The organism is Dyella caseinilytica (genome assembly GCF_016865235.1).
Lineage (GTDB): Bacteria > Pseudomonadota > Gammaproteobacteria > Xanthomonadales > Rhodanobacteraceae > Dyella_B > Dyella_B caseinilytica.
Window position 1 is genome coordinate 3,778,172 of record NZ_CP064030.1, and the last position, 57,671, is coordinate 3,835,842.

42 protein-coding genes (2 of these 42 running past the window's edge) are annotated in these 57,671 nt (G+C 58.1%); 17 read left to right on the forward strand and 25 right to left on the reverse strand.

What is annotated here, in order from left to right; genetic code table 11:
• The 3 genes from ISN74_RS16740 to cysD form a co-directional block, all read right to left on the reverse strand.
• Positions 1-1,047: the 5' portion of a DegT/DnrJ/EryC1/StrS family aminotransferase gene (locus tag ISN74_RS16740; RefSeq protein ID WP_188800298.1), read on the reverse strand. Its footprint begins 117 nt before the window's first position; only the first 1,047 of its 1,164 coding nucleotides appear in the window; it begins with the start codon at positions 1,045-1,047; its stop codon lies off the left edge, out of view.
• Between the two features lie 92 nt (positions 1,048-1,139).
• The gene (cysN, locus tag ISN74_RS16745; protein WP_188800299.1) at positions 1,140-2,996 is read right to left on the reverse strand and encodes a sulfate adenylyltransferase subunit CysN; all 1,857 of its coding nucleotides are present in this window, start codon (positions 2,994-2,996) and stop codon (positions 1,140-1,142) included.
• The gene (gene cysD / locus ISN74_RS16750) at positions 2,996-3,901 is read right to left on the reverse strand and encodes a sulfate adenylyltransferase subunit CysD (protein WP_188800300.1); all 906 of its coding nucleotides are present in this window, start codon (positions 3,899-3,901) and stop codon (positions 2,996-2,998) included. The genes cysN and cysD overlap by 1 nt, the downstream gene beginning before the upstream one ends.
• Positions 3,902-4,494: 593 nt before the next feature.
• Here cysD and ISN74_RS16755 point away from each other — a divergent pair.
• From ISN74_RS16755 to ISN74_RS16800, 10 genes are all read left to right on the forward strand, one after another.
• On the forward strand, positions 4,495-6,111 hold the full coding sequence (locus tag ISN74_RS16755) for an electron transfer flavoprotein-ubiquinone oxidoreductase (protein ID WP_188800301.1): 1,617 nt from the start codon (positions 4,495-4,497) through the stop codon (positions 6,109-6,111).
• A gap of 212 nt (positions 6,112-6,323) precedes the next feature.
• On the forward strand, positions 6,324-7,424 hold the full coding sequence (locus ISN74_RS16760; RefSeq protein WP_188800302.1) for a glycosyltransferase: 1,101 nt from the start codon (positions 6,324-6,326) through the stop codon (positions 7,422-7,424).
• The gene (locus tag ISN74_RS16765) at positions 7,421-7,645 is read left to right on the forward strand and encodes a hypothetical protein (RefSeq protein WP_188800303.1); all 225 of its coding nucleotides are present in this window, start codon (positions 7,421-7,423) and stop codon (positions 7,643-7,645) included. Before ISN74_RS16760 ends, ISN74_RS16765 begins: the two co-directional genes overlap by 4 nt.
• Positions 7,642-10,653: a glycosyltransferase family 4 protein gene (locus ISN74_RS16770; protein ID WP_188800304.1), complete on the forward strand. Its 3,012-nt coding sequence runs from the start codon at positions 7,642-7,644 to the stop codon at positions 10,651-10,653. Before ISN74_RS16765 ends, ISN74_RS16770 begins: the two co-directional genes overlap by 4 nt.
• Positions 10,654-10,779: 126 nt before the next feature.
• On the forward strand, positions 10,780-11,526 hold the full coding sequence (locus ISN74_RS16775) for an electron transfer flavoprotein subunit beta/FixA family protein (protein ID WP_188800305.1): 747 nt from the start codon (positions 10,780-10,782) through the stop codon (positions 11,524-11,526).
• Positions 11,527-11,547: 21 nt separating this feature from the next.
• Positions 11,548-12,489, forward strand: a complete 942-nt coding sequence (locus ISN74_RS16780) for an electron transfer flavoprotein subunit alpha/FixB family protein (protein WP_188800306.1) — start codon at positions 11,548-11,550, stop codon at positions 12,487-12,489.
• A 375-nt stretch (positions 12,490-12,864) separates the two neighbouring features.
• Complete coding sequence (locus ISN74_RS16785; RefSeq protein ID WP_188800307.1) at positions 12,865-13,350, forward strand: GtrA family protein; 486 nt, start codon at positions 12,865-12,867, stop codon at positions 13,348-13,350.
• A 5-nt stretch (positions 13,351-13,355) separates the two neighbouring features.
• Positions 13,356-14,177, forward strand: coding sequence for a polyprenol monophosphomannose synthase (locus ISN74_RS16790; protein WP_188800308.1), 822 nt, complete (start codon positions 13,356-13,358; stop codon positions 14,175-14,177).
• On the forward strand, positions 14,177-16,126 hold the full coding sequence (locus ISN74_RS16795) for a hypothetical protein (protein WP_203546635.1): 1,950 nt from the start codon (positions 14,177-14,179) through the stop codon (positions 16,124-16,126). Before ISN74_RS16790 ends, ISN74_RS16795 begins: the two co-directional genes overlap by 1 nt.
• 455 nt (positions 16,127-16,581) lie before the next feature.
• Entirely contained in the window at positions 16,582-18,243 is a 1,662-nt protein-coding gene (locus ISN74_RS16800; RefSeq protein ID WP_188800310.1) for a Wzt carbohydrate-binding domain-containing protein, read from the forward strand.
• A gap of 276 nt (positions 18,244-18,519) precedes the next feature.
• Here the strand turns inward: ISN74_RS16800 and ISN74_RS16805 are convergent, their stop codons facing one another.
• From ISN74_RS16805 to ISN74_RS16840, 8 genes are all read right to left on the reverse strand, one after another.
• Positions 18,520-19,869, reverse strand: coding sequence for a phosphohexomutase domain-containing protein (locus tag ISN74_RS16805; protein WP_239004484.1), 1,350 nt, complete (start codon positions 19,867-19,869; stop codon positions 18,520-18,522).
• 28 nt (positions 19,870-19,897) lie between these two features.
• Positions 19,898-20,803: an NAD-dependent epimerase/dehydratase family protein gene (locus ISN74_RS16810; protein ID WP_188800312.1), complete on the reverse strand. Its 906-nt coding sequence runs from the start codon at positions 20,801-20,803 to the stop codon at positions 19,898-19,900.
• A complete protein-coding gene (gmd, locus tag ISN74_RS16815; RefSeq protein ID WP_188800313.1) occupies positions 20,787-21,821 on the reverse strand; it encodes a GDP-mannose 4,6-dehydratase in 1,035 nt (344 codons plus the stop codon). Before gmd ends, ISN74_RS16810 begins: the two co-directional genes overlap by 17 nt.
• 58 nt (positions 21,822-21,879) lie before the next feature.
• The gene (locus tag ISN74_RS16820; protein ID WP_188800314.1) at positions 21,880-25,650 is read right to left on the reverse strand and encodes a glycosyltransferase; all 3,771 of its coding nucleotides are present in this window, start codon (positions 25,648-25,650) and stop codon (positions 21,880-21,882) included.
• Between the two features lies 1 nt (position 25,651).
• The gene (locus ISN74_RS16825) at positions 25,652-27,004 is read right to left on the reverse strand and encodes an FkbM family methyltransferase (RefSeq protein ID WP_188800315.1); all 1,353 of its coding nucleotides are present in this window, start codon (positions 27,002-27,004) and stop codon (positions 25,652-25,654) included.
• Positions 27,001-28,227: an ABC transporter ATP-binding protein gene (locus ISN74_RS16830; protein WP_188800316.1), complete on the reverse strand. Its 1,227-nt coding sequence runs from the start codon at positions 28,225-28,227 to the stop codon at positions 27,001-27,003. The genes ISN74_RS16825 and ISN74_RS16830 overlap by 4 nt, the downstream gene beginning before the upstream one ends.
• Entirely contained in the window at positions 28,224-29,021 is a 798-nt protein-coding gene (locus tag ISN74_RS16835) for an ABC transporter permease (protein WP_188800317.1), read from the reverse strand. Before ISN74_RS16835 ends, ISN74_RS16830 begins: the two co-directional genes overlap by 4 nt.
• A 124-nt stretch (positions 29,022-29,145) precedes the next feature.
• The gene (locus ISN74_RS16840; RefSeq protein ID WP_425488852.1) at positions 29,146-30,312 is read right to left on the reverse strand and encodes a trans-sulfuration enzyme family protein; all 1,167 of its coding nucleotides are present in this window, start codon (positions 30,310-30,312) and stop codon (positions 29,146-29,148) included.
• Positions 30,313-30,514: 202 nt separating this feature from the next.
• On the opposite strand from ISN74_RS16840, the gene rfbB reads away from it, so the two are divergent.
• The 5 genes from rfbB to ISN74_RS16865 are packed head-to-tail and all read left to right on the forward strand — an operon-like array spanning position 30,515 to position 35,341.
• Positions 30,515-31,564 carry a dTDP-glucose 4,6-dehydratase gene (gene rfbB, locus ISN74_RS16845; RefSeq protein ID WP_188800727.1) on the forward strand — a complete coding sequence of 350 codons (1,050 nt, stop codon included), beginning with the start codon at positions 30,515-30,517 and terminating at the stop codon, positions 31,562-31,564.
• Positions 31,561-32,448, forward strand: coding sequence for a glucose-1-phosphate thymidylyltransferase RfbA (rfbA, locus tag ISN74_RS16850; protein ID WP_188800318.1), 888 nt, complete (start codon positions 31,561-31,563; stop codon positions 32,446-32,448). The genes rfbB and rfbA overlap by 4 nt, the downstream gene beginning before the upstream one ends.
• Positions 32,445-33,002, forward strand: a complete 558-nt coding sequence (gene rfbC, locus ISN74_RS16855; protein WP_188800319.1) for a dTDP-4-dehydrorhamnose 3,5-epimerase — start codon at positions 32,445-32,447, stop codon at positions 33,000-33,002. The genes rfbA and rfbC overlap by 4 nt, the downstream gene beginning before the upstream one ends.
• The gene (gene rfbD, locus ISN74_RS16860) at positions 32,999-33,925 is read left to right on the forward strand and encodes a dTDP-4-dehydrorhamnose reductase (protein WP_188800320.1); all 927 of its coding nucleotides are present in this window, start codon (positions 32,999-33,001) and stop codon (positions 33,923-33,925) included. Before rfbC ends, rfbD begins: the two co-directional genes overlap by 4 nt.
• 3 nt (positions 33,926-33,928) lie before the next feature.
• On the forward strand, positions 33,929-35,341 hold the full coding sequence (locus ISN74_RS16865; protein WP_188800321.1) for a mannose-1-phosphate guanylyltransferase/mannose-6-phosphate isomerase: 1,413 nt from the start codon (positions 33,929-33,931) through the stop codon (positions 35,339-35,341).
• A gap of 78 nt (positions 35,342-35,419) precedes the next feature.
• Here the strand turns inward: ISN74_RS16865 and ISN74_RS16870 are convergent, their stop codons facing one another.
• Together ISN74_RS16870 and ISN74_RS16875 are read right to left on the reverse strand one after the other, a co-directional pair.
• On the reverse strand, positions 35,420-36,088 hold the full coding sequence (locus ISN74_RS16870; protein ID WP_188800322.1) for an O-methyltransferase: 669 nt from the start codon (positions 36,086-36,088) through the stop codon (positions 35,420-35,422).
• Between the two features lie 115 nt (positions 36,089-36,203).
• Entirely contained in the window at positions 36,204-38,360 is a 2,157-nt protein-coding gene (locus ISN74_RS16875) for a S53 family peptidase (RefSeq protein WP_188800323.1), read from the reverse strand.
• Between the two features lie 820 nt (positions 38,361-39,180).
• Between ISN74_RS16875 and ISN74_RS16880 the strand changes: the two genes are divergently transcribed.
• Positions 39,181-40,557: an outer membrane protein transport protein gene (locus ISN74_RS16880; RefSeq protein ID WP_188800324.1), complete on the forward strand. Its 1,377-nt coding sequence runs from the start codon at positions 39,181-39,183 to the stop codon at positions 40,555-40,557.
• 44 nt (positions 40,558-40,601) lie between these two features.
• On the opposite strand, the gene ISN74_RS16885 is transcribed toward ISN74_RS16880, so the two are convergent.
• The 7 genes from ISN74_RS16885 to ISN74_RS16915 all read right to left on the reverse strand — a co-directional run bounded on the left by ISN74_RS16885 (position 40,602) and on the right by ISN74_RS16915 (position 52,001).
• The gene (locus ISN74_RS16885; protein WP_188800325.1) at positions 40,602-43,013 is read right to left on the reverse strand and encodes a TonB-dependent receptor domain-containing protein; all 2,412 of its coding nucleotides are present in this window, start codon (positions 43,011-43,013) and stop codon (positions 40,602-40,604) included.
• Between the two features lie 138 nt (positions 43,014-43,151).
• Complete coding sequence (locus tag ISN74_RS16890) at positions 43,152-44,165, reverse strand: FecR family protein (protein WP_188800326.1); 1,014 nt, start codon at positions 44,163-44,165, stop codon at positions 43,152-43,154.
• A gap of 259 nt (positions 44,166-44,424) precedes the next feature.
• Positions 44,425-44,922, reverse strand: a complete 498-nt coding sequence (locus tag ISN74_RS16895) for an RNA polymerase sigma factor (protein WP_229679331.1) — start codon at positions 44,920-44,922, stop codon at positions 44,425-44,427.
• Between the two features lie 47 nt (positions 44,923-44,969).
• The gene (locus ISN74_RS16900) at positions 44,970-46,130 is read right to left on the reverse strand and encodes a VirK/YbjX family protein (protein ID WP_188800328.1); all 1,161 of its coding nucleotides are present in this window, start codon (positions 46,128-46,130) and stop codon (positions 44,970-44,972) included.
• Positions 46,131-46,243: 113 nt separating this feature from the next.
• Positions 46,244-47,701 (reverse strand): efflux transporter outer membrane subunit, encoded by a 1,458-nt coding sequence (locus ISN74_RS16905; RefSeq protein ID WP_229679333.1) that lies wholly within the window; start codon positions 47,699-47,701, stop codon positions 46,244-46,246.
• On the reverse strand, positions 47,698-50,874 hold the full coding sequence (locus tag ISN74_RS16910; protein ID WP_188800329.1) for an efflux RND transporter permease subunit: 3,177 nt from the start codon (positions 50,872-50,874) through the stop codon (positions 47,698-47,700). Before ISN74_RS16910 ends, ISN74_RS16905 begins: the two co-directional genes overlap by 4 nt.
• Positions 50,871-52,001, reverse strand: coding sequence for an efflux RND transporter periplasmic adaptor subunit (locus ISN74_RS16915; protein WP_229679334.1), 1,131 nt, complete (start codon positions 51,999-52,001; stop codon positions 50,871-50,873). The genes ISN74_RS16910 and ISN74_RS16915 overlap by 4 nt, the downstream gene beginning before the upstream one ends.
• Positions 52,002-52,157: 156 nt before the next feature.
• On the opposite strand from ISN74_RS16915, the gene ISN74_RS16920 reads away from it, so the two are divergent.
• Positions 52,158-52,778, forward strand: a complete 621-nt coding sequence (locus ISN74_RS16920) for a TetR/AcrR family transcriptional regulator (RefSeq protein ID WP_188800330.1) — start codon at positions 52,158-52,160, stop codon at positions 52,776-52,778.
• 16 nt (positions 52,779-52,794) lie between these two features.
• On the opposite strand, the gene ISN74_RS16925 is transcribed toward ISN74_RS16920, so the two are convergent.
• The 5 genes from ISN74_RS16925 to cyoA all read right to left on the reverse strand — a co-directional run.
• The gene (locus tag ISN74_RS16925) at positions 52,795-53,577 is read right to left on the reverse strand and encodes an SURF1 family protein (RefSeq protein ID WP_188800331.1); all 783 of its coding nucleotides are present in this window, start codon (positions 53,575-53,577) and stop codon (positions 52,795-52,797) included.
• Between the two features lie 83 nt (positions 53,578-53,660).
• Entirely contained in the window at positions 53,661-54,056 is a 396-nt protein-coding gene (gene cyoD, locus ISN74_RS16930) for a cytochrome o ubiquinol oxidase subunit IV (RefSeq protein WP_188800332.1), read from the reverse strand.
• Positions 54,053-54,682, reverse strand: a complete 630-nt coding sequence (gene cyoC, locus ISN74_RS16935) for a cytochrome o ubiquinol oxidase subunit III (protein ID WP_188800333.1) — start codon at positions 54,680-54,682, stop codon at positions 54,053-54,055. The genes cyoD and cyoC overlap by 4 nt, the downstream gene beginning before the upstream one ends.
• Entirely contained in the window at positions 54,675-56,678 is a 2,004-nt protein-coding gene (gene cyoB, locus ISN74_RS16940; protein ID WP_188800334.1) for a cytochrome o ubiquinol oxidase subunit I, read from the reverse strand. The genes cyoC and cyoB overlap by 8 nt, the downstream gene beginning before the upstream one ends.
• 171 nt (positions 56,679-56,849) lie before the next feature.
• Positions 56,850-57,671, reverse strand: the 3' portion of a protein-coding gene (gene cyoA / locus ISN74_RS16945) for a ubiquinol oxidase subunit II (protein WP_268235712.1). It continues 150 nt past the right edge of the window; 822 of the gene's 972 nt are visible here — the last part of the coding sequence; its start codon lies beyond the right edge, outside the window; the stop codon is at positions 56,850-56,852.

A 57,671-nucleotide genomic window follows, 5' to 3' on the forward strand; every position in this document is an offset into this window, starting at 1 on the left:
TTCGGGGCGCCATCCGAATCGCTCGCGGTAATACGGATGCTCGGGAATGGAGAGGTAATGCACACCGGTACCGATCCGCTGGGCATTCATCGCCTCGAGAAAATCATCGCGCTCCATGCCGCAACGCTGCTTGTCGATCATGACGGTATACAAATGATGCCCGTGGCGGGTATTCGCTTCCGCAGGAACGGGCAAGCCGATGGGTAACCCGGCGAAGGCCTCGTCATAGCGCTGCCAAATGGCGGCACGTCGATGCCAGTTCTGTTCAACGCGCGACAGCTGATGCAGGCCGATCGCGGCCTGCACATCCATCATGTTGTATTTGAAGCCGCACTCCACCACCTGGTAGTGCTTGTAACCCTTATCACCAAAGCGATGCCAGGCGTCCTTGCTCATACCATGCAGCGCAAGGATGCGCGCCCGAGCGACTTGCTCTTCACTCCGCCCCAGAATCATGCCCCCTTCACCGGTCACGATGTTCTTGGTGACATAGAAACTGAAGCAGCCAAAATCGCCAAACGTACCTAGCGGGCGGCCATCAAATTCCGCTTCCACGGCATGCGCACAATCCTCGATAACCACCAGATCGTGCTTGCGGGCAATCGCCATGATGCGATCCATCGCACACGGACGCCCGGCAAGATGTACGGGCAGGATCGCACGTGTACGTGGAGTGATAGCCGCCTCGATCGCCGCGGGATCAATGTTCTGGCTTGATGGATCGACGTCCGCCAAGACAGGCGTCAGACCGGCATGCAAAATGGCATTGACGGTTGCGCAGAACGTGAGCGGCGTGGTGATGACTTCCCCGCCCGGCTCAATACCCGCCGCCAACATGCTCACGTGCAGTGCCGCTGTACATGAATTCACTGCCGCGACTTGTGCCGGCGATGCGCTGCGGAACATCGCAAAATCATGCTCAAACTGCGCGACACGCGGCCCCGTTCCAAGCCATCCGGAACGAAGGCAGGCGACTACCTCGTCGATGTCCGCCTCATCGATCTGTGGCGCACCGAAAACCAGAAAGGGGGGAAGTGATGGATCCATAGTTAAATTCGCATCAATGCCAGAAAAAACACGCTAATCACCTACCGGGAACTTGCGCACTTCGCGTCCCGCTCCGTGAAGCACATTTGGACTCACTCGTTTTCCGACGGCAACAAACGCGTCAACAATGTGTCCACAATGGCATCAAGCTGCATATCACCCGTGCGCAGATGAATTTGCGGCTGCAAAGGCACTTCATAGGGCGAATCGATACCGGTGAAATTACTGAGCTCACCGGCCCGCGCCCTGCGATATAACCCCTTAGGATCGCGGCGCTCGCATTCTTCCAGCGAGGTATCGACGAACACTTCCAGAAATTCGTCTTCGCCGAACAGGTTTCTGGCAAATTCACGTTCGCTTCGGAAGGGCGAAATCACACACACCAGCACAATCAGCCCTGCATCGACCATCAGGCTTGCCACTTCAGCCACGCGTCGCACGTTTTCCACGCGCGCTTCCGGCGTAAAGCCAAGATCGCGATTCAGGCCATGACGGAGATTGTCGCCGTCTAGCAGGTAGGTGTGGTACCCGAGCGTACAAAGTCGGCGCTCCAACAGGTTGGCGATGGTCGACTTGCCCGCACCCGACAAACCTGTGAACCAAAGACACCTCGGCATCTGCCCTTTGCTTCGTGCGCGCAGTTGCTTGTCGACGTCCAGATGCTGCCAGTGCACGTTGGACGCCCGGTGCAAGGCAAAGTCGAGCATGCCGCATGCGACGGTAGCGTGGGTTTGCCGATCAATCAGAATGAAACCGCCGAGCTCGTGATTGGCCGCATAGGGCTCGAATGCGATCGGATGGTCCAGATCAAGGTTGCAATAACCCACCTCGTTGAGGGCGAGGCGATGCGCTGCCAGCTTCGCCTGCGTGTTCACGTCAACTTTGTGTTTGATCTGCGTGACGCGGGCGTTGACAGTCCTCGCCCCCACTTTGAGCCAATAGCCGCGATTGGGCAGCAGCGCCTCATCCCCCATCCACAGCAGGTGCGCGGCGAATTGATCTGCCTCGGGAGCTGGGCGCGCGGCGTCGGTAATCACGTCGCCCCGGCTTACGTCCACCTCTCTGTCCAGGGTCAGCGTCACGGCATGACCCCTATGCGCCTGTGTCAGATCGCCATCGGCCGTGACGATGCGTGCCACACGGGCCTTGTGAACACCGGGCTGGATCATCACCTCGTCACCCGTCTTCACGATTCCGCTGCAAATCGTGCCCGCATAGCCGCGAAAGTCCTGATTAGGGCGATTCACCCACTGCACCGGCATCCGAAAATCGGTGGATTGGACAGGCTCCACATCAATGGATTCAAGCAATTCAAGCAGGGATGGACCCTGATACCAAGGCATGTGCCCCGTGCGCCCTCCCACGTTTTCGCCGGTCAATGCCGCGACGGGCAATGCATGTACGGAACGGATGCCCAGTTGATCAGCGAGATCGCGATAGGCGACTTCGATACTCTCGTAGACGTCCTGTCGATAATCGACCAGATCCATCTTGTTGACGGCCAGAATGACTTTGCGGATGCCCAGCAACGCACAGATATAGGTGTGACGCCGGGTCTGGGTGAGCAGCCCCTTGCGCGCATCAACCAGCACCACGGCAAGATCCGCATGAGACGCACCGGTGGCCATATTGCGCGTGTACTGCTCGTGACCCGGGCAGTCCGCGACTACGAAGTTACGACGGGCGCTATGGAAATACCGGTAGGCCACATCAATGGTGATGCCCTGCTGCCGCTCTGCATCGAGGCCATCGGTCAATAGCGAGAAATCCAGCACATCGCTGTCCGGATGCTGTCGGCGGCTTTCCTTGTTGAGCATTTCAAGCTGGTCATCCGGCAGCACGCCCGCGTCATAAAGCAGGCGACCCAGCAGCGTGCTCTTGCCGTCATCCACACTTCCACAGGTGATGAAGCGCAGCGAACCGCGCGCGGAGGTATTCACTTCGCTCATCAGAAATATCCCTCCTGCTTCTTGCGCTCCATGGACGCAGACGGATCATGATCAATCACACGCCCCTGCCGTTCAGAACTGCGCGATTGCATCATTTCATCAATGACCGCATCCAGCGTGTCTGCCGACGACTCCACAGCGCCAGTCAGTGGATAACAGCCCAAGGTGCGGAAACGAACCATGCGTGTCTCGATCTTCTCATCATCGCGCAAGATAAAACGCTCATCGTCGACCATGATCAGCGCTCCATCACGCTTCACCACAGATCGCTCACGGGCAAAATAAAGCGGCACCACCGGGATATTTTCACGCCGGATGTAGTGCCACACATCCATTTCCGTCCAGTTGGACATGGGAAAGACGCGTACGCTCTCGCCCTTGTGGATATGGGTGTTATAGACATCCCATAGCTCCGGACGCTGACGCTTTGGATCCCAGCGGTGCTGTGCATTGCGGAACGAGAACACACGCTCCTTGGCGCGGGATTTTTCTTCGTCCCGCCGGGCACCACCAATCGCAACATCGAATTCGTATTTGTCGAGCGCCTGCTTGAGCGCCGCTGTCTTCATCACATCCGTGTGCACCGCCGCGCCATGCGTTAGTGGCGAGATGCCCTGCCGCACGCCGTCTTGATTGATATGCACCAGCACCTCAACGTCACCGACCGCAGCCACCTGCTCGCGAAACGCGATCATCTCGCGGAATTTCCAAGTGGTGTCGACGTGCAGCAGCGGCATCGGCGGCCGCGCCGGATAGAACGCCTTGCGCAGCAGGTGCAGCAGTACCGACGAATCCTTGCCGATGGAATAAAGCATCACTGGACGCTGGAAGCTGGCTGCCACCTCGCGAAAGATATGAATGCTCTCGGCTTCCAGTTGGTCCAGATGAGTAAAAGATGACGTCATCGACTTGATCGCGCGGGAAATCGTTCCATTCTGCCACGACCATCGGGCTCAGACACCGCGCGCGCCTATCCAGAGACTGGCGCACTCATAGGGATATCGCGCGCAAACACGCTGCAGAGCCGCGATACGGTGGGCTCCACAACAAGAACTTCCGGCAGTGATCCCAGGGGCAAATTCAGCTCCAGCCGACACGGATCCGAGCCGCACACACCCGTTGTAGGCCCACCCGCAAACCGCTTGTGATCGGGGTACTCTCCAGCGAGATCGCCCCGCGGTTCCAGCACGAGGCCATCCGGCGGGAACACACCCTGTGGTCCGGTCAAGCCGCCCTACTCAAGGGGACAAGCCCTCCAGCATCGCCTCAATGATGTCGATCACCTCGATCTAGATGCCCACCGCCAGATAGGGCGGATCGGCGTCGCAACCGGCCTACATGCGCCACCGCACCCACGCAAACCATCGGCAAGCAGGTACCGGTTTGCCGCGCAGTGGGCGAATCCGGAGAATACTGTCCGGGCCGCCGTCGGAATAACTCGCGGCGACACTGCCTCAAGCCCACGCCCTGCAGCCACCAGCCACACGACGGAGCCCTCATGACCGAACGCGAAACGATGGAATACGACGTTATCGTCGTCGGGGCGGGCCCGTCCGGGCTGTCCTTCGCGATCCGCCTGAAGCAGCTCAAGCCGGAGCTGACGGTGTGCGTGATCGAAAAGGCCTCCACCATCGGCGCGCAGATCCTCTCCGGCGCGGTGATCGAGCCGCAACCGCTGGATGCCCTGCTGCCCGATTGGCGCGACAATCCGCCACCGATCTGTGTGCCGGCCACCGAAGACGAGTTCTGGCTTCTCAACGAGACCGGCGGCCGCAAGCTGCCCGTGCCCCCTGGCATGAAGAACCACGGCAACCTCATCGTCTCGCTCGGCGCGCTCTGTGCGTGGCTGGCCCCGCAGGCCGAAGCGCTGGGCGTGGATGTGTTCCCCGGCTTCGCTGCTGCCGACACCATCTATAACGAAGACGGCTCGGTCGCTGGCGTGCGCATCGGCGATATGGGTGTGGCCAAGGATGGGGCGCACAAACCTGGTTACACGCAAGGCATCGACATCAAGGCCAAGATCACCGTGCTGGCTGAGGGTGCGCGCGGCAGCCTTACCAAACAACTGATCAAGCGTTTCGCGCTGGACAAAGACAGCGATCCGCAGGGTTATTCGATCGGCATCAAAGAGTTGTGGCAGGTGCCCGCCGGACGCGTCACGCCCGGCAAGATCGTGCACAGCTTCGGCTGGCCGGCCGACAGCCACACCTATGGCGGCAGCTTCCTGTATCACCTGGACAAGGACCGTATCGCGCTCGGCTACGTCAGCGGCCTGGACTACAGCGATCCCAACTACCAGCCATGGGAAGCCTTCCAGCAGTGGAAGAATCACCCCATGATCAAGTCGCTGCTCGAAGGCGGCAACATCGTTTCCGCCGGTGCACGCGCCATCGTGACCGGCGGCTACCAATCGCTACCTAAGGTGGAGATGCCCGGCGCACTGCTGATTGGCGACACCGCCGGCCTGCTCAACGTGCCCAAGATCAAAGGCACGCACCAGGCGATCAAGAGCGGCATGATGGCCGCCGAACACTTGGCCGCGAACGATCTGAACCCCGCTGGTTTCGATAGCAAGCTGCGCGGTTCGGAGGTGATGGCCGAGCTCAAGCAAGTGCGCAACATCAAGCCCGGCTTCAAGAAGGGGCTGTGGTTTGGCATGTTCAACGCAGCTTGGGAAACTATCACCAAGGGCAAATCGCCCTGGACGCTGAAGAACAAAGCCGACTGGTCCTCGCTGCACAAACTCGGTCAGCAGGAAGAACCCAAGCGCGACTACATCCAGCGCGAACTGCCACCGCGCGACCGCCTCGCCGGCGTCTACTTCGCCGCCACCGAGCACGACGAAGACCAACCCATCCACCTGCATGTCGCCGACACCTCCGTGTGCGTCACCCAGTGCGCCCAGGAATACGGCAACCCCTGCACCCGCTTCTGCCCCGCCAACGTCTACGAAATCGTCAACGACACCATGCCTGATGGAAGCAGTGGCAAACGCCTGCAGATCAACGCCGCCAACTGCGTGCATTGCAAGACCTGCGATATCAAGGATCCCTACCAGATCATCAATTGGGTGACGCCGGAAGGTGGTTCGGGCCCGAACTATCAAAATCTGTGAATCTTGATCTCACGTGGCGCCTTGCGCGCTTGCATCAACTTATCCGTCGCACGTGGGGCAGTCTTGTCCTACGCGGGTGGAAGGGCACATTCCGGCGTATCACCGAGCAACTCCGCCCAGCGAAAGCTGCCGGTAGTGTATCGCCCTTCGCATCTCGTGACGCCGATGACGCGTGGCATGCATCGCAATCACGCGGTTCCAGGCGGATATTGGTGGTCGACGCAATGACACCCAATCCTGCGCGCGATGCCGGCTCGCTACGCTTGTGCATGATGATGCAACTGTTGCATCAGGACGGATGGCATGTGGACCTGCTGCCCGACGATGGACGCGTGACGGCAGCAGACATGGCTGCACTGAATACCTATGGCATCCACATACACCATGGCGGAGTCATGAGATGGCTGCGTCAGCATGGAAAGACGCTCGACGCCATTTTGCTGTGCCGATTATCCGTTGCCGCACAATACCTCGCTCCCAGCCGACACCTGGCTCCGAAGGCCATGTGCATCTTCGATACCGTTGATTTGCAATTCCTACGCGAGCAACGGGCTGCTGAAATTTCCGGCAGTGGCCACATGCGTCGACAGTCTGCCGCCTCGCGACGGCAAGAACTCGCATTGATTCGCGACAGTGATCTAAGTCTCGTTGTAAGTTCGGTAGAACGGGAATTGCTGACGAAAGAACTACCTGAAAGCCGCGTAGAACTCTTGAGCACCATCCATGAGATCCACGGCCGTGGCGCGCCCTTCTTCGATCGAAGTGGCCTGCTCTTCATTGGCGGCTTCGGCCACCCGCCCAACGAAGATGCAGTGCGCTGGTTCGTGGCAGAAATACTGCCCTTGCTACGTGCACGAGACGCTAGCCTGAGCCTGCACGTTGCTGGTGACATCACGCAGGAAGCGCAGCGCAACCTGACTCAGCCTGGCGTGGAGATTCACGGGCGAGTGGACGACCTTTCGAGCCTAATGAACCATTGCAAGGTTTCCGTGGCACCGTTGCGGTTTGGCGCAGGCGTCAAAGGCAAGGTGAACATGGCCATGAGTTACGGCCTTCCTGTCGTTGCCACCCCCATTGCCGCAGAGGGCATGCATCTTGTCGATGGATTTGACGCACTGATTGCCGACACAGCCGCGGACTTCGCCGAAGCGGTATGGCGCGCCTATCGGGACGAGGCACTATGGACGCAACTATCGGATCGCGGCCAGGACAACGTAAGACAGCACTTTTCCCCCGACGTCGCTCGCAACACGCTACGCAAAATATTGCCCGCGTCCGACGCAACCACCTCATCCGCGCCGCGCACAACATGAAACGCCTGCTCCATCTCGTCAAGCAATTCCTCGCCAAATATCCTGGACTGCGCCGCAAGGTTGTCAACGCGATTTATCGTATACCGATGCTCGACATGCGCTTGCGCGCAGCCCTTGACCAACGTAATGATCAGACGTGGCGCCGCGTGGACGCAGCGGATCTCCCGGAAGAAGTTCGTACCGTGTACACACGACTTCGCGATCGCATGGAGCGCCGATGAAGCTGCTGCTGGATCTTCAAGGTGCACAGAGCCAAAGTCGGCACCGCGGCATTGGGCGCTACACATTAGCACTCAGTCGCGAATTTCTCGAACGAGCGGAACCGCTGCATGACGTCCGATTGCTCTTCAATGCACGCTTCGATACACCAACTGACTCACTGATCCGCACGCTGGGCAGGCATGCCTGTCCGGAACGTCGCATCCTGGTTGAAGTTCCCGAACACATTCGCGCACAGCCGGGAGGTAACGCGTGGTTACGGCAAGCCGCAGCGCGCACCATGCGGCACGCAATTGAGAGGCTCAACGTCGACGTCGTATGGTTTAGTAGTCCGATAGAAGGATACAACGATGACGCTGTGCTGCCCGATGCGCCGCCTGCAGGCATGGCCAGTGTGGCAACGCTCTACGACCTGATACCGCTGCACGACCCAGACGCGTACCTTGGGCATCCTCGCGTGCACGAGTGGTACAAGCAGGGCGTCAATATGCTTCGCCGCTACGATCTGTTGCTGGCGATTTCCGAATGGGTACGCCAGGACGCCATCGAACGTCTACATCTACCACCGGAACGCGTCGTAAATATCGGCTCAGCGGTCGATGGAAGCTTTCGCGCACCGGAAGTGAACCCTTTAATCAGCGAGGAACTCCGTCGACAACACGGAATCACGCGCCCGTTCGTTCTTTACAGCGGCGGCTTCGACCCACGCAAAAATGTAGCAGCCCTAATCCAGGCATTCGGCAAGTTGCCAGAAGCTCTGCGCGCCCGTCATCAACTCGTGATCGTTGGGCGCATCAGTGATGAAGACAAATTGCGATTGGATGCCGCAACGCGCAAGGCGATGCTGCCTCCCGATAGCGTCATCTACACGGGCTTCGCTCCCGATGGCGATCTGGTGCGCCTCTACGCTGAATGTGCGCTATTCGTATTTCCTTCGCTACTGGAAGGCTTCGGCTTACCGCCACTCGAAGCCATGGCGTGCGGAGCTCCCGTAATCGCGAGTAACGCCGCCAGCCTGCCAGAAGTGATCAGTCGCCGCGATGCATTGTTCGATCCAACGCTGGTCGACAGTATCAGTGAACGAATGGAATGCGTACTCGCAAACCCCGCTTTCGCCGAAGAACTTCGGAATTACGCGCTTGAACGCGCAGCAAGCTTTAGCTGGAATTCTGTCGCCGGGCGCGCCCAGGATGCTCTGCAAGACCTCGCGAAAAGGCACCGATCGGCAAGCACTTCCAAACCATCGACCTCTACCACGCACATAACCTGTGTTCGCAATGGAACCACTTTACCGGCATGGCTGAGCGAGCTTGATGAACGCATTGTCTCTGTGACGAGCTCCAGTGAAATCAGCGATGCATTCCCACCCACTGAAAGCAGCGAACGCATGCTGTATATCGCAGACACGAGCAGCGCGCGGCAGCTTGAACCCATTATGCGGGCGCAGCCCGGTGTCCTATTGATCCAGGAACCACCTCAAAATCTTTTAGCAGCGCCCGACGCTGATGTCCTTCAGGCTGCTTATAAGGCTGGCGGTTATGAAAATTTGATCAATACGCTGCGCGGCGGCGCACAAGTAGCTGATCCGAGATTGATTCCACTAATGGAACATTCCCTGGGCGTCATATGCACGGATGAGCGCATACCTCATCGGCTACGTATGCAGGCAACGGCCATGGCGATCCCAGACATCACCATGCTTCCTGCTCACGACACATCTGATGCATGCCTTCGCGAAATATCACTCGCCTACACCAGGCATCCACTAGCGCTTGAAGCTCGGCTGCTCAATGACATCGCGGCCATAGAGGGCGAGCCAGACGACGATGACCTCGCAGCCATCGCCAGCACTATTGTCGCAACACGTGGACCCAATTGCGTGCGTCGATGGCTAGTCGACGTGAGCGGGATCGCAGAAAAGGACATTCGCACGGGTATCCAGCGCGTCGTGCGAAACATATTGCGCCACTGGATGGAGTCGCCGCCGACGAGTGTGCGTATCGAGCCTGTCCGTTTGAGCAACGGTCGCTACCACTATGCGCGACGCTATGGGCTGGATCTGCTCGACCTTGCCGATGTCACATTACCGGAAGACGCCGTTGAGATAGCTTGCGGTGACATCTACGTCGGGCTTGATTGGGCAATCGATAGCATTGCTCAGGCCGAACCTCAGCTGCGCGACTGGCATCGTCGTGGCGTAAGTGTTCACTTCCTCGTTTACGACTTGCTCCCGATAACAATGCCAGACATGTTCCATCCCCATGCGCGCCACCGCTTCGAGGACTGGCTACGCCGCATCACCTGCATCGCCGATCAGCTTATCTGTATTTCGCGCACCACCGCTGATGACCTTCACGACTGGATGGACACAGAAGCGTTGGCGTACCAATTCGGCACGGCACCCACCATCAGCCATGCTCCGCTCGGTGTGGATGCCATGCTTGAAAACCACTCATCTGAGCCGCGCCAACATCTCGCCAAAGCGATGCATGCGCGTCCGACGCTACTAATGGTAGGAACGATCGAGCCGCGCAAAGGCTACGACCAGGCGCTGGAAGCCAGCGAAATTCTTTGGGGCAATGGCATCGACTTCAACTTGGTCATCGTTGGACAATTCGGATGGTTGATGGAGGCGTTTCGGGCAAGCATCGATCGACATACAGAGCGCAATCAGCGCCTATTCTGGCTTGACGATGCTCCGGACGACGAACTTGATGCCATTTACCGCACGAGCACCGCGCTGCTTGCCGCATCCCTGGGCGAAGGCTATGGACTTCCCCTCATCGAAGCAGCGCGACGCGGCCTGCCCGTGATTGCACGCGAACTGCCGGTGTTTCGCGAAATCATGGGCGAACATGCGCAGTACTTCACCGCCACCACTGCCCCTCAACTTGCTGACGCGCTCCACGGCGCCTTGGCTGCTCCAGTTGCAGCGGCCCCCACACGATGGCCGTCCTGGAAGCAGAGTGCAGCCGCCATGGCCGATAAGATCGCCGCTCGTCGCCAGTAGCCCCTCGACACTCAGGGCGGGTGCTCATCAACCATGCGCACCCGCATGGTTAGCCAAATCCGGTTAGAATGCTCGTTTGTGCAGTAATTCCATACGCCTCAGGGCGTCCGGTATAAGGAAACACAGATGAAGATTCTGGTCGGCTACAAGCGTGTGGTGGACTACAACGTCCGCATCCAAGTGAAACCCGACGGCACCGGCGTGGTAACCGATGGTGTCAAACTGTCTGCCAATCCGTTCGACGACATCGCGCTCGAAGAAGCCCTGCGCCTTCGTGAGAAGGGCATGGCAGAAGAAGTCGTGCTGGTAGGCATCGGCCCGGCCGACCTCACCGCGCACCTGCGTAACGGTCTGGCCATGGGGGCGAATCGCGCCATCCACGTGGTCACCGCCGACGCATTGCAACCGTTGACCGCCGCACGGGTCTTCCAGAAGCTGATCGAGAAGGAACAGCCAAGTCTGGTGATCTTGGGTAAACAGGCCATCGACGACGATGCCAACCAGACTGGCCAGATGCTAGCCTCGTTGTGGGATCGCCCCCAAGCCACCTTCGCCAGCAAGGTCGACATTGCCGGAGGCAAGGCCACGGTGACCCGCGAGGTCGATGCCGGCCTGGAAGTGATCGAGGCCGAACTGCCAGCTGTGATCACCACTGATCTGCGCCTCAATGAACCGCGCTTCATCAAGCTGCCGGACATCATGAAGGCCAAATCCAAGCCTATCGATACCATCGAGTTCAGCTCGCTGGGCGTAGCGGCCAACGATCATTTGAAGACCACGCACTACGCTGCGCCAGCCAAGCGCAGCAAGGGCGTGATGGTGAAGGATGCGGCCGAACTGGTCGCGGCACTAAAGCAGAAGGGTCTGCTTTGAGCAGCCTCACGGAGACATGACATGAGCAAGATTCTCGTCATCGCCGAACATCTGGGCGGCAAGCTGAACCTTTCCACCGCGCGCGCGGTGAGTGCGGCCGCGGCGATCAAGCCTGAAGCCATCGACATACTAGTGCTGTCAGACAACGTCGACACCGTCGCCGCTGAGGCCGCCAAGATCGAAGGCGTGAGCCACGTGCTAACCATCGCCCGAGCTGAGAACGCCCATCCTCTGGCCGCCGTGCTGGCCCCACAGATAGCCAAAGCGGCGGCCGGCTACAGCCATGTGTTCGCGCCGTCGACCACCTTCGGCAAGGACGTACTGCCGCGCGTTGCAGCGCTATTGGGCGTTGCTCAGATCAGCGACGTAATGAGCGTAGAAGGCACCCATACCTTCAAGCGTCCGATCTATGCGGGCAATGCAATCATCACCGTCGAGGCCGACCCGAACACCGTCGTAGTGGCCACCATCCGGACCGCCTCTTGGCCGGCGGCCGCAACAGGTGTCAGCAGTGGACAGATCGAGGCGATCAGTGTCGATGTCGCCCTGCCCTCGCATACCCGCTTTGTCGAACTGCAGCAGGGGAAGAGCGATCGCCCTGACCTGCAAGGTGCCAACAAGGTGGTCTCCGGTGGCCGCGGCGTAGGTTCAAAGGAAAACTTCGAGATCATCTACAAGTTCGCTGACAAGATCGGCGCCGCAGTCGGCGCCTCGCGCGCGGCTGTTGACGCTGGCTACGTACCAAGCGACCTGCAGGTAGGCCAGACCGGCAAGATCATCGCCCCAGAACTGTATATCGCCATCGGCATTTCTGGCGCGATCCAACATCTCACCGGCATTAAGGACGCCGGCACCATCGTCGCCATCAACAAAGACGGCGAGGCGCCGATTTTCGAAGTGGCGGACTTCGGGTTGGTAGGCGATCTGTTCAAGATCATCCCGGAACTGGAAACTTTGGTCTAAAAGTCGATCTTGGCGCGGGTGGCTGTCCCGCGCCAAACCGCCTGACCCGTTTAGCCTCCCAGTAATTTGACGCTGGCCTTTTGCCAGCATCAAAGCGACGACAGGCATAGAATGCAGGCACTAAGTATTCAGCTACGGCGTCGCTTCTTTGATACAAAGGAAAGCACTTCTCAAGGCCGCCCGCCAGCCACGCCCCCTCTCATAGTTGCCGGCTTTCCAGTATGCTCAGCGCCAACCAGCGCCCCGTCACGCAGTGAGCTTCTGGGCCAATGTCAGAGTGAAAGCTTCCGGGTCTACGGAAGCCACTAAACGCCAATTCTTGAACACGCGAAGGCCTCATCTAGTAGCTCAGGGCCACCAGCAGGGGTCCTACAGATGATCAGATTCATTGGAAAACTTACGCAGTTCGGCCGCAAACTCAGCTTTAATTTATTACCGGCTTCGCTCATTTCCTTCTTGATCGTTGGCTCCCTCGGCGTTGGAGTCCATCTGGCCGTACTTAAGAGCACGCTGGCACTGATCACTCACCAGTTCATGTATGCGAACCTCACCGCATTGGTTTTTGCGGCCACGTTTAACTATGTACTGAACAACGAGTCGACATTCAGCCACAATGGATTGACAGGGCGGCATGCCATTCTGGGCTATTTTATTTACATGGGCGTCACCTCTCTGGGGATGGTAATCAGCCTGTATATATCAACGCATGTCTATAGCTATGGTCTGACCCCTGTTCCGGCAGCCCTTTGCGGCATCGTTGCCGGCTCGATGTGGAATTATTTCATGTCATACACTTTTGTTTGGAAACTGCTTTTCAAAAGCAGCGCCCAGAAAGTCGACACAACCATCGCCAATAAATGAGTCCCATGACTAAGACACTCGTTTTCTTTGCCACATACAACGAGGCAGGAAATATCAATCCGTTGATTTCCTCTCTGGAAAATGTGGTTCCTGAGGCGGATATTCTGGTCGTTGACGATAACAGCAGCGATGGTACGGCTGACATCATTCTTGGAATGAATCGTCCCAGCATCACTCTTTTGCAGCGAAAAGGGAAGCTAGGTCTCGGCACCGCTCATTTACTTGCGCTCTCTTACGCGCAGGAGCACGGCTATGACGTCATCATCACGATGGACGGAGACCTATCACACGATCCCGCACACATTCCGTCTCTGCTCGATCGACTAGGTGCTGGAGCGGATCTCGTCATTGGCTCGCGCTACATGCCCGGGGGCGGCTGCGACTATACCGGTTACCGTCTCTATGTAAGCCGGCTTGCAAACATCGCCGCACGATCTCTGCTCGGCATGAAGCTGCACGAGTTCACCACCTCTTATCGAGCATTCCGAGTTAGTGAACTCAAACGCCTCAATTTCGCCGCCCTCTTAGTTGGAGGATATTCTTTCTTCCTTACGACGATGGTCGAAGCATCGGTTCGAGGGCTGAAGATACAGGAAGCCCCCATTCAATTTCGCGAAAGGGGATATGGAACATCGAAACTTCCTCCCATGGAAGCCTTTCGCGGCATGACCAACCTTTTGCGGATTGCCATCAACAAGGCGACGGGCAAACTTGCACGTTCGCCCGTTGCTACGATTTCCGGTTGCCCTAGCTGCGGCACTACATTTAGCCTCATTTCCAGCGAAAATATTGGCACCTGCGTGCAGTGCGGCTTCCAATCGAAGTGATGACTGATTCGACGCCCCCCGCGCCGACTGCAAACTCTACGCGGAAATCCATCAAGTTCTTGATCGCCCTTGCGATCGTCGCAGCCGTTGCATTTCCACTATCGACATTGCTGTGCGGCATGCAAGACGGTGACGGCGTACTCACGGCGCTCATCTCTACGCAGAAATTGACCTGGTATTTCTGGGGGCAAGATCGTTTCCTAAACTTTATTCCAGCGCTCGCCCATCCGATTTCTGATGTCGTTTGGAATCTACGGTTCCAGCTATTCTTGCGGAGCTTCTTCGCGTTCCTTGCACCCATCGGGTTTCTTTATTTTCTGACCCGCTCCGCCAGAACGGTAACCATTGCGACCGTATTGACGAACTGCGTGCTTGCCCTCACGTTAAGCGACGAGGCGCTGTTCAATCTTTACATACAACACAATCCTTTCGGCACATCGCTGGTGTTGCTCGCAGGCGCTTATGCAACGCTGGCACGGGGCACGCGAGTCAACAATTGGCGATGGGCATTGGCAAGCGTGCTTCTTTTCCTGGCATACACCACCAATTTTGCCTTGTTTGTCATAAGCCTCCCGTTCCTGGTCGTTGTTCTGTGTCTCGCTGATGAGAATCGCAAGAGTCTTCTCATCTTCATTATTGTGAACGTTGTGGCTGTGATGCTTGCGTATGTACACGCGAAGCATTTTGGTGAAGCAGAAACCCAGCTAGGTGTCGCTCCTTCAATGCAAGCGATTCGAGCTGGCTATCACGAGGTGAAGACACAGATCAGATGGACTTGGATTGCCGCCTTGGTCTTCATCTCTGTGGGCTCAGGCTTTGCCGTGCGCGCCCCAAACCGATGGGCCGCCATGCTGCTCATCGCAGGGTGCCTGGCACTTATCGGTGTACTGTCCTGCGCCTCGTGGGCTCAGATAAACGCCTACAATGTCCGCTATTACCTCACTTTTCTGATCGGGATCGTTGCGGCTAGTGGGTATCTGCTGATTACTTGTGTACGCAACATTGCCCCTTTTTCAGAGAAGTATTACGCGGGGGTGGTATGGGGGTTGTTCCTGACCGCGTTCATAGGTGGCTTGCACGGCCTGTCTGCTACGCCGGGAGCCCTACTTGGCACGACGTGGCGCCAGCCATCCGAAACAGTTGCGGGAATCGCCGAGAACGAAAATGTCCAATTTGTCGTTGGAGGGTTCTGGGACGTTTGGCCGGCTGTTTTTGATACCAACGCGAGACTTCAAGCAGACGGCAAGGCACCCACTGTCTACGGAGGCGCAAAGCGCGGCGAGGCTCTCCGTGACACCCTCTGGAAGATCTCCAAGTCAGAAGGAAGCCTGCGGGCCTTGTGCTTCCTTGACAGTACTGAAGCTTGCGCAGAAGCAGCCTCAAATGGGCTGAAAGCCAATATGCTCGCCGTACCACACACAGAGCGCATGTTGGATGCGAAAGGGAAGCCGTTGTTGCTCCTTGAGCTACGCTTTGCGGATCAGAACAATCGGCTTCCCAACATTACGGCATGGGGCCAACCACCGCTCAAAGCTCAGCTGGTTCATATTGATCTGGCTGCTAGCCACATTCGCTTCGACCCAGGGAGCGACAGCATCATCGTACCGGTTACGCTTCGCAACGACGGAACTGCTCGACTGACACCCTACGGAGATCATGCCGTCAATCTAGGGGCAAGGCTGACGGACGAAGCAGGCAACGTGGTAAATGTCGACTTCGCCCGGTTAGCGCTCCCGGTCTCTGATCCCGGGCAAGAGGTGCACGCTGAATTCAACCTGCCAGCCAGCCAACTTGAAGGGCACGGACTCTCCATCCTTCCCGTACAAGAAGGTGTTGCCTGGTTCGATCAATTCGGCGTTTCTCCGGTCATCGAAGGCCCGTTCCATCGTTGCAACGAAAATGGAAGGCACTGGATGTGCGACACCATTCACGCGCTCGACGCCAAATAGTTCTTCATTCACGCCGATACGGGCTAAGCAACACAAACTCGGCGGTAGCTTCCGACACCTTTGACCAACCGGCCACCCTTCGGCGCACCTTTGTGTCGCCCTCTTTGGCTCCAGTGGACCTGCTTGTGCTCATTTTTGCGTTGCCGATTTATCGGCGACTTTCAGTTAATCGTGACTCCGGAATGCGACCGTCAATTTGCCACACGGATTAAGTGGCCGAGTCGCAAGAACTTACCTTGCCAGGCCGACAGTATGACCAGCAACTGACTCCCAATTCGATGGGTTGTCACCTCCTCCAGAACCCAACCGTTACTTGAAACAGGGGTGCCAAGGAGCGAGTAATGGCCAGCACAACATAGTTACAATTAGCTTACAGTTAACTTACAATCAATTGGCGGAATCCGTCTAGGGGGACGGATGACCGATCTCGAATTCGCATAGCCAAGACGCGCCGAATGCAAAAACTTCTTCACTTTCATCTCCCTAAGACCGGCGGCACAACGATACGCCACCATTTGGTCAATCAACTGGGAGAAGGCAAAGTTACCCCCGCCCTTGCCGGAATGCGTTTGGCAGATGCGCTTGTGGAATGGGATCAGATGTCGGCCATTAGTGGTCACTTCTCCCCGCGCCACGGAGACAAACTGCCGCTGGATCGTTACAGCTTCACCGTTCTTCGCGACCCGATGGATCGCTTTCTTTCTGAGTTCTATTTTTCAAAGATCGATAACTCAAGCAGACCTCTGGATAGAAGAACTCACGCCCTCGATCTCGACTCCTACCTCGATAGCCTAACTGATAGGGAACGCCAGGAGTTTCCAATGCAATTGGAAATGCTCTATCCCCTTGGCACGAACTCTCAATGCACTCTCACTCAGAACGACAAGTTGTCGGCCGCCTTGAATACACTGGAGCTCTTTAGCTCGATAGCAGTCCAGGACGAGTTGGAGGATTTCACGTGCATGCTTGACGCCAATTTCCATTGGCCATGCAAACCAACCCCCAGGGTAAATGTCACGTCCTATCGGCTGAATCTCGACGATTTAAGTACATCACAACGCAAGCGCTTAACGTTGCTGCTTGAAACTGAAATGGAGCTCTACCAGCGAGCCAGGGAGATATTCAAGAAGCAAAGGAGACGACTCCTAAGCCAGGCACGAAGTAAACCGGACACCAATCCCGCTCTTGAAGCAATCGCATCAGCGCCTGATCAAACCATAACGCCTCCCAAGAACTTCGGGGACCTGAGATGCGTGATCAAAAAAGTCCGCGTCAGTGGCCCCATATCGGGCGACGAACGCGTCATGATCGGAGAGCAGATTTCAATCTCTGTTGAGTTTGAAGCAAAGGTACCCGTGGCATCGTTAAATATAGGAATCGCTATCAAGGATGATCGCGGCGTGCTTATATTTGGCACCAACTCAATGCTTCTGGGTGAGGTATTCAGCCTTACGCCCGGCGTGTATATCGCTACGTACCGTATGTTAAATCGCATGCCGATAGGAAAATATCATTTAGACACGGCACTGGTTCCAACCGAAAGCCACTATGACGGCTGCTACAACTGGATTGAGCAGGCTGCTTCATTCGACGTATACGACATCGCCCTGACCACCTTTGAAGGTAAGATATTGATGGACGCCCAGGTTGAGTTGGCGCCTGCGTCCGACTCCTCCTCATGCGCGAGCGCGCCCTATATAACAGCGAATCGAGCCATACGAGCAAGAGCGCGATTGAATCAGCCTCTAACTGATTTCAATTCGAAAATTGTCGCAATGTGCTCGCCAGAGTCCGTTCAGAGCGGAAGCGAGGTTCTGCTTCCGGTGCGATTGAAGAACAAGAGCAAACTAACTTGGCCTGCTTTCGGACTACAGCCCGTCGTCCTGTCCTATCGATGGTGTACCACTGATGGTGCGATCCTGATCGCCGACGGCTTAAGAACCCAGCTCCCAAGTGACGTGGAACCCGGTCAAAGTGTAGTCATAGCGCTTCACGTCAAAGCTCCAGATGTGAAAGGCAGACTAGTCCTGAAGGCATCGTTGATACAGGAGAGCGTCGCTTGGTTCGTAGACCGGCAGCCTAGTAACGCTCTAGCATTCGAACTCACCATCACGTGAGTTCGATATTTAACGATCGAATATCCGACCCACTAGGCAGCGCGGCCAAAGGCACTTCTCGAAACCCGATCGACATAGGTTTCAAGGGAATCTGAATGGATTAACATCGAGACCGCTTCATTACGATCCGCTGCGCGCCACATATGCCGGCGAATTGCCTCACAGTGATGCTGTGCCGAAACATCCATTTGGCGTTACGTCAACCATTGCCATCCTAAAAGAAATACAACTCTCCAACGGGATCTCCGTCCGAGAGTTGTAGCTCGGCTGGACGACTCAAGCCGACGCAATAAGACTGGAAAGGAGTTCGGTTTTCTCCCTCATCACAAGGGTGTCCCCCCTGCTTTCCACATTCAAGCGCAACAACGGCTCTGTATTGGAAGAGCGCAGATTAAAGCGCCACTCACCGAAATCTGCACTGATGCCATCCACCTTTTCCACGTGTGGTTTCTGACCCGCGAAATGAGCCATGACGTGATCAACGGTCTTGGCCGCATCGGCTACAGTAAAATTGATCTCTCCGCTACATGGGAAAGCAGCGACTTGCTTGCTTACCAGCGACTCAAGAGACTGACCACTCTGGCTGATGCGCTCAGCCAAAAGCAGCCAGGGAATCATTCCTGAGTCACAGTAGGCAAAATCACGAAAGTAGTGATGGGCGCTCATTTCTCCGCCATAGATCGCGTCTTCAGCTCGCATGCGCTCCTTAATGAAAGCGTGACCTGTCTTGCTTTGCACCGGTATACCACCGGCATCACGCACCATCTCGATGGTATTCCATGTCAGACGAGGATCGTGGATCACCTTTGCACCGCGATGTTTTTCAAGAAGCTGGGCGGCAAGCAGGCCGACGATGTAATACCCCTCGATAAACTCGCCATTGGCATCAAAAAAGAAGCAGCGATCAAAATCGCCGTCCCAGGCCAGCCCGAAGTCGGCGCGATGATCGCGAACCGCATCCGCGGTCGCCGAGCGGTTTTCAGGCAATAGAGGATTGGGAATGCCGTTGGGGAAACTACCGTCTGGCTCATGGTTTACCCGGATGAATTCAAACGGCAAATGCCTTGCGAGCAGATCCACCACGGGTCCCGCACAACCATTGCCAGCATTGACCACGATCTTCAGCGGCCGCAGAGCCGTCGCATCGATGTAGCCCAACAGATGGCTGATATAAGCCGCCTTGTCATGGTCACGTATCACCTGACCATGTCGCTCAGCGTCAATGAAGCGGTTCTCTTCCACCAAACGCTCCATGTCACGCAAGCCGGTATCACCGCTAATTGGCCGGGCTCCTTCTCGCACCAGCTTCATCCCGTTGTAGTCCATCGGGTTGTGGCTGGCCGTGACCATAATCCCGCCGATCACGCCGCGATGAAATGTCTGGAAGTAAACCTCTTCGGTTCCGCACAGACCGATGTCGATGACATCACAGCCGGCTCGGGTCAAACCTTCTGTCAGGGCAGTCGCCAGTGCCGGACTGTCCTTGCGGATGTCATAGCCGACCACCACGCTACCCTTACCCGCAATCTGGGCGAATGCCCGACCGATTCGCTCGGCCAATTCGACGTTGAGTTCGTCGGGAATGCGGCCACGAATGTCGTAAGCCTTGAAGCTCTTGAGCGTCACGTTACAGTTCTCCTGCAGGCCAGGGGCCTTACTCATGTGCCTCGTACATCCATTGCAGCGTCTGCCGTAACGGAATCATATCTAGTGGGCCGATCAAACGTTCCAACTTCTTGTTGGAACCGGTCAATCTTGCTACCTCGTTAGCGCGAACGAATGCGGGGTTGACGCGCACTTCGATGCGATAACCGGCTAAGTCCTCCATCATCCCGATGACTTCGTTAAGCGTGTAGGCGTGTCCGGAACAGAGATTCACGACCTCACCAACCGCATCTGCATCGAGCAGCTTCCGGTAGGCATTAGCCACGAATCGCACGTCCTGGAAGTCCCGCGCAACATTGATGTTGCCCAGCTCGATGACAGATGCACGACGTCGAAAATGTGAAACGATCTTGGGAAGCAGGTACTTTTCCGACTGCCCGACGCCCGTGTAGTTAAACGGACGCGCCAGGATGATGGGCAGACGGTCGGCCCAAAGGCGCGCCATCTGCTCCATCGCGAGCTTGCTGACTGCGTAATCATTGGCTGGCGCTGCTGGCAAGTCCTCGGTCAGGAGCTGTGCATCACTGTTGCCGTAAATATTGGCGCTGCTGGCCAATATCACTGCACGCGGCCGATGACTACCGGAGGCTAATGCCTCCAATAGATTGCGGGTACCTACGATATTAGTGCGATAGATGGCGTCCGCATCGCCATGCGCAACAAAGGCGATCGCGGCCAGATGTATCACCACGTCAGGCATTAGATTCCCGATGGCCTTGATGGTGGCTTCGCGATCGCATAGATCGACCACAACGTTTCCGGCAGCAGGCTCGTGCGACAAGCCCACCACTTTGTATCCCGCAGCGACCAGCTCAGCCGAAACGTATTTGCCGGTAAAGCCTACGCTTCCGGTCACCAGTGCAACGGGTTGCGAACGATCAGAAGGACTGGCCACGTTCGTTCCGTTGAAGGTCCGCAGTGACCATCATGCGACACAACTCTTCAAGACCCGTCTTGGGCTCCCACCCTAATTTGGCTTTGGCCTTGGCCGGGTCACCGATCAAAAGATCGACCTCGGCTGGACGGTAATACCTGGGATTGATGACTACCATCGCACGGCCGGTTTCGCGACAAATGCCACGCTCGCCCTCCCCTTCCCCGCGCCAGTCGATCGTGATGTCCACGCCCTTGAAAGCCATAGCCACGAAATCACGAACGGTTTCCGTGCGATTGGTCGCCAGCACGAAGGTATCGGGCTCGTCCGCCTGCAGCATGCGCCACATGCCCTCGACATATTCCTTTGCGAATCCCCAGTCGCGCCTAGCGTCAAGATTACCGAGCTCAAGCCGGTCCGTGCGGCCCAACTTGATCTTAGCCACCGTATCAGTGATCTTGCGGGTCACGAACTCTCTTCCGCGCAGCGGCGATTCGTGATTGAACAGGATTCCGCTGCTACCAAAGATTCCATAGGACTCGCGGTAGTTCACCGTCATCCAGTGAGCATAGAGTTTGGCAACACCGTACGGACTGCGCGGATAGAAGGGAGTGTCCTCTTTCTGAGGAACTGCCTGCACCTTGCCAAACATCTCAGACGTCGATGCCTGGTAAAAGCGGATCTTCGGGTTGACGATGCGAATCGCCTCTAGAAGATTCAATGCGCCAACCGCAGTGATTTGCGCGGTAAGCACAGGTTGATCAAACGAGACACCAACAAAGCTCTGAGCCGCCAAGTTGTATACTTCGGTAGCCTCGGTCTCCTGCAATAGCCGGATCGCCGAGCCAAGGTCGGTCAGGTCATACTCCACCAGATGCAAGTTCGGCTGTTTGTCGATGCCGAGTTCTTCAATCCGCCAGAAATTGACCGAGCTCGTACGTCGATACGTACCGTAGACGGTGTATCCCTTTTGAAGAAGCAGTTCGGCGAGATAGGCACCGTCCTGGCCGGAGATGCCCGTGATGATCGCAGTTTTCATGGAGCTTTTTCCTGATTTCATAATGCGATTAGTCCAATTGCGACGAATTATTAAGTGTCTAACCCGGTGACCAGGTTTTATGAGATGACTTTCCAGTCACCGCGTCGAGGAACTGTTTGGCGCTTGTCGCCCACGAATTTACAGTGACACCCGACTGACTCGAAATTGTTCCATGTCGAACGGCGGCAAGCGATCGCTCGATGGATTGCGCCAAATCATCCGCAGACTCCCCAGCAAAATAGAGGATTCCGTCACCGCCGACCTCCCGGAACACGGGAAGATCACGAGCGAGCACGGTAATGCCACGCATAGCCGCTTCGATGATTGGTAAACCAAAGCCCTCACCACGGGAAGCAACAAGCAACAGACTAGCCAAATCATATAGATGATCAAGGAGCTCATCGCTAGCGGTGGAGAACCAAGTCACGCAGCCGGACGCAACCACCTGGTGACCCAACCGCTCGACCAATTGCTCAACACACCAGCCTTGCTTGCCCACAATGACCAATTGTGCGTCAACATTTCGCGCGCGCAGCTTCTCAAATGCTTCCAGCGCCTGACCATGTCCCTTACGGGGTTCGATCGTGCCAACCATAAGGACGACATTCTCTTTCTGCCGCAACCGCCTTAATTGCTCTTCTTCTTCAACGGACATGCCGCGAGATGGCATGCTGGCGTGAACATCACCACCTAAGTGGAACCAAGACAGTTCCAGTGGACGTTGACGCGCAGTCGAGGGTAGCCAGTTGGCAAACTCGTCTGCCACGGATCGTGAAATAGCTACGATCCGATCTGCCGCAGCTGCTACGGTCCGATACCAAGGTCCAAAAATTTCCGTCGCATTTGGCGGAAACCACTCGGGATGCGCCAAGGGCAGCATGTCGTACAGGACAAAAACGATCTCGACACCTTTTGTCTTCAACGAACTGAACAATTCCGAGGCTGCGAGAACGTCGACAGGTGCCAGATCGAGGGCAACAAATACGTCGCCATGACTGACATCGATAGGATCGTCCCCTAACGTCGTCTCGGGACAGCCAAGGAAAGTACACGTGAATCGGCGAGCGTAGCGATAGACGCCATCTGCATTGGCATAAACAGGCTCAATGCGCCAGCTGTTTTGGCCTTGCATCAGCAGCTCGCTAAGAATGCTGCGTACAACGCGTTGGATTCCGCTGCCTGCATCCTTTCGGACGAGTTCCGAAACATCCAGCAACAGCTGGCGACAAGGCGCGGCCGGTCCGAGCAGCGATGAGAGACCCAGCGCTACGGCATTGCGATCAACATTCGTCGGATCGACTGTCGAATGGATCGCCGATAGCCGATCTACAGCGCGCTGAAGAATGCGGCGTGAGCTGTGCTCATGGAACGCATCAATAGCCAATGAATATTGCTTGGCAACGTGTGCAGGATCATGCAACCGCTCCAGATAGTCTCGGCCCGCCTGAGCGAGTGCCGAACGCGCCGCCTTGGAATCAATGAGCTTGCCGATGCTGGCGGCAAGGTCTTCGACTCTGAATTCATCCTCCAGCGTTATCGCTGCATTGCTCGGCAATTCGGCCAATGAACCGTGAGCGTTGACGATCGTCGGAAGACCCCATGCCAGACAATCAAGCACAGCCCCGGACGCTTCGCCACGTGACTGGCGCCTCAGCTGGACAGCGATATCTGCGGATGCGAGCCAACGGCGGTAGGTCTCTTTATCTGCAAAGCCCGTTATGACGACATTGCGGACACCGGCCGCTTTGACGCGCTCATGCAGCATTTTCTCCCAGGCCGAGTCGGCAGCCCGACCGACAAAAACGAGCTTGCAGTCGGCGCGATCACTAAAGGAACTCAACCACGCTTCAAGCAACGACTCATTGCACTTGTTGGCGCTAAGCATTCCAAACGTAGCCACCACCAACTGTCTATCGTCCAGCCCAAGTGCGCGTCGGGCCCCGGCGCGATCAACCTCGTTCTGCACCTTGCGAAGGTGAGGAATTTGCGCAAAACGTTTCGTTTGATCGTTGCCGTACCACTCGTTGGCAAGCTCACGACTGTGCGCAGAATGGACTATCACACCATCGGCGCCGGCAACCACGCTCCAGTTACAAGGAAACTTGAAAGCAGTGACATTTCGATCCACGGTCTCGCCGAGCATCTTCAGGGCGTGATAGCCATACCCTTCATAAAGGGCCCGCTGCCATACACCCGGGGATCGACCCGTGTCCTGCATCCAATGATGAAGATTGCCGAGGTAAAAATCGTGCAACGCCACGGTTCCACCGACTTTCGCCAACACATCAAACATGTGCGCGTGGAATTCGGAGTTCCCGAAATGATAAAGCACTCGATCAAAGTGCTTAGCATTGGCGAGAAACCAATGCACATCTCGCACGGGCAGAACCAAGCCGTCGAGATGGGTGGCTCTATCGGCATTATCAACGATCAATTCGATGTCGTAATGCGCCATCAATTCTGGCAACAGTTCCGCACTGAAATCTGCGATCCCGGACTGCTGCGGCGGCAACGGTGACAAGTACGCCAACTTGGGTTTGCCGCGTCGAGTAACGGCCTGATCCACCGGAGAGGCTGCGGCACGCCGCGCCCCAACGGCCATCTCTATACCCTTCCACGCTTGGGTAGCGGTTCGCTCCCAAGAGAATTCCTTGCTACGTGCAAGGCCATTCGAAGCAAGTCGCCCTCGCAGCTCATCGTCCGATAGAACGCGGATGATGGTATCGGCAATAGAGTGCTTGTCTCGCGGATCGAACCCTTCCCCGTCTGGACCAATCACCTCTGGCAAGCTGGATGTCTTGGACGCGATTACAGGCGCCCCCACAGACATGGCCTCCAAAACCGGCAATCCAAACCCCTCGTGCCACGATGGAAACACGAATAGCTCACACAGCCGGTACAACGCGAGCAGATCTTCATCAGGCACAAAGCCCGTTAAGACCAGTGCATCGCTAGCCAAGCCAACGCGTCGTGCAAGCGCATACAGGCGCTCGGACTCTTCTGACTGCACTGAGCAGACGATTGCAAGCTGATGGGACGTTGCAAAGCCGCCCGTCATCGCGAACGCCTCAATCAACAGATCGATGTTCTTCCGATGGTCTATTCCACCGGTGTACATCACAAACGGTTTGTTGAGCTTTAACTTTGTGCGAAGCTCACGCCCTGCGTGCTCTGGCATAACCATGGGCGCGTAGCGCTCATCCACAGCTGCGGAGATATTTAGCGCGCGATCCGGCGCATATTCCAATGCATCAACGACCTCACGGCGGGAACTATCGGAAATGGCAAGCAGGACATCCGCTTTGGAGAGGCTCCTAAGGACGCTCAGATACCAGTTGCGTAGCCGAGGTTCACGCAGATAAATATCCGGGTATGTGTACGGAATGAGGTCATAAACGACCGCTGCCGTAGCAACGCCAGAATCGGCTGACGGTAGCGAGCAGATGCAGTCGTCGACCCAGCCTTCAAAAGAACTGACGAGAAGAAAACAGTCAGGTGCGATCGATGCGATCACAGCATCGCGTACCACCTGGCTTGCCTCAATACGCCACGCATTACCCTCATCCCTTGTGTTACGAGGCAACGGCGCGTTCCAGACGTGGATGTCTTGAGGATCCACATTCGCCAGCAATTCACGGCGCAGCTCGATGGCGGATTCCTGCATGTCGCCGTTAATAAGGAACGATATCCGCCGCCCCCCTGCTTGCCGGATCAAAGCGCTTACGAGCGATTTGGCATAAATGCCGATACCCCGCTTTCCATGCACGAGGCTTTGGCACGCCTGCAAATCAATGAGCAAATGCATAGGGAGACTGTTTTCCTGATCCATGTCACGAGGACTTCATAGCGCTATCAAGCATCGATCGAACGGTTTGCGCCCGTCCGGGCAAGTCCATTGCACCGCCTGGCGCCATATCGGATGGAGCAGACGGTGCCGCGGGTCGAGCATTGCTCACGACAGTGCGAACCAAGCGAGCCTTGAGCCCTGGCGTAGCAATCAAAAGAATAGAGCCAATCCGCCGCAACACAGGGCGGTTTGTGGCTGCGACCAAAAGGCGAATCGCAGTAGATTTGTTCAATTCGGAGTCCCCGGATGAATCCCGCCGCACCGCCGAACGCAGGACACGCGCGATGAAACGTGGTCCTTTCGTTATGCGCCAAGAACGGCTATGCAGAATCTGCTGCAACTTGGTGTCGACAGCACGCTCGCGTTTCTGGGCCTCAACCAAGGCCACCTGCACATTTTCTGCAAAGTTGAGCCGTTCATGCACACGCTCGATCGCAGCCTCTGCGCTATCCAGCCGATTGGCCATACGATCCAGATACCCGCCGAAAACGGCAAGTCTGTCATCCAGCCCATTCAGAATTTCGGCCTGCATGTTCGCCAAGTGTTCGGCCCTGGCAATGGCAGCGCCGTGACCCTCGCGAACTCGCTGCCCGTTCGCACGTTCAACCTCGACCTCTTGAGAGAGGCGATCCATTTGCTCCCGCGCCCACGATTCGGAATAGAGCATGAAATCGTCAAAAAAGTTTGGTGGCCGCGAAAAATACTTGATGCGACCTTCGTGCTCGCAAGCCACATAAAACCGATTCAGACCGTCGTCGTAGGCAAATAGGTAACTGGCGTCGAGCAGCAAGTGCTCCCATTCGCCAAATGTCGGCTCCTGCGAATTGGGCTTGGTGGCTTCGACGAGAATGATCCAGGGGCGAAAGCGGCTCAAGTCCAGGCTTCGAAGCACAGCGGCTTCCGAACCCTCGACATCCACTTTGAGGAAATGCACGTCCTTCGGCGCATAGGCCCGAAAGACAGCGTTCAATGTATGCGCCTTCAGTCGTTTCTTGACGACATTCCAGCCGTCTTTTGAGTAACGCTCAGCGTAATCCTGGCTCACTGTCGACAGACCCGTGTCCTCGACGTCGAAAAGTTCGATATAACCAGGCACATCGGAGATGGGCGTGTTGAGATTGATGTCGTGAGGACGGTCATCGCAAATCAAGCGAAACCAGCGATCTACCGGCTCGATATTGACGCCGCGCCACCCACGCAACTGAAAGGCCTTGGTCACCGACCCATTGATGGGATGCTGTGCGCCCACGTCTACATAAAAGCCCTCGCTGATGTCTGCAAGAGCACGAACCAGCATCACGTCCTCGTAATTTTGGGCATACGAGATCATGGTCATGCGCGCAACACCTTGATGCTTGGCGGAATCCACGCGAGCCCGACGAAATCGGGCTTATCCAAATTGGTCACAGAGAACGTGAGCGCAAGATCACGCCATTCGTAGTTATTGACCAGATGGGTATCCGTGCTTACCAGTGCGGTGGAAATGGAGTAATGGCCCGGCCCCAGGTTGGCGGGGAAGTCGACCAGGAACTCAATGGATTCGCCGCTTTTGATATCGGACACCACCTGTTTCGTATGGAACGTATTGGTCCCATACACCTGTTGCCCCGTTCGGTCCTTGATCATGTAGCCAAGCACGAGTTGCGGCACGGCTACCTTTGCCGAAACCTTCACGCGCAGATGCAAGGCTTGCCCCACCGCCACAAACTCGACAGGCGCTCCGGCCGCGTTATAAAGCGCGATGCTCGACACCTGGACTTCGCCGGTGCCCGATATCGTCTGGGTTCGGCCATCCGCCTTAACTTCCGTGCGAATTTTGTTGTTTTCTTTATCCGCGATCAGGGCGTTGTAGTAATCCATGATCGCTTCGGGTTCACCATCCCGGATAACGCGGCCATGTTCAAGCAAAATGGCGCGGGTACAAAGCGCCTGAACGGCCGCCTTGTCGTGGGAAACGATAAGCAGCGTGGTACCCGCCTTCTGGAATTCGCGGATACGCGCAAAGCTCTTGTGTTGAAAGTAGGTATCGCCCACTGAGAGCGCCTCATCGACGATGAGCACTTCCGGGCGAAATGCGGTCGCAACGCTGAATGCAACGCGCATGGACATGCCGCTGGAATAGGTGCGTACGGGCTCGTCGAAATAGGAGCCTATCTCCGCAAAATCCTCAATGGCAGCAATGACACCATCGACATCCTGGCGGCTAAAACCCATGAGTCCGGAAGAATGATAGACATTCTGGCGGCCAGTCAGATCGGGGTTGAAGCCCATGCCCAGCTCAAGGATGGCGGCGATTCGCCCAAAGTACGCGACAGTCCCCTCGCTCGCGCGTGAAGTACCGGTGATGATTTTCAGCAACGTGCTTTTGCCGGCACCGTTCTCACCGACGATACCTATGGCCTCCCCCTCCTTTACGGAGAAAGAGATATCGCGAAGCACCCATTTTTCGTGCCTGCTATGGCCTTTGAAGCCGAACCAGTTCGCAAAACGCGACCATTCCGAAGAATAGTCCCGATAGGCCTTCCCCACCTTTTCTACCCTCAATACCTCGCGCGTCATAGCACATCCACCAGTTCAGGCGACGCCTTGCGGAACATATACAGGGCCAATCCTAAAAAAACGGTGCTTCCCACCAAAAGCAGGCTCAAGCGGACATAAGGCGGCATTTGCTGGAACAGCAAGACATTTTGATACCCCTGTATCACCGGAGTGACAGGGTTAAACGCAACGATCGACTGAAACTGTTTCGGAAGAACATCGGCAACGTAAACGATCGGCGTCATCCAGAACCACAACTGCAAGACAACGTTCATGACTTGTCCGACATCGCGAACAAAGACATTGATGACACCAAGCACCAGACCAAGCGCCGCCGCGAAAACCAGCAAAACCATGGTCAGCAACGGCACCCAGAGAACGAGCCACGTTATAGGGTGATTCGTGATCAAAATGATCGCCAGGGTTGCCAACAGGAGCAGCGAATGATTCACCAGCGCCCCGCCCAAGGTAATGACGGGTATGCATATCCGCGGAAACGCAATTTTCTTCATCAGACCTGCGTTATCCACGAACATGGTCAGGCTACGTGACGTCACTTCCGCAAACAGGGACCAGGGCACCATTCCAGCAATCAGATAAACCGCATAAGAAAGATGCGCTCCCTTCCCCGCTGGAAGCTTTGCCGCAAGGAGGGATGAAAGCACGACGGCGTAAATGGCAACCTGCGCCAGAGGCTGCAATATCATCCAAGAAGCACCGAGCTTACTGCGGTTAAAGCGGGTCCTGAGATCCGCCTTAATCGCTGAAATCATGAAATGGCGATAACGCCATAGTGCGAGCAACATTTGATTCATCGTTGATAATGCTCAATCAGGTTTGCACCCGTTTCACCTGCAGAAGTGAAAACCAGGTTTTGGACAAATGACCTGCCAAGGCAGCGGATTGACAGCAAGCGCGAAATCCAGAAAGCGCTGTAAATTAGATTTTCAGCGCACTTGCAAGTTCGTCCTTCAAATCCTTTACATCCTCAACGCCAACCGACAAGCGGATTAACCCATCACTGATACCAAGTCGCTTGCGGTTCGCCGCAGGCACTGAGGCATGAGTCATGATCGCGGGATGTTCGATCAGGCTTTCGACCCCGCCCAACGATTCAGCCAACGCGAACAATTCGCAACGTTCAAGCATACGTCTGGCCTTCTTAAGACCGCCTTTCACCTCGATCGTGATGATGCCGCCGAAGCCGTGCATCTGTCGCTTGGCCAGCGCGTGTTGCGGGTGGCTCTTCAGACCCGGATAAATCGTCCGTTCCACTGCCGGGTGCTTCTCCAGCCATTGCGCCAGTTCCAGCGCACTGGAACAGTGCGCCTTCATGCGCAGATGCAGGGTCTTCAGGCCTCGCATGGCGAGGAAGGCGTCAAACGGACCAGCGATGGCACCGACCGAGTTCTGCAGGAAACCCATCTGCTCGGCCAGATCCTTGCTGCCGGCCACGACGATGCCGCCGACCATGTCGGAATGGCCGTTGAGGTATTTGGTCGCCGAGTGCAGGACGAGATCTGCACCGAGCTCCAACGGACGCTGGATCATCGGTGAACAGAAGGTATTGTCAACCACCAGGATCAGCCCATGCTTCTTGGCGAATGCGGCGACTTTGGCCAGATCGACCAGCTTGAGCATCGGATTGGTCGGCGTCTCAGCCCAGATCATCCGCGTATTGGGCTTGAGCGCGGCCTTCAGCGCCTGGGCATCATTCAGATCGATAAAGCTGAAATCGAGCCCAGCCGAGCGCCGACGGACACGCTCGAACAGCCGGTAACTGCCGCCATAGAGGTCGTCCATGGCGATAACGTGGCTACCGGAGTCCAGCAGATCGAGCACCGTTGCCGCTGCCGCCAGCCCGGAGCCGAATGCAAAACCGGCAACCCCGCCCTCCAGATCGGCCACGCAGCGCTCATAGGCCATGCGCGTAGGATTTTGCGTACGCGAATATTCGTACCCCTTGTGCTTGCCAGGGCTTTCCTGCACGTAGGTCGAGGTGGCATAGATCGGCGTCATGATCGCGCCGGTACTGGGGTCGGGCTGTTGCCCGGCATGAATGGCACGCGTTCCGAGTCCGTGGCGTAAAGCGGCTTTTTTGGTCATGTCAGTCATCACATAAGGCGGCCCGGGACCGTACGTCCCCCCCATACCGCGTGGATCGATCCAGCATTCTACCTGCGAAACCTGACCTTGCCTTAATGAATGCAGCTCGGTGCGACGGTCTCCCTACTTGCGGCATGCGCTTTGTCCGGCCTCCGGGCCATGCCACAATAATCGTTCGCCATGTAAGGATTCGCGCATGTCCATGAGAACGCTGCTTGTTACCGGCGGAGCCGGCTTCATCGGCGCGAACTTCGTGCTGCATGCAGTAAACCACGGTCTGCGCGTCATCAACCTCGACAAGCTGACCTACGCTGGCAACCTGGACACCTTGGCGCCGCTGCAAAACCACGATGGGCATGTCTTCGTGCAAGGCGACATTGGCGACCGGTCACTGGTAACCAGTCTGCTGGTCAAACATCGTCCAGCGGCGATCGTCAACTTTGCCGCCGAATCGCATGTGGACCGCTCGATCGACGGCCCGGCTGCCTTCATCGAGACCAATGTGGTGGGCACGCTGGGCCTGCTGGAATGCGCCCGCGACTATTGGCGCGGCCTGGCAGACGCAGCCCGTGACACGTTCCGTTTCCTGCACGTGTCCACCGACGAGGTCTATGGTTCGCTGGGCGCCGATGGCAAGTTCACCGAAACCACGCCCTATGCGCCCAACTCACCCTACTCCGCCTCCAAGGCCGCCTCGGATCATCTGGTGCGCGCGTTCCACCACACTTACGGATTGCCCACACTCACTACCAACTGCTCGAACAACTACGGGCCGTACCAGTTCCCTGAAAAGCTGATCCCTCTGGTGATCCAGAAGGCGCTGGCCGGCGAGCCGCTGCCCGTCTACGGCGACGGCAAAAATATCCGCGACTGGCTGTTCGTCGGCGACCATTGCAGCGCGATCCGCCGCGTACTGGAAGCCGGCAGGATCGGCGAAACCTACAATGTGGGCGGCAACGCGGAACGCGAAAACATTACCGTGGTGAAAACCATCTGTGCCCTGCTCGACACGCATCGCCCGCTTACAGATGGCCGCCAGCGCGAGTCGTTGATCACCTATGTGAAAGATCGCCCGGGCCATGACCGCCGTTACGCGATCGACTCAAGCAAGCTGCAGCGAGAGTTAGGCTGGCGTCCTTCGCAGACCTTTGAAAGCGGTATCGCGCAGACCGTGGAGTGGTACCTTGCCCACCAGCCGTGGGTGCAAAGGGTGCTCGACGGCAGCTATCGGATGGAGCGGCTCGGCGCATGAGCATGCACAAAGGCATCATCCTCGCCGGCGGGTCCGGCACGCGGCTGTATCCGATCACACAAGCCGTCAGCAAGCAGCTGTTGCCGGTCTACGACAAGCCGATGGTGTATTACCCCTTGGCCACCCTGATGCTGGCCGGCATCCGGCAAGTCCTGATGATCAACACCCCACATGAGCAACTGCTATTCCAGCGCCTGCTGGGCGACGGCTCGCAATGGGGCATCGACATCCAGTATGCCGTGCAGCCCTCCCCCGACGGTCTGGCCCAAGCTTTCCTGATCGGCCGCGACTTCGTTGGCAAGGATCCAAGTTGCCTGGTGCTGGGCGACAACATCTTCTATGGCGTCGGCCTCACCGAACGGCTGAAGCGCGCCGCTGCGCGCGAGCATGGTGCCACCGTATTCGGTTATTGGGTGAAGGATCCGGAACGCTATGGGGTGGCCGAGTTCGATGCCGATGGCTGCGTCATCGGGCTGGAGGAGAAACCCGCCAAACCGAAATCGCAGTATGCCGTCACCGGCCTGTATTTCTACGATGCACGCGTGTGCGACTACGCGGCGGAGCTCAAGCCATCCCCGCGCGGCGAGCTTGAGATCACCGACCTTAACCGCCGCTATCTTGACGACGGCTCGCTGCATCTGGAGCAACTCGGCCGCGGCTACGCCTGGCTCGATACCGGCACGCACGAATCTCTGATGGAAGCGGGCAACTACATCCAGACCATTGAAAACCGGCAAGGGCTGAAGGTTTGCTGCCCTGAGGAAATCGCCTATCTCAGCGGTTGGATCGATGCCGAACAGGTCATGCGCCTGGCGGAGCCGCTGATCAAGACCGGCTACGGCCAATATCTCGTTCAATTGGTAAAGCAGGTGCCCGCTCGATGAAAGCTATACAGACTTCCCTACCAGGCGTGCTGGTGGTCGAGCCGCAGGTATTCGAGGATCCACGCGGTTTCTTTTACGAGAGTTACAACGAGGCGAAATACGCCAAGCTCGGCATTCACGCGAACTTCGTGCAGACCAATGTCTCGCGCTCTTCGAAGGGCGTGCTGCGCGGTCTTCACTATCAGTGGCCGAATCCGCAGGGCAAGCTGGTCAGCGTGCTGGAGGGTGAGGTTTACGACGTCGCCGTGGACATCCGCCGCGGCTCGCCCACTTTTGGGCAATGGACGAGCGTGATGCTAACTGCCGACAACCATCGGCACATGTGGATTCCGCCCGGCTTCGCCCATGGTTTTTGCGTGCTATCTGATTTTGCGACGTTCACTTACCAGTGCACGACACTGTATGACGCGGCGGCGGATGCAGGCATTTGCTGGAACGATGCAGCTATCGGCGTCGATTGGCCGATCAGCGAACCGCTAGTTTCCGCCAAGGACGTCAAGTCGCCACTACTGGCCGACGTATCGCCCGATCGTTTGCCGCTGTTCGAAACATGAACATCCTGCTACTTGGCGCCAACGGACAGCTTGGCCGTAGCTTTATCGAACACGGTGGCCTGGCAACACGCGGAAAGCTTTTTGCTGCCACACGCGACGGTCGACGCTTCGACGGCAACCCAGCCGAGGTCGCTGATCTATCGCAGCCTGACACGTTGCCCAGCCTGCTGGACCGGCTGCAACCACGATTGATCGTCAATACTGCCGCCTATACGGCGGTGGATCGCGCTGAGAGCGAAGAAGCGCAGGCCACGCGAATCAATGGCGATGCCGTTGGCGTGCTCGCCAAATGGACTGCCAACAACGACGCCCTGGTGATTCATTACTCCACCGACTACGTCTTCAGCGGGAACGCCACAGCGCCCTATCCCATCAGCGCCCCAGCCGCTCCGCTTGGTGCTTATGGGCGCAGCAAGCTCGCTGGGGAAATCTCCTTGCGAGAGAGCGGCGCCCATCATTTATTGCTGCGGACCGCCTGGGTCTACTCGTCGCACGGGCAAAATTTCCTTCGTACGATGCTTCGCCTGGCGGGAGAGCGCGAAGAAATCCGAATCGTAGCTGACCAACACGGCAGCCCCACCGATACGACGCTGATCGTGCAGGCTACCCTTGCTGCCCTCGATACCTGGCTGGAAGCCGACCCCATGCGACGCGATCAATTAAATGGCGTGCATCATCTGGTCGCCAGCGGCAGCACTACCTGGCATGGGTTTGCCGAGGTCATCATGCAGGAAGCCAAGACGTTGGGATTACTTACCCGCGTGCCGAAGCTGACCCCTATCACGACCGCAGAATTCCCTACCCCCGCTCGTCGACCGGCCTGGTCTGTACTGGACAACACAGGCTTCCAGCAGCAATTTAGCTATCCTATGCCGGATTGGCGGCAAGGTTTGCGTCACATTATCAAAGCACTGGTCCTATAAAACATGTTGATTCCTCTCATCCTCAGTGGTGGTAGCGGCACCCGCCTGTGGCCGGTCTCGCGCAGAAACCTTCCTAAGCAGTTTCTCGCACTCAGCGGCGACGGCACGCTTTTCCAGCAAGCAGTCACCCGCACGCAGAAGCTGCCAGAAGCCACGGCGCCGATCATCGTCGCCAGCGAAGACCATCGATTCTTGGCGGCTGACCAACTGCTGGAAGCTGGCGTACAAGGCGCCACCATCGTGTTGGAACCCATCGCCCGCAACACTGCCCCAGCCATAGCCCTGGGCGCGCTGAAAGCGGTCGAGCGCGACCCGCAGGCCCTTCTACTGGTGCTGCCCGCTGATCACCTGATTGGCGACACGGAAAACTTTGCCGCTGCAGTGCAACAAGCATTGTCTGCGGCTCGTGATGGCTGGTTGGTGACGTTCGGCATCCGCCCGGATCGTCCGGAAACGGGATTTGGCTACATTCGCCGGGCAGAGTCGATCGACGGCAGCGCATTCCGTGTGGAACGTTTCGTGGAAAAGCCGAACCTCACCACGGCCGAAAGCTACGTCAAAGACGGCGGCTACGACTGGAACTCAGGCATGTTCCTGTTCAAGGCCTCCCGCTACCTGGAAGAGCTGGGCCAGCACGCTCCCGACATGCTTGCCACCGTGCGCGCAGCGTACGCCACCGGGCACGGCGATCTGGACTTCGTGCGCGTAGATGCCGAGGCATTTGCCAAGGTGCCGGATAATTCGATCGACTATGCCGTGATGGAGAAAACCTCCCGCGCCGCGGTGATCCCGGTCAGCTGTGCCTGGAGCGATATCGGCTCCTGGTCGGCACTGTGGCTGTCCGGCCAGCACGACGAACAGGGCAACCAGCGCGAGGGTGACACCTTGACGGTGAATACCCGCAACTCGCTGTTGCGCTCGCACGATCGCCACATGATCGCCACTGTAGGCGTGGACGACCTGATCGTGGTCAGCACGCCGGATGCCACTCTGGTTGCGCACCGTGATGCCGCGCAAGATGTGAAGAAGGTTGTGGATCAGTTGAAGGCTTCCGGTCGCACTGAACACTCCTTCCACCGCGTGGTGCATCGTCCGTGGGGCAGTTATGACTCGCTCGAAGCGGGCGGCCGTTTCCAGGTGAAGCGCATCGTGGTGAAGCCTGGTGCCAGCCTGAGCCTGCAGAAGCATCACCACCGCGCTGAGCACTGGATCGTGGTGTCGGGCACCGCCGAGGTCACCTGCGATGACAAGGTGTTCCTGATGGCGGAAAACCAGAGCACCTACATCCCGCTGGGCAGCGTCCATCGTCTGCGCAATCCGGGCAAGGTGCCGCTGGAGCTGATCGAAGTGCAGTCAGGCAGCTATCTGGGCGAAGACGATATCGTCCGCTTCGACGACGTCTACGGCCGCGCCTGATCGGTCGTCACACTGGCTGCAACAGCCGGACGCCGCCGCGCAATAGGTGCGGCGGCGTTGAAGTAAGCGCACTACGCCTCAGCGGGACACGAGCGAGATCGAGAAGCCATCCCAACCCTTGGCGCCTACTGTCTGGATCGCGGTGGACTCAACCTCCGCATGCTTGGCCAGCAGATCGAAGAATTGACGCATGCCCTGCACATCCGGATCGGTGTTCGCGGGGTCAGCCAGTTTGCCGTGCCGGATGACATTGTCGGCGACGATGACCGTACCTGTGCGGGATAGCTTCAAGCACAGACGTAAATAATCCGGATAGCTTGGCTTGTCCGCATCGATGAACACCAGATCGAAGGGCTCGACACCGTCTGCAATCATCTGCTGAAGCGAGTCTGCTGCCATGCCAAGTATGACGGAGACCGCGTCAGACAGCCCTGCCCACTCGATATTGGCGCGGGCCACGGCAGCGTAATCGGCATCGGCTTCCAGCGTAACGAGCGCGCCGCCTGCGGGCAAAGCACGCGCCAGCCAGATCGAGCTGTATCCGCCAAGCGTGCCAATTTCCAAAATGCGGCGCGCACCGCGAATCTTCGCCAGCAGATGCAGAAACTTGCCCTGGTTCTCCGCAACGTTGATCGAAGGAAGTCCGGCCTTGATGCTGGCCTCCAGCGCAGCCTTGAGCGCTGCATCGCTGTGCACGATCTGATCGCCGAAATAACGATCGAGAAAATTCCACTGCTCTTGATTCATATGGGAACCGCTCTTTTGGCAACGATCGGACCGATTGTCCCGTATCGCCAGAGCGAACTGCAAAAAACGCCCCCTGAAAAACCAGGGGGCGTCCAAGATCACATCGACCGATCTTTTACCAAGCCGACGCGTACACCAAGTTATAGGCATTCACCGAACCGATACCGGTAGCGAAATCCCAACCCGTGCCTGTGCCATAGGCCTTGTCATACGCAGATGTGGAAGTCGACAGCACACCGTACGTGCCCGAGGGCTTATAGCAGCTGTGCGAACCCGTGCAATTCACGTCCATATCGCCCTGGGTGACGTCGTAGAAGATGCACGAGCTACCCACGGTATTGCCGTTGCTGGAATTGCAGGTGCTGCTACCGGATGAACCGTATTCGGTCTTGGCCAGCGAGTAGTACACCGAATCCGGATCGCCGGCACCGGTGGTAAACCCGTTGTGCTGATCGACCAGTGCCTGGATACCCGCCATGATCGGCGAGGCAAACGAGGTACCGCCCGCACCGGCCCAGCCACTCGGAGCACCCGTACAAGCTGCGCCCTCGCCAGCCGTGTTGCTGTAGCAGTAAACGTAGTAATGACCCCACACGCCATTGGCTGCGAACAGCGAGACGTCCGGGATATCACGCACGCCATCACTGGGGTTGCCAACCAGGCCCGACTGCCACGAAGGCTTGCTCCAACCCGCACAGCTGCCGCTGACGACGCCGCTGGTACTCGGCGAGCCGGTGGCGCAACCGCTGGGACCGCCGCTGCCCGACGCTGTGGTCAGAAAGTCCTCTTTACCGGTGCTGCTGTTGCAGAAGCCGGTCTTGCCGTATGGCGTGCTGTAGCCTTCTTTCGAGGAGATCAACGAACTGGCGCAGGAGTCGTTCCACGGAATCTCCGGGATGTACGACAGAGCCGACTCATAGGTCGAGCCATTGCTCGAACTCCAGTACGTGCTGTTAGTACCTGCATAGGTATCGCCGAAATCGGTGCCACCCACTGCCACATTGTACGGCGTGGAAGCAAAGCCACTGACGCCGATACCGTGTGTCGCGTTGCTCTCATCCGCATCGCAGCTGGCTGCGCCTTCGTCACCCGCGGAGACGAACACGGAGATACCTTCGGCGGCCGCACTCTCGTACGTCGAGCTGTAAGCTGCGTTCTGAGTGGCACCATTTGCCGCTTCGCATTCGCCGTAGCTCACGCTCCACACTGTTGGCGCACTGCCCGCTTCGAGCAGATTCTCCATCGCAATCAGGCCACCGAAGGTGGTGGAGCTATCGGCGCACGATACCAGCTCCAGCGTGGCACCCGGTGCGGCTGCGCCGGCGTATTCCACGTCGAGTTCCGCTTCGCCATCATTGCCGACCACATCACCCGGATTCGTGCAGCTTTCCGGATGCACCTGGCTGAAATTGGCCGTGGGCAGCCCGAAGGTGGAGCGGAATGTGGTGATGTCGCTGGTCGAATAAACGTTGGTATCTTCGATCAGCGCAATCGTTTCGCCGCTGCCATTGACGCCCGCGCTGAACAGCGGATTGAGGTTGTAGATCGTCGCCAGGTCGGCTGGTGTCACGGCGTAGTACGTGGAGCTGCTTTCGGTGAAGGTGTAGTCCACGTGCTGTTTGTAGTTCACATGCGGACGGAAATCATTCAGCGACACCACGCCTTCCACCACACTGGCGAGTGCGGCCGGGATCTGTGGCTCGCTCATGTTGCCAATGTGGCTTTCGCCGTTGATGTTCAGATGATGGATCTCGGTTGCGAATGCCTGACGCACTTGTCCGGCGGTGCCGGAGAAGTCGATCGTCATGCCGTTCTGGTACACCTTGTTCACCGTGAAGCCTTGCGACTTCAACCAATTGGTGATCGCATCAATATCCAGCTGGGACGGACCGTATTGCTCGCCAAGTCCCGCATTGGTCAACCAGTTGTGATAGTTCGGCGAACCTTTGGTGAGCTGCTGCTGCATCAGCGTCTGCAGCGCCTGTTCGCGATCAGCGGGACGCTTGAGCTGCAATAGCATGTGGTTCATCGCGGTGGAATCGTCGACACGCCCCTTGTCGTTCGCAGCGGTCGCATAAAGCGACACATTGCCAGGCAGGGTGACGCGGTCATTGTTGTTCGGCGCCTGCGTAATCTGTGGCTTGGACAACAGGCCAATCGTGGCAGCTGCATGGCTATTAGACGCATGGGCTAAGGCCAGACTGGCTGCCAAAAGGGTAAGGGCAAGCTTGGCGGCGCGATGGCCACCATGACGTACGGCTACAAATCTCACGTGTAGTTCTCCCCAAGGAGTTTTTTTGTAAGAAAAGGTGCTCGTGAACCGGTGATGTGTTCCGTAACGGCAACGTCACGACAAAGCCACGATGCACCAAACGCACATCCACAACTGACATCTTCGGTAAAGAAATCCCCAAATTATTTTTTGCATGCATGAAACAAGTGCGACTTTTATGTGCTTCGCGCCGCTCTTTTCCCCTTGGCGATCTTTCTAACATGCAGACTTCGTGATCGTAAGATGACACTTACATGAACTCGGTCACGTTTTTTTGTAGGGGCAAAATATTCCGCTCGAGCGCATCTTTGTTCGCGCTTGCACCACATAAAAATCCCGCGCACTCGACTGCCACTTTTCACTGCAGATATCTCGATCAAAATAGTAAGCGCAACGCGCAAGCGCGGATTTGCATCGAGCTAATAGTCACAAGCGTGAAAATCCTGCAGCCTTTTCGGACTCGAAAAGTCCTTTGAGGCGGCGCTCAAGATGCTCCTGCAACATTCATTCGCGTTCACCGTCGCGATTTGATGCGATGGTTCCAAACTCATCTTTGAGAATGGAATGCCCGTCTGACTTTCGCGCTTTGCTGCGCATGCAAACGTGTCGCCCCTGCCCGCATCGGACCCATCGCGATCAAATTTCATGTGCGTTTGCAGCGTAAACGGATGGCGTGCAGCAACGCCAGCAGCAGCTTTTCCACGTTGCCACGCCAGAACGAAGGCGGACTTGGAATAAGTGAAAGGAAACGTCGACATTTCACTTACACTGTTTGCAGAAACTTTGCGTCGTCCCGCCCAGCGCCGCCAAAGGAGAAAACATGAACCATCATTCCAAGCCCGATAAGACCGGCTACGGCAGCCGCTCGATCCTTGCTTTGGCTGTGGTGTCCGCGTTTGCCTTTCCTGTGATCGCGCAGGCCAGTGCCTTCCAATTGCCCACCGATAATGCCGCCGGCTGGGCGCGAGCCAATGCGGGTGGTTCACTGTTTCCCGACGATCCCACCGCGGCTTACAACAATCCAGCGGCCATGGCCTTTTTCAGCGCACCCGTGCTACAGGCGACCGCGACCATGATTCGTCCTTCGGCACAGTTCAACGGCCAGGTCCTGGATGTCGATAACAATCCGACCACCGGCAACAATCCGAACGGCTTCAACAAATTTGTGCCCTTCCCGAACCTTGCCTGGGTCGCGCCCATCAATGATTGGTTTGCCCTGGGTGGCGCGCTGACCGTGCCTTACGGCCTTCAAAGCGAATACGACCCCACGTGGGAAGGGCGTTATTTCGGCACGCGCACAAATCTTGAGTCGTATAACGTGAGCTTGTCGGCCGCCTTCAAACTCAATGACCGCTTCTCCGCCGGCATTGGCATTCTCGGTCAGCACACCCGGGCACAACTCAATACGGTGATCGATCCGAATGGCGCCGCCCAAGCCTTGTTTGGACTGCCGCTACCGCCGCAACAGGATGACGAGCAACTCAATGTCACGGTGAGGCGCAGTATTTCCTTTGGCTATTTCGGCGGCTTCGAATTCAAGCCCACTGATCAGGACAGTCTCGGCTTCAGCTATCACTCATACGTGAAGAACACGCTGAGCGGCAACTACGCCCTTTACGGCGGTGCGGAAGGCAAGGAAGTGTTGGAACTGGCACCGACGTTGGATCCCAGCTTGCCCACCATCAACCCCAATGGTGCACCAGCGAGCGTACGCTTCGATAATCCTGCGTTCGCCAGCCTGGACTGGCTGCATGCCTTCAATGAGCGCTTCTCACTTGCTGCCACGGTGAAGTGGACGCAGTGGTCGACCTTCCAGAACCTGATACTGACGTCGAATGGCCAGCAGCTGCTGGCGTTGCCCGAGCAATACAAGGACGGCTATTTGTTCTCGTTAGGTGGCGACTACAAGCTCAATGATCAGTGGATCCTGCGTGCGGGCATCGGTTATGACGAAACGCCTACCGTCCTCCTCAGCCGCGATCCACGCGTACCGGATGGCAATCGCAAACTGCTGGGCGTCGGTATCGGCTACAAGCCCACCCAGCATCTGAGCTTCGACCTCGGCTACCAGCATCTGTTCGTCAGCAACACGCCGGTCAACATCGTCAATCAGCCAATACTGGGTGGCGGCTCGATGGATGGTTACTTCGCCGATTCGGGCGATGTGGTGAGCGTCACCGGTACGTATCACTTCTGACGACACGCATGGCTCCCGCTTCATCGCATGGAGCGGGAGCCGTCTCAGAAATCGTAATTGCCACTTAGCAGATAAGTGCGGTGATCACGAAAGGGAACGAAGGTTTCGTCAAATTGAGGACCATACAACGTGCGCCCGAGCAAATTCTTCACGCCAAACGTCACACTCCAGTGCGCGGCTCGATAAAACACGTTCGCTGACACACTGGCCTGGCCTGGAATGGTGATGTACGCATCGCCATCCGAGAGCTGGCCATAACTACGGCTGCGCGCCAGCACGCCGCCGGCGACACCAAAACCGCGCATCCAGCCGTTCTGGAACATGTAGCTGGTCCACAGGTTGAACGTCCGCTGCGGCGTACCCTGCGGCAGTGAGCCGTCATTGTTATGAACCAGTGCATTGGTAAATGCGGTACTGAAGTCCCAGCCCGGCGCGATTTGTCCGTTGAACTCCACTTCCAGGCCTTTGTTCGACTGTCCCGGCCCCGGAACGTAGTAATACGGCGGCTGCAAACTAAACAAGTCTGCACTGCTGTTGAGCATGATGCGGTAGGCAGCGATGGTCAGGCGCGCGTGGTTGTCGAACAGATCGAACTTGGTGCCCAGTTCGATCTGCCGCGACAAGGCCGGCGGCAGTGGGTGGTTGTTCTTGCCTAACCCCGTATCCGGCTGAAAGCCGTTGGACGTATTGGCGTAGATCGAAACATCCGGCGTGAGCTTGTACACAATGCCGTAGTTGGGTATCCACTGCACGCGGTGCTGGTTGAGTACTTGGTTGCCGTCGGCGTCATAAGCCTGCATTTCATAGCCGGTGCGGCGCCAGGCCATCAGCAAGTTCCAGTGCGTACCGAGAGAGATCTGGTCTTGCAGGAACAAGCCCGTTTCCGTAATCCACGGCTCACCCGAGGAATATCCAAGGGCGTAATCGCTCGGAGAAAGCGCAGTGGCCGCCGGCGCCAACGGACCGCCGTTAAAGATGTTGTACGACATGCCATTGCCGCTGTTGCTACCGGCGTAGTATTCGCTGCCAAGCAAGATGCGCGAATAATCAAAACCCAGCACGACCGCGTGCTGCATCCAGCTGTTACCAAAGGATGCGGTGACGTCATTCTGCAGCACGTAGTAAGCATCGGAGGTGCGGTAGACCACTCCGGTCGCCGTCGTATTGCCGGAAGGTTCGTTGCCGTCCATCAGCCAGTACTGCGAATTGATCGACTCGCGTACGTACTGCGCACGGCTGCGGAACGAAAAGATATGGTTGAAGCGATGCTCCAGCATGTAATACAGCCGGCGCGTTTCGATGGATGTGTGGTCGTTCGGGTTATCCAGCAGCAGACCGAACGGCGAGGAGGAAGACACCGTGCCATCGAGCAGAATGGTGTGATCCGGAACCGGCGAGTGGTTCATCATCCAGGACATGCCGGCGATGAACGTGGTGTTGGGTGTGGACCAACCTATCGATGGTGCCAGGTAGCGATTGCGATGCCCGTGCATGCCCTGCTGGGTGTGATCGGAGATGTCCCCATTGGCCACCAGGCGATAGCTCAGCGACTGGCTGTTATTCAAAGCACCGGCCAGATCCAGCCCGAGCTGCTTTTCGCCATGCTCTCCGATGGAGAAGCTGATCTGATGAATCGGCTCGGGCTGTGGCTTCTTAAGCACCACATCGATCAAGCCGCCGAAATTGTTATAGGCGGAGGTATCGCCAAGGATCGCTTCCGGCCCCTTCAATACCTCGATGCGCTCCACGCCGATCATTGGCGGAAAATCACCGATACCCAGGATGTTGTTCGGCATGCCATCCGTCATGCCATTGCCGGTGGTGAAGCCACGCACGTTGAAAATCGGCAGACCGCTCGATCCATCCACGTATTCCACGCCGGCGATGTTCTGGATCGCCTCAGCAATGGTCTGCACCTGCTGTGATTGCAGAAGTCCCTGGGTGACGATGCCCACTGACTGCGGCACATCGAGCGGGTCGGACACCGTACGCGTGGGGCCGCTGCTGACATCGGCCATGAAGCCCTCGTCCTTGCCTACGAGGCCGATGGCCTGGATCGGCGGCAGCAGCGTCGCCGTGATCGCGCTGGGGTTTGATGCCGGCTTCGAGGCTGATGCCGTTGCCGCAACCGGTTTGACCACCACGGTGCGCGCATCCACGAACGTATACGTCATGCCCGTGCCTTCCAGCAGCTGGCGCAAGGCGGCCTCGGTCGCCAACGTGCCAGTCACCGTATGCGAGCGCAGTGCATCAACCGTTTGCCCGGCCGTAAGCACCTGCACATTAGCCTGCTTGCCAAACGCGATAAGCGCGGTGGAAAGCGGCTGGGCAGGAATGGCGAAGCGCGTGCCGACCGGTTGCTCTGTTGTCGCGTGGGCTGATCCCAGACCCGGACCACAAACAGCAAATACCAATGTCAGGCAGCCGTAAGCGGGCAGCCAGGCAAACCGGCTCATGTCATACATCAACTCCACGCAAGAGTGATGAGTCTGACATGCGACGCACAGCTTTTCACGCTCCGCTTACGGCTTTTTTTATGCTTTTTACGCCCATCCTCCCGCCGCGGGTCACGCAGAAGGAGGATAGGCTGGCCTCTACCTGTGCACCGGATGCGCCGAGTCGGAAAGAATGACCTGGCTGGCCTGCTGGCTGACGCGCAGGGGAAATACCTGCGGCAACGCGCCCAGCCAGCTATCAATGGCATCGGTACGGATGCTGCCGGTGTAGCTGAGCTTGTCGAGGTCGCCGTCCGCGATATACAGCGGACGGGTGCTGTAGCGGTTCAGATTGGCAATCACCACGCTGAGCGGCTCGTCGATGAATTCCAGCCGGTCATTGCGCCAGGCCGTCGCCTGCTCCGGAGAGATACTGCCGACGGTCATGCCTGAGCTGCCCGGATCGTAGGACACCAACTGGCCGGCGGAGACCTCCAGCGTACCGGCGCGGCTTTCACCCGGCTTCCGGGTCATGTCCGTGATCTCCACGCGACCCTGTGTCACGGCGATGGTCACCCGCTCACCCGTGCGGCGGACGTCAAAGGCAGTACCGATATCACGTATCGAAATATCGCCAGCGGCGACCGTAAATGGACGGCTCTGGTCATGCACCACCTGGAAGAAGGCCTCGCCATTCTTCAGCTCGATGCTGCGCTGATCCTTGCTGAACTGCGTGGTCATCGTCGACGCCCCGCCCAGTGCCACCTGCGTACCGTCTGGCAAGGTGAAATTGCGGTTTTGGGCGATGGCGCTGTTGTAAACCTGTGTGCTGATGCTGGGTGTCAGATGCGTCCAGGCAAAGAAGACGGCGCCCGACAACGCCACCACCGCCACGGATGCCGCTGCAGCCAGCGGCATCCAGCGCCAGACCGGCGCGGCAGGCTTGGTGAAAGCCTTTATCAGGCTCTGGCGTGACACCGTGTCGAGCGATCCCAGCTTTGCGGCGAACGCATTGATGCGTTCGAAGGTGGCCAGGTGGCGCGGATCTTCGAGCGTCCAGGCCAGCCACTGGTCAACGGTATCGTCCGTCGCATCCTGCGCACGCAAACGCACCCACCAATCGGCGGCGACGTGCAACATATCATCAGGGTTGGTTTTAGAGCCTGTTTTCATATGCCAAGTACCCCGCGTTGCGTCTGAGTGGTCGTCAGGTGGAAGCGTGTGGCGCAGCGCCATACTCGCTGTATGGCCAAGCCACGCGCTTTCGCATGGCGGCCACTCAGACGCAACCCGAAGGGCCGGGTCTGTTTGCCCGCAATCCTGCGTCCTCGCTCGGTTACGTATCGACATACGCGCCCTCGCTCCTCCTGGTCTTGCGCGCAAACAGCTCCCGGCGCGGGGTGCTTGGCATATGAAAACAGGCTCTTAGCCATCACGGCGTCTCCTTTTCGTCGATCCAAGCGCGGCAATGAGCCAGCGCGTTGGCGACGTGGTAGCGCACCATGCGCTCACTGAGGTTCATGGTCTGCGCGACGGATCCAAAATCGCGCCCTTCAATCACATGCATTACGAAAGCCTGGCTGGCCTTGGCGGGCAATTTGCGCAAGGCACTGCGCAAACCGGCCACCTGCTCCACCGCCATGGCGTGATGAACCGGCGTGGCTTCGCCGACCGGTTCGTCATTGTTTTGCGCCGCGGCAAAATCGCTGCGCACCTTGCGCTTGCGCAGCCGGTCGATGGCCAGGTTCCCGGCCACTTTGAACAGGTAGCTGCGCAGGGAATCCACCGCTTCGCGGTTGTCCATCGTCAAAACGCGCAGGTAGGCCTCCTGGGCGACTTCCTGCGCGTCGGAAAGCGAGTTCAGCCGACACTGCAGGAAGGCGACCAGCGCGCGGTTATGCTCGCGAAACAGCCGCTCAATCTCGTCCACGTGCACGGTTAGCGTCACTGTGCTCATAGCCATAAGGGCCGGGGTCTCTAGCTTACCCAAGACGCTTCAGCCCGGTACTCTGGCGACGGCCGGCCAGCCGTAGCGCGAAGCGCTTGCGGCCGGTGTTCCGGTAGCCTCAGGACAGGCTGCTCCAGTGCATTGATCAACAATTGTTCGGCCTGACGGCGCAATGCCTCGCGTCGACGGAAGGCGGAACGGTGATGGCTGGCCACCTCCGCTTCGGACTTGTGGTTCTGTGCCGGCGGCAGGGCGTACCAGCCGTCCTCGGCCAGCGTGCCGTGCTGTTCCTGCCAGAACGCATCGTAGTCGGAATGCAGCGGGCGACCGGTGTGGCGCAGCGGATGCGCGTCATTGCTGATCGCCAGCAGCCTGGTGATGCCGTAGTAGCGCGCAAATGCATACACCAACGACAGCATCAACTGCTTCGGACGCATGCCGTGCATCATGCGCGTCAGCTCGCGCACCACTTCTTTGGCGTTTTTGCCGCGCGGCCCTTGCAGGCATCCGATCATGATCGAGGCGTCTCGATCGGAGACCGTGAACACGATGCTGTACAGCGGGTCTTCGTTGCCATCGCAAAGCTGCAGGCACAGTTCCCCTTCGCAGCCTTTGAAGATCGGCGGCCGCATGCACAGGGTCAACAAGGAGCCGTCCTTGGCCGTCAGGCTTCCCAGACTGGCGTGCCCGAGCGCATACACCAGGTCGAACAAACCACTGGGCAGATGCGTCAGCGCAAAGCGGTAGTGCTGGTTGAGATAATCCAGACGCTGGCGGCGATGCCAATGCGCATTGACGAAACGGTGCATATGCCGTTCCAACAAGCGCGGATCACGCTGCCGATAGACGCGCATCGACGCATACTCGTCAACGAATGAGAGGAACCGCCCGTGCCGCAAGGGCATGCAGGCGGCGCGCGCGAGGTACTTCAGCCCCGTCGCGCTGCGCTTGTACCAGCGCCCACTCCAATCCCCGCGTTGACGCAGTGAGGACAACAAGAGACCAGGCTGGCTGGCTTGTACAGCACCCGCCACGCCGGCATACCACTTCGCGGCAACAGCAAGGCTCTTTTCGACGAACGACGGCGCACGGCCGGGGCGCGACCTATCCGGAACATAGCTGCCCGGGGGAAGGAAAGCTTCGATGCCGATACCCAGGACACCGGCGGGGGGATTGTTTCGCTTGTTCAAGGCATTCGACCCAAGAGACGTTCAACTTGTGCTCCTAGGACGTTTCAGGTGCTGAATTTTGAAATGCCTTTCCCTTCCCTCTCCCCAAAAGGAAGAGAGGGAAGCAAATCGAGCTAACGCGCGGACGCTACGGGCGGCGTCCCCATCGCCTGGAAAAGAGCCGCTGTATCGGTCATCCGCGCGGCACGGGCCTGGATTTCCGTCAGTTTCGCGCTCTGCAGATGCTGCTCGCTGAGCACGGTTTCCGGATAGGACACCGATCCCAGTCGATAACGGGCATCGGTGTCCGCGAACGCCAGCCCTGCCGTGGTCGCCTGGCTGCTGGCGGCCTGCAGGGTGAGCGCATCCTGATCCAGCGCGGTCAGGGTATCGGCGACATTCTGGAAGGCGTTCAGCACCGCCTGTTGGTATTGCGCCAGCGCTGCGTTGTAGCTTGCGATGGCAGCTTTGCGCTGAGCCATCAGGGCGCCGCCGTGAAAGATGGGCTGGGTCAATCCCACGCCCACGCTCCAGACCGAGCCGGCTGCCGTAAATACGTCGGCCGGCTTGAACGCCGCGGTGCCCAACGAGGCCGATAGCGAGATATGGGGAAACAGATTGGCTGTCGCGACACCCACCTGCGCCGAAGCCGCATGCACCGCCGCCTCTGCCGCGAGCACATCTGGCCGCTGCTGCAATAGCTCCGATGGCACGCTGACCGGTACATCCGTCGGCAAATGCAGTTCGGCCAGTGTGAGGTTGGTTGGCGCCTGATCCGGTGTACGGCCCATCAACACGGCCAGCGCGTGACGTGCACGCTCGGCTTGCGCGCGCAAGCCGGGAATGGAGGTATCCACACTCGCTGCCTGCTGCTGCACCGACAGCAAATCATCATGCGACGCCGCGCCCAGCTTATAGGCACGCTCGGTCAGATCCGCCTGCTGGTGCGCGAGCACGGACAACCGTTCACTAGTGCTCAGTTGCTCGGCCAGTGATGCCGCATTGATCGCTGCAATCACGATATTCGCTGCCAGCGCACGCTTCGCCGCATCGAACTGATAGGACTGCTGATCCACTTGCGCAGCCGTCTGCTCTATACCGTGACGTGTTGCACCGAACAGGTCGAAGTTGTAGCTCAGCGAAAGCTGGCCGGCGTAGATGTCATAGAGATTCGTCGGCGGGCCGAAATCGGGAAAACCTATCGCTTTCTGCCGGCTTGTCTGTGTCTGTGCGTCTAGCGTCGGCAACATGTTGGCACCGACTTGCGCGCGCAAGTATTGATGTGCTGCCTCTAGCGTGTGCTTGGTCGCCGCCAGCGAAGGATTGTTGCGCAATCCTTCTTCCACCCAGGCGTTCAACGTATCGCTGCCGTACAAACGCCACCATTCCGGCACCGCACGCGCGCCGAGACTGAAATGCTGGGTCACGCCGTCAGCCTTGGCGCTGTCAACGGACGTTGGCTGTACTGCATAGTGTTGCGGTGACGGTGGTGCGGGTGGCTTAGCGGGCGGAGCAAACGCACAGCCGGCCAGCCATAGTGCGGCGAACCATGTTGCCACGCGCATGGGTTGAGTGATGGTGGCGCGAATCATGCGGCGACCTCCGGTTGTGTCGTGGGCTCGTCAGCACGCACACGGAACCATGCCGCGTAGAGCGCCGGCAGATAGAACAGGGTGAGCACGGTCGCCACGGTAATCCCACCCATCAAGGCGGTAGCCATAGGTCCGAAGAAGTTGCTGCGCAACAGCGGAATCAGTGCGAGCACGGCAGCAGCAGCGGTCAGCGTGATCGGCCTGAAGCGCCGCACCGTGGCCCCGATGATCGCTTCCCAGCGTGGATGACCCGCTCGGATATCCTGCTCGATCTGATCCACCAGGATCACCGAGTTACGCATGATGATGCCGAACATCGCAATCGTGCCCAGCATCGCGACGAAACCGAACGGCTGATGGAATAACAGCAGCGCACCGATCACGCCGATCAATCCCAGCGGTGCCGTCAGCACCACCATGAACGTACGGCCGATGCTTTGCAGCTGGATCATCAACAGCGTCAGCACCGCGATCACCATCAGCGGCATCTGTGCATTGATGGAGCTTTGCGCCTTCTCGTTCTGCTCTACCGAACCGCCGACTTCGACGCGATAACCCACCGGCAGATGACTTCGGATGTCAGCCAGCTTGGCATCGATGGCATTGGTCACATCCAGACCTTGCGCACCATTTCGCGTATCCGATTGCACGGTGATCGACGGCTGGCGATCGCGTTCCCAGATCACGCCGTACTCTAGGCCATAGGTGACATGCCCAAGTTGCGCCAGCGGAATCGCTGTGCCATTGGATGAAGGTATCGCCAGGCGTTCGATCTGATCCGGGTGAACACGGTCACCGTTCGTGCTGCGCAGATCCACGGCAATCAATTTATCGCGTTCGCGATACTGCGTGACCGTGGTGCCAGACAAGTTCATGGCGAGGAAATTGGCGATGTCCTGCGAGCTGATGCCGAGTTGGCGTGCCTTGACCTGATCCACGTCGAAGCGCACCGAGCGCTCGGCCGGCTCGTCCCAATCGAACTGTACGTTGGTCGTGTTCGGATCGGCGCGCATCACGGCAGCCACCTGCTCCGCGATGCCGCGCACCGTGGCAATGTCATCGCCATCGACGCGGAATTGCACCGGGAAGCCAACCGGCGGGCCGTTTTCCAGGCGGCTGACACGGCTTCTGACGGCAGTGAAATCACGCTTCAGTTCACCGTCCAAATAGGTCGCAAGCTGTTCACGTTGCTTCACGTCCTTAGCGGTGATCACGAACTGCGCGAAATTGGGCTGCGCAAGCTGCTGATCCAGCGGCAGGTAGAAGCGCGGCGCACCACTGCCCACGAAACTGACGTAGTTGGCGATCTCCTTGCGCCCCTGGATCGCCGCTTCGAAACGCTTGGTCTCACGCAGCGTGGCGGCGAACGATGCACCCTCCGGCAAGCGCAGGTCGACCAACAGTTCTGGCCGATCCGAACTCGGGAAGAATTGCTTGGGTACCAGGGCAAAGCCGGCCAGCGCGATCACAAACAGCACCACTGTCGAGACCAATACCAACCAGCGGTTGCGCAAACAGAAATCCAGCCAACCGCGGAATCGGCGATAGAAGGTGGTGTCGTAAATTTCGATCTCATCGCCGTTATGCACCAGCTGCGCGGCTTTCGCTGCACGTGCCTCATTCCATTGCCGAGGCAGGAAGCGCGCCCACCACTCCTGTCCCGGCTTCCCGCGCTCATGATGTTCCGGCAGCATGTGATAACCCAGCAGCGGAATCACAATCACCGCAGCCAGCCAGGACACCAGCAAGGCAATCGCAGAGACCTCGAAAATCGAGCGCGTGTATTCACCCGTGCCCGACTTGGCCAAAGCAATCGGCAGAAAGCCCGATACCGTCACCAGTGTGCCTGTAAGCATCGGAAAAGCGGTGCTGGTATAGGCAAAAGCAGCCGCCTTCGTCCTGCCCCAGCCTTGTTCAAGCTTCACCGACATCATCTCGATCGCGATGATGGCGTCGTCCACCAATAAGCCCAGCGCGAGCACCAACGTACCCAGCGAGACCTTGTGCAGCCCGATGCCGAAGATATCCATGCACAACGCGGTGGCCGCCAGCACGAACGGTATCGAGATCACCACCACCATGCCGGTGCGCGCACCGAGGCTAAGCAAGCTCACCAGGAGCACGATTGCCACGGCTTCCGCCACCGATTCGAGGAAGTCATCGACCGAATGCGATACCGCACGCGGCATGCTGGTGACTTCCGACAAGGTCAACCCCGCGGGCAAGCGCTTCTGCAAGGTCGTGGTCGCCTGCTCCAACGCCTTGCCGAGTTGAACCACATCGCCGCCGGGCTGCATGGTGACGCCGATACCCAGCACCTGCTTGCCCATGAAGCGCATGACTTGCGTCGGCGGATCATCGTAGCCGCGCCGAATCGTGGCGATATCACCCAGACGGATGTTCTTGCCGTTGATGTGCAGCAGCGTGTCGGCCAGGGTCTTCATGTCGTCGTACTGACCGCTTGGCCGCACGAAAACCCGATCGTCGCCAGTGGTCAACACACCGGTCGAAGCCACCGCATTCTGTTCGTCGATAGCCTGCCCGATCTGTTGCGGACTGATGCCGAGCTTGGCCAGCTGCACGTTCGGAATGTCGATATAGATGTGCTGGTTCTGGTCGCCAAAATAATCGACCTTACCCACACCCGGTACGCGCAGCAGTTCGGCACGCAGCTGATCGGCGTAGTCGTGCAGTTGTGCAGGCGTGTAGCCGTCGCCTTCCAGCGCGTAGATGTTGGTGTAGACGTCGCCGAACTCGTCATTGAAGAACGGGCCTTGCACGCCTTGCGGCAATTGCGAGGCGATGTCACCGACTTTCTTGCGCACCTGATACCAGGTTTCCGGCACGATCGAAGACGGTGCGGAATCCTTGATATTGAAGAAGATCAATGATTCACCCGGGCGCGAATAACTGCGCAGGAAATCGATCGAGGGCGTCTCCTGCAACTTGCGCGAAATCCGATCGGTGACCTCTTCCTGCACCTGCTGCGCGGTCGCGCCCGGCCAGAAGGTCTGGATCACCATCACTTTGAACGTGAACGGCGGATCTTCGGACTGCGACAGGTTCTTGTACGACAGCAAGCCGAACAGCGCGATCATCCCCATCAGGAAAAACACCAGGGATTGGTGGCGCAGGGTCCAGGCTGAGAGATTGAAACGTTCTCCGCTGCTCATTGCGGCGCATCCTCAGGATGAGGCGGCGCGATCGGCGCGACTTTTTCGCCAGCCGATACCGTGTGCACGCCTTGCATGACCACGCGTTCGCCCGCTTTCAAGCCATCGCTGATCAGCACATCGCGTTCGCCGTAACGCATGATCGTCACAGGGCGCAATTCAAGCGTGGCATCCGCCGGACGCACCACCCACACAGCCGGGTGTTCGCCCTGGTGGAACAACGCAGTGGCTGGGATATCGATGCCAGGTGCGACTGGCTTGTTGGCTTGCAGGGACGCATCCGCCGTCATGCCCAACTGCAGCGCATCGCTTGGTTGGTCGATCGTCAACTTGACCAGATAGGTGCGCGACTGCGCGTCCGCCGCCGGTGCGACTTCACGTACGTGCGCTGCGAAGACGTGATTGGGCAACGCCGGCAGCGTGACCTTCGCCTGCTGCCCGACGGTGATGCCGTCAATCCGGCTTTCCGGCACATCCAGGTAAACCTCGCGTTCGCCCGACCACGCGAAGCCGAACACCTCCTGCCCTGCCGTCAGCACCTGCCCGACATCGGCTTGCCGGCTGGTGATCGCACCATCGTGATCGGCCACCAGGGTGGTATAGCGCGACTGGTTCTGCGCCAATTCGTATTGCTGCTTAGCTTGATCGCGACCCGCCAGTGAGGAAGCGTAGGTGTCCTGGGTCTGCTGCAGTTGAAGCTGACTGATCAGGTTCTGCTTGAACTGGGCTTCGTCGCGATCCCGCTGCTGGGTAGCGAACAACAGGCGGTGCTCCGCAGCCTCCAGCGCCGCCTTGGCAGCCGCCAGTTGGTTGTTCGTATCGGCAGGATCCAGTTGCGCCAGCGCCTGTCCCTTCTTCACGACATCGCCGGGATTGACGTAGCGGGCGCTGAGCTGCCCACCCACCCGGAACGACAGCGGCATTTCATAGCGGGCATGCACGTCGCCGGGGAATCGGCCAGCGGTGGCGCCGTCGGCGGCCTGCACCGGCAGGGCAATGACTGGGGTAGCCGTTTCGGCCTCCGGCGCTTTCCGGCCACAGCCAGCCAGCAGCAGAACGGAAACGGCCAAGAGGCACGGCAACAGCCGGCCAAGCCTTTGAGGCGAGCGGAATTCTGGGTCGATCACGGACCACTCCTGGGGATAGGCGGGGGCTTTCAGCGGTCGCGGCGGACCTGGATCCATGCCACGCCATAAATACGGCATCAAACTCTAATACATAGTTGTATCTGAATTCAAATGCGTATTGAAATACATGTGCCATGAGACGTGGTAGCATGAGACATGCCACGCAAACGATTGACCCGCGAAGAAAGCCGCGAACAGACCCGCCTGCGCCTGCTCGATGCAGCGGGGGTACTCATTGCCAAAAAAGGGCTGGCCGCGACCAGTGTGGAAGACATCGTTGCCCACGCCGGCTATACCCGCGGCGCGTTCTATTCGAACTTCAAGAGCAAAACCGATCTGTTCATCGAACTGCTCTGGCTCGACCAACAGAACTTGCAGGCAGAGCTGCAGAAACTACTGGAAGCCGACCTCTCCGTTGAAGATCTGCAAAAGCAGCTCGCCCTGTTCTACACCCAGTGCTATCGCGACGACAGCAACTATATCGTCTGGGCCGAAGCACGCCTGCACGCGCTGCGCGATACAAAATTCCGCCAGCGCATGAACGCATCGTGCCTGGAAAAGCGCGACATGATTGCGTACTTCATCGAGCAATTCTGCAAGCGCATGAACATGTCACTGCCGGGCCCGGCGGCTGATTACGCACTGGGCACCATCGCCCTGATGGATGGCATGCTCTATTTCAGCATGACCATGCCCAACGAGTTGCCTGACTCAGCGGCCGAATCGGTATTGAGCACCATGTTCAGCAAGACCTTCTTTGGCAGCATGCCTTCCTGATCCAAGCTGCTCCCGCTTACCTGGAAGAGCGGCGAAGCTTGTATTCGTCGTAACCGACATAGACGCCAGCGACCAGCGTCAACAAAGCCATCAGATACCAGGTGATCAGGTAACTGAGGTGATTGTTCGGGAAGTTGATGACCGTGGTGCCGCCTTCCGGCCATGCATGCGCAGAAGACCCTGACACGACAGGTGTAGCGTCCTGATCGATGAAATAAGGCGCGACATGAGTGAGGCCGCGTGCTGTCGCGATGGCTGGCACATCACGCGTGTACCAGCTGTTATGCGCCGGATCGTTGCGACGGAAAAGCGTGGATGGCTCAGACATGCGCAACAAGCCGGTCACCGTCACCTGATCGCCTGGTCCCGCTGCGCAATGGCCATTGCGTCCACACCAGCTCTCGGGCGCAAAACCGCGATTGACCAGCACAATGGAACCATCCGCCATACGCAGCGGCGTCACCACGAAGTAACCGCTGCCTTCGTCGGAAGCAGCCCAGATCAGGGTCTGGCGATCGTGAAGAAATGCACCGGTGACGCGCACATGCCGATATTCGTCATCCTCCGCATTCACCTTCGACCATTGATCGGGAGTCGGCGGCGCGACCGGCGGTGCGTGCACACGTTGATCCACGTGCGCGATCAGATCGCGCTTCCAGGCCAAACGCCGAACCTGCCAATTGCCGAGCTCGATGAAGCCGACGAACAGGCAGATGCCGAACAAAGCCAGCAGGGTGAGAGCAAGAGGGCCACGGGGACCGCGCGCGGTGTCTTCGGTAGAAGTAGAGATGGACGGCATGCCGCAATGATCGCATGAGCCACCCACTGGTTGGGCTACCTCGAACCTGGTCCGAGGCTAACCCAACCCCGCGTCTACGCCATTCAAGGCAAATTACGCGGGTCCGGCATCATCGACGGCATCATGTTGTTGTTGAGATGGAACATGATCCAGATCGAACCGCTCAAGGTAATCACCACCAGCACGATGGTGAAGACCAGCGCCAGCATGTTCCAGCCGCCTTCCGACTTCGTGTTCATGTGCAGAAAGTAGATCATGTGCACCACGATCTGGATCGCCGCCAGAAACAGGATCAACGCATCGGCCGGACCTGACTTGGCAAATGCCCCGCTCATCACCAGCGAGAACGGCAGCAAGGTCAACAGCGCCGCAAGCCCGAAGCCGGTGAGATAACCCTTCAGCGTGGCGTGAACCCCACTGACACCATCGTGTTCGTCATGTTCGTCGTGATCGTGCTGCGTCTCGGCATGCTCGCTCATGGCAGCACTCCCATCAGATAGACGAAGCTGAATACGCCCACCCACACCACGTCCAGGAAGTGCCAGAACATGGACAGGCACATCAAGCGACGCTTATTGGCAGGGATCAGCCCTTTCTTGCCGACCTGCACCAGCAGCACGATCATCCAGATGAGGCCACAGGTCACGTGCAAACCGTGCGTACCGACCAGGGTGAAGAACGAGGACAAGAAAGCGCTCCGCCACGGTCCCGCACCGATCGAGATCAGATGCGCGAACTCGGTCAGCTCCAACGCAATAAAACCTGCGCCAAGCAAACCCGTGATCACCAACCACGCCATCATCGGCCCGCGTCGGTTCAGTTGCATTTCCAGCACGGCGAAGCCGTAGGTAATCGAAGAGAGCAGCAGCAGCGTTGTATTCATCGCCACCACCGGCAACTCCAGCACCTGTGCGGCGGATGGGCCGCCCGCGTAATCGCGACCCAGCACGCCGTAGGCCGCAAACAGGCAGGCGAAGATGAGGCAGTCGCTCATCAGATAAAGCCAGAAGCCGAGCAACGTGCCGTTCTCGACGTGATGATCGCCTTCCACATGGAATTTCAGGGGCTCCGGCGAGCCGCTCATGGTCATCGTCGTGTCAGACATGGGCCAGCAGCTCCGTGCGGGTTGCTTCGACCTGCGCCACTTCTTCGGCCGAGATGTAGTAATCGCGGTGGTAATTGAACGTGTGCGCGATGGCAGTGGCGAGCAACGCCACGAACGAGATGATGGCCAACGGCCACATGTACCAGATCATGGCGAAGCCGAACACGGTGCTGATGCCGGCCAGGATGATGCCCGCGCCCGTATTCTTCGGCATGTGGATCGGCCGGAAACCACCCAGCGGCCGCTGGTAGTGATGCTGCTTCATCTGCCACCACGCATCGTTGTCATGGATCAGCGGGGTGAAGGCGAAGTTGTACTTCGGCGGCGGCGAAGAGGTGGACCATTCGAGCGTGCGCCCGTTCCAGGGATCACCGGTGTTGTCGCGCAATTGCTCGCGCCGCATGAAGCTGACCGCAAACTGGATCAGCATGCACATGATGCCAAGCAGAATCAAGAATGCGCCGAAGGCCGCAATCCCGAACCAGATCTGCAGCGATGGATCGTCGAAGTGGCTGAGTCGCCGTGTCACGCCCATCAGGCCGAGCACATAAAGTGGCATGAAGGCGAAATAGAAACCGATCAGCCAGAACCAGAACGAGCATTTGCCCCAGAACGGATCGAGTTTGAAGCCGAATGCCTTGGGGAACCAGTAATTGATGCCCGCGAACAGACCGAACAGCACACCGCCGATGATCACGTTATGGAAGTGCGCGACCAGGAACAGGCTGTTGTGCAGGGAGAAGTCTGCCGGCGGCACCGCAAGCAGCACACCCGTCATACCGCCAATGGCAAAGGTGACAATAAAGCCCACCGTCCACAACATCGGCACTTCGAAAGTGATCCGGCCGCGGAACATGGTGAACAGCCAGTTGAAGATCTTCGCCCCGGTCGGAATCGAAATGATCATCGTGGTGATGCCGAAGAACGAATTGACGCTCGCACCCGACCCCATCGTGAAGAAGTGATGCAGCCACACCAGATAAGCCAGCACCGTGATCACCACCGTCGCATACACCATGGATGCATAGCCGAACAGGCGCTTGTGCGAGAAGGTGGACGTCACCTCGGAGAAAATACCGAAGGCCGGCAGGATCAGGATGTAGACCTCCGGATGGCCCCAGATCCAGATCAGGTTCACGTACATCATGGCGTTGCCGCCCAGTACGGTGGTGAAGAAGTTGGTGTGTGCGTAACGATCCAGCGCCAGTAGCGCGAGCGCTGCCGTCAGCACCGGAAAGGCCGCCACGATCAGCACATTGGTGCACAGCGCGGTCCAGGTGAAGATCGGCATGCGCATCAAGGTCATGCCGGGCGCACGCATTTTGATGATGGTAGTGAGCAAATTGACACCGGATAACAGCGTGCCCACACCGGCGATCTGCAAGGCCCAGATGTAGTAATCCACGCCCGCATCGGGACTCGACACGATGCCGGACAGCGGCGGATAGGCCAGCCAGCCCGTGCGCGCGAATTCGCCGATGAACAGCGACATCATCACCAACACTGCACCAGCCACCGTCATCCAGTAGCTGAAATTATTGAGAAAGGGAAACGCCACATCGCGCGCGCCGATTTGCAACGGCATCACGAAATTCATGATGCCCGTCACCAGCGGCATGGCGACGAAGAAGATCATGATCACGCCATGCGCGGTAAAGATCTGGTCGTAGTGATCCGGCGGCAGATAGCCTACCGAGTGGCCGAACGAGATCGCCTGCTGCGCACGCATCATGACCGCGTCGGCGAACCCGCGCAGCAACATCACCAGACCCAGGATGATGTACATGATGCCGATCTTCTTGTGATCGATGCTGGTGAACCATTCGTGCCAGAGATATCCCCAAAGTTTGTATTTGGTGATGATGGCGACCACGGCGAGCCCACCCAGCGCCACCACAATGAACGTCCCCACCACGATGGGCTCGGGCAGGAAGTCATGCCATGTCAGGCGACCGAAGATCAGCTGGGTAAAGTCGGGATAAGAGCCTGCTTTCATGTGCCAAGCGCCCCGCATTGTGTCTGAGTGGCCGTCAGGTGGCAGCGCGTGGCGCAGCGCCATACTCGTCGCTGTATGGCCAAGCCGCGCACTGCCACCTGACGGCCACTCAGGCGCAATGCGGGGTGCTTGGCATGTGAAAACAGGCTCTGAAACATCATGGACACCCGTTCACTGTGTTTGGGCCGTGGGCATGGCAGCCATGCCGCTCGAATCATGACCGGAGCCCATGGCCCCTTCTTCACCGCTTGGCGCAGCGGATTTGTTATCCACACAAACACTGCCGGCCGGCACGCAATTGCCCATGATCGCCATGAACAGCCCAGGCGCCACGCCGTCGTAGTAATGCACCGGCACGTTTTCGCTGTTCTGCGCCAATTTCACATATTCATCACGACTCAGCTCGCCGCTGCCCGCCTTCACCTTCTGCACCCACTGCGCGAAATCGCTTTCGCTCAGGCCGTGGAAGATGAAGTTCATATGAGAGAAGCCATCACCGCTGAAATTCGCCGAAAAACCGTCGAACTGCCCTGGCTTGTTGATCACGGCCTGCAGCTGGGTTTCCATGCCTGGCATGGCGTAAATCTGGCCGGCGAGCGCAGGGATAAAGAACGAGTTCATCACTGTCGAGGCAGTGATTCTGAATTGGATAGGCCGATCCACCGGCGCGGCCAGTTCATTCACCACCGCCATGTTCTGCTCGGGGTAGATGAATAGCCACTTCCAGTCCAGCGCCACCACATCCACCTCCAGCGGCTTGACGTCTGCAGGTATCGGCTTACCTGCCGCGATGCGATCCAGCGGCCGGTAGGGGTCGAGCTTGTGTGTGCTGACCCAGGTCAGCGCACCGAGCGCGATGATGATCAGCAGCGGTGCCGACCAGATCAGCAACTCCAGCATGGTGGAGTGATCCCAGTCCGGATCGTGGCGCGCCTTCTTATTTGATGCCCGGTAACGCCATGCAAACACCAAGGCCATGATGATCACCGGCAC

Coding starts and splice junctions, on each gene's coding strand:
- cysN (WP_188800299.1), bottom strand. CDS start 2,996: ATGAGCGAAGTGAATACCTCCGCGCGCGGTTCGCTGCGCTTCATCACC.
- cysD (WP_188800300.1), bottom strand. CDS start 3,901: ATGACGTCATCTTTTACTCATCTGGACCAACTGGAAGCCGAGAGCATT.
- ISN74_RS16755 (WP_188800301.1), top strand. CDS start 4,495: ATGACCGAACGCGAAACGATGGAATACGACGTTATCGTCGTCGGGGCG.
- ISN74_RS16765 (WP_188800303.1), top strand. CDS start 7,421: ATGAAACGCCTGCTCCATCTCGTCAAGCAATTCCTCGCCAAATATCCT.
- ISN74_RS16770 (WP_188800304.1), top strand. CDS start 7,642: ATGAAGCTGCTGCTGGATCTTCAAGGTGCACAGAGCCAAAGTCGGCAC.
- ISN74_RS16775 (WP_188800305.1), top strand. CDS start 10,780: ATGAAGATTCTGGTCGGCTACAAGCGTGTGGTGGACTACAACGTCCGC.
- ISN74_RS16780 (WP_188800306.1), top strand. CDS start 11,548: ATGAGCAAGATTCTCGTCATCGCCGAACATCTGGGCGGCAAGCTGAAC.
- ISN74_RS16785 (WP_188800307.1), top strand. CDS start 12,865: ATGATCAGATTCATTGGAAAACTTACGCAGTTCGGCCGCAAACTCAGC.
- ISN74_RS16790 (WP_188800308.1), top strand. CDS start 13,356: ATGACTAAGACACTCGTTTTCTTTGCCACATACAACGAGGCAGGAAAT.
- ISN74_RS16795 (WP_203546635.1), top strand. CDS start 14,177: ATGACTGATTCGACGCCCCCCGCGCCGACTGCAAACTCTACGCGGAAA.
- ISN74_RS16800 (WP_188800310.1), top strand. CDS start 16,582: ATGCAAAAACTTCTTCACTTTCATCTCCCTAAGACCGGCGGCACAACG.
- gmd (WP_188800313.1), bottom strand. CDS start 21,821: ATGAAAACTGCGATCATCACGGGCATCTCCGGCCAGGACGGTGCCTAT.
- ISN74_RS16820 (WP_188800314.1), bottom strand. CDS start 25,650: ATGGATCAGGAAAACAGTCTCCCTATGCATTTGCTCATTGATTTGCAG.
- ISN74_RS16825 (WP_188800315.1), bottom strand. CDS start 27,004: ATGACCATGATCTCGTATGCCCAAAATTACGAGGACGTGATGCTGGTT.
- ISN74_RS16830 (WP_188800316.1), bottom strand. CDS start 28,227: ATGACGCGCGAGGTATTGAGGGTAGAAAAGGTGGGGAAGGCCTATCGG.
- ISN74_RS16835 (WP_188800317.1), bottom strand. CDS start 29,021: ATGAATCAAATGTTGCTCGCACTATGGCGTTATCGCCATTTCATGATT.
- ISN74_RS16840 (WP_425488852.1), bottom strand. CDS start 30,312: ATGACCAAAAAAGCCGCTTTACGCCACGGACTCGGAACGCGTGCCATT.
- rfbB (WP_188800727.1), top strand. CDS start 30,515: ATGAGAACGCTGCTTGTTACCGGCGGAGCCGGCTTCATCGGCGCGAAC.
- rfbA (WP_188800318.1), top strand. CDS start 31,561: ATGAGCATGCACAAAGGCATCATCCTCGCCGGCGGGTCCGGCACGCGG.
- rfbC (WP_188800319.1), top strand. CDS start 32,445: ATGAAAGCTATACAGACTTCCCTACCAGGCGTGCTGGTGGTCGAGCCG.
- rfbD (WP_188800320.1), top strand. CDS start 32,999: ATGAACATCCTGCTACTTGGCGCCAACGGACAGCTTGGCCGTAGCTTT.
- ISN74_RS16865 (WP_188800321.1), top strand. CDS start 33,929: ATGTTGATTCCTCTCATCCTCAGTGGTGGTAGCGGCACCCGCCTGTGG.
- ISN74_RS16870 (WP_188800322.1), bottom strand. CDS start 36,088: ATGAATCAAGAGCAGTGGAATTTTCTCGATCGTTATTTCGGCGATCAG.
- ISN74_RS16880 (WP_188800324.1), top strand. CDS start 39,181: ATGAACCATCATTCCAAGCCCGATAAGACCGGCTACGGCAGCCGCTCG.
- ISN74_RS16885 (WP_188800325.1), bottom strand. CDS start 43,013: ATGAGCCGGTTTGCCTGGCTGCCCGCTTACGGCTGCCTGACATTGGTA.
- ISN74_RS16890 (WP_188800326.1), bottom strand. CDS start 44,165: ATGAAAACAGGCTCTAAAACCAACCCTGATGATATGTTGCACGTCGCC.
- ISN74_RS16905 (WP_229679333.1), bottom strand. CDS start 47,701: ATGATTCGCGCCACCATCACTCAACCCATGCGCGTGGCAACATGGTTC.
- ISN74_RS16910 (WP_188800329.1), bottom strand. CDS start 50,874: ATGAGCAGCGGAGAACGTTTCAATCTCTCAGCCTGGACCCTGCGCCAC.
- ISN74_RS16920 (WP_188800330.1), top strand. CDS start 52,158: ATGCCACGCAAACGATTGACCCGCGAAGAAAGCCGCGAACAGACCCGC.
- ISN74_RS16925 (WP_188800331.1), bottom strand. CDS start 53,577: ATGCCGTCCATCTCTACTTCTACCGAAGACACCGCGCGCGGTCCCCGT.
- cyoD (WP_188800332.1), bottom strand. CDS start 54,056: ATGAGCGAGCATGCCGAGACGCAGCACGATCACGACGAACATGACGAA.
- cyoC (WP_188800333.1), bottom strand. CDS start 54,682: ATGTCTGACACGACGATGACCATGAGCGGCTCGCCGGAGCCCCTGAAA.
- cyoB (WP_188800334.1), bottom strand. CDS start 56,678: ATGAAAGCAGGCTCTTATCCCGACTTTACCCAGCTGATCTTCGGTCGC.